The 57,064-nt window shown below is 70.0% G+C and carries 54 protein-coding genes (2 of these 54 running past the window's edge); 37 read left to right on the top strand and 17 right to left on the bottom strand.

Features of this window, described 5'->3' with window-relative positions; all coding sequences use genetic code 11:
• The 3 genes in view from map to P0W64_RS12345 are tightly spaced (at most 35 nt apart) and all read left to right on the top strand, a layout consistent with a single transcriptional unit that may run on beyond the window.
• Positions 1-329 carry the 3' end of a type I methionyl aminopeptidase gene (gene map / locus P0W64_RS12355; protein ID WP_275480420.1) on the top strand. Its footprint begins 553 nt before the window's first position, so only the last 329 of its 882 coding nucleotides appear in the window; the start codon falls outside the window, past its left edge; it ends in the stop codon at positions 327-329.
• Entirely contained in the window at positions 326-1,831 is a 1,506-nt protein-coding gene (locus tag P0W64_RS12350) for a cobyric acid synthase (RefSeq protein ID WP_275480419.1), read from the top strand. The genes map and P0W64_RS12350 overlap by 4 nt, the downstream gene beginning before the upstream one ends.
• 35 nt (positions 1,832-1,866) lie before the next feature.
• Entirely contained in the window at positions 1,867-2,655 is a 789-nt protein-coding gene (locus P0W64_RS12345; RefSeq protein WP_275480418.1) for an alpha/beta hydrolase, read from the top strand.
• Between the two features lie 33 nt (positions 2,656-2,688).
• Here P0W64_RS12345 and P0W64_RS12340 read toward each other — a convergent pair whose 3' ends face one another.
• Positions 2,689-3,651 (bottom strand): DUF4185 domain-containing protein, encoded by a 963-nt coding sequence (locus tag P0W64_RS12340; protein WP_275480417.1) that lies wholly within the window; start codon positions 3,649-3,651, stop codon positions 2,689-2,691.
• 74 nt (positions 3,652-3,725) lie between these two features.
• Here P0W64_RS12340 and P0W64_RS12335 point away from each other — a divergent pair, with 74 nt between their 5' ends.
• The gene (locus tag P0W64_RS12335; protein ID WP_275480416.1) at positions 3,726-4,757 is read left to right on the top strand and encodes an LLM class flavin-dependent oxidoreductase; all 1,032 of its coding nucleotides are present in this window, start codon (positions 3,726-3,728) and stop codon (positions 4,755-4,757) included.
• 32 nt (positions 4,758-4,789) lie between these two features.
• On the opposite strand, the gene P0W64_RS12330 is transcribed toward P0W64_RS12335, so the two are convergent.
• Positions 4,790-5,626, bottom strand: coding sequence for a TIGR03621 family F420-dependent LLM class oxidoreductase (locus tag P0W64_RS12330; RefSeq protein ID WP_275480415.1), 837 nt, complete (start codon positions 5,624-5,626; stop codon positions 4,790-4,792).
• Positions 5,627-5,714: 88 nt separating this feature from the next.
• On the opposite strand from P0W64_RS12330, the gene P0W64_RS12325 reads away from it, so the two are divergent.
• A complete protein-coding gene (locus P0W64_RS12325; RefSeq protein ID WP_275480414.1) occupies positions 5,715-5,912 on the top strand; it encodes a hypothetical protein in 198 nt (65 codons plus the stop codon).
• A 54-nt stretch (positions 5,913-5,966) separates the two neighbouring features.
• Here P0W64_RS12325 and P0W64_RS12320 read toward each other — a convergent pair whose 3' ends face one another.
• Positions 5,967-6,623, bottom strand: a complete 657-nt coding sequence (locus P0W64_RS12320) for a hypothetical protein (RefSeq protein ID WP_275480413.1) — start codon at positions 6,621-6,623, stop codon at positions 5,967-5,969.
• Positions 6,624-6,782: 159 nt separating this feature from the next.
• Between P0W64_RS12320 and P0W64_RS12315 the strand changes: the two genes are divergently transcribed.
• Entirely contained in the window at positions 6,783-7,571 is a 789-nt protein-coding gene (locus P0W64_RS12315) for an LppP/LprE family lipoprotein (protein WP_275480412.1), read from the top strand.
• Between the two features lie 56 nt (positions 7,572-7,627).
• Here P0W64_RS12315 and P0W64_RS12310 read toward each other — a convergent pair whose 3' ends face one another.
• Complete coding sequence (locus P0W64_RS12310) at positions 7,628-8,008, bottom strand: hypothetical protein (RefSeq protein ID WP_275480411.1); 381 nt, start codon at positions 8,006-8,008, stop codon at positions 7,628-7,630.
• 63 nt (positions 8,009-8,071) lie between these two features.
• Here P0W64_RS12310 and P0W64_RS12305 point away from each other — a divergent pair, with 63 nt between their 5' ends.
• Entirely contained in the window at positions 8,072-8,458 is a 387-nt protein-coding gene (locus P0W64_RS12305; protein WP_275480410.1) for an HTH domain-containing protein, read from the top strand.
• A 67-nt stretch (positions 8,459-8,525) separates the two neighbouring features.
• Here the strand turns inward: P0W64_RS12305 and P0W64_RS12300 are convergent, their stop codons facing one another.
• Positions 8,526-9,935, bottom strand: coding sequence for a mycothione reductase (locus P0W64_RS12300; protein WP_275480409.1), 1,410 nt, complete (start codon positions 9,933-9,935; stop codon positions 8,526-8,528).
• A complete protein-coding gene (locus P0W64_RS12295; RefSeq protein WP_275480408.1) occupies positions 9,932-10,936 on the bottom strand; it encodes an alpha/beta hydrolase in 1,005 nt (334 codons plus the stop codon). Before P0W64_RS12295 ends, P0W64_RS12300 begins: the two co-directional genes overlap by 4 nt.
• A 152-nt stretch (positions 10,937-11,088) precedes the next feature.
• On the opposite strand from P0W64_RS12295, the gene mqo reads away from it, so the two are divergent.
• From mqo to P0W64_RS12250, 9 genes are all read left to right on the top strand, one after another.
• Entirely contained in the window at positions 11,089-12,624 is a 1,536-nt protein-coding gene (mqo, locus tag P0W64_RS12290; protein WP_275480407.1) for a malate dehydrogenase (quinone), read from the top strand.
• Between the two features lie 2 nt (positions 12,625-12,626).
• Entirely contained in the window at positions 12,627-13,079 is a 453-nt protein-coding gene (locus P0W64_RS12285) for a GNAT family N-acetyltransferase (protein WP_275480446.1), read from the top strand.
• Positions 13,076-14,956, top strand: a complete 1,881-nt coding sequence (locus P0W64_RS12280) for a VWA domain-containing protein (protein WP_275480406.1) — start codon at positions 13,076-13,078, stop codon at positions 14,954-14,956. Before P0W64_RS12285 ends, P0W64_RS12280 begins: the two co-directional genes overlap by 4 nt.
• Before the next feature lie 18 nt (positions 14,957-14,974).
• On the top strand, positions 14,975-15,592 hold the full coding sequence (gene cobO / locus P0W64_RS12275) for a cob(I)yrinic acid a,c-diamide adenosyltransferase (RefSeq protein ID WP_275480405.1): 618 nt from the start codon (positions 14,975-14,977) through the stop codon (positions 15,590-15,592).
• Positions 15,586-16,950, top strand: a complete 1,365-nt coding sequence (locus P0W64_RS12270) for a cobyrinate a,c-diamide synthase (RefSeq protein ID WP_275480404.1) — start codon at positions 15,586-15,588, stop codon at positions 16,948-16,950. Before cobO ends, P0W64_RS12270 begins: the two co-directional genes overlap by 7 nt.
• 468 nt (positions 16,951-17,418) lie before the next feature.
• Complete coding sequence (locus P0W64_RS12265; RefSeq protein WP_275480403.1) at positions 17,419-17,904, top strand: hypothetical protein; 486 nt, start codon at positions 17,419-17,421, stop codon at positions 17,902-17,904.
• 18 nt (positions 17,905-17,922) lie between these two features.
• The gene (locus P0W64_RS12260; protein WP_275480402.1) at positions 17,923-18,276 is read left to right on the top strand and encodes a hypothetical protein; all 354 of its coding nucleotides are present in this window, start codon (positions 17,923-17,925) and stop codon (positions 18,274-18,276) included.
• A 397-nt stretch (positions 18,277-18,673) separates the two neighbouring features.
• Positions 18,674-19,942 (top strand): uroporphyrinogen-III C-methyltransferase, encoded by a 1,269-nt coding sequence (gene cobA, locus P0W64_RS12255; RefSeq protein WP_275480401.1) that lies wholly within the window; start codon positions 18,674-18,676, stop codon positions 19,940-19,942.
• Between the two features lie 141 nt (positions 19,943-20,083).
• On the top strand, positions 20,084-22,558 hold the full coding sequence (locus tag P0W64_RS12250; RefSeq protein ID WP_275480400.1) for an MDR family MFS transporter: 2,475 nt from the start codon (positions 20,084-20,086) through the stop codon (positions 22,556-22,558).
• Positions 22,559-22,579: 21 nt separating this feature from the next.
• On the opposite strand, the gene yaaA is transcribed toward P0W64_RS12250, so the two are convergent.
• Positions 22,580-23,326 (bottom strand): peroxide stress protein YaaA, encoded by a 747-nt coding sequence (gene yaaA / locus P0W64_RS12245; protein ID WP_275480399.1) that lies wholly within the window; start codon positions 23,324-23,326, stop codon positions 22,580-22,582.
• A 25-nt stretch (positions 23,327-23,351) separates the two neighbouring features.
• On the opposite strand from yaaA, the gene P0W64_RS12240 reads away from it, so the two are divergent.
• A complete protein-coding gene (locus P0W64_RS12240) occupies positions 23,352-25,097 on the top strand; it encodes a proline--tRNA ligase (protein ID WP_275480398.1) in 1,746 nt (581 codons plus the stop codon).
• Between the two features lie 85 nt (positions 25,098-25,182).
• Here P0W64_RS12240 and P0W64_RS12235 read toward each other — a convergent pair whose 3' ends face one another.
• From P0W64_RS12235 to P0W64_RS12225, 3 genes are read right to left on the bottom strand one after another with little or no spacing between them, the layout of a single operon-like run.
• On the bottom strand, positions 25,183-25,965 hold the full coding sequence (locus tag P0W64_RS12235) for a DUF4190 domain-containing protein (protein WP_275480397.1): 783 nt from the start codon (positions 25,963-25,965) through the stop codon (positions 25,183-25,185).
• A 30-nt stretch (positions 25,966-25,995) separates the two neighbouring features.
• Positions 25,996-26,430: a ferritin-like domain-containing protein gene (locus P0W64_RS12230; RefSeq protein ID WP_275480396.1), complete on the bottom strand. Its 435-nt coding sequence runs from the start codon at positions 26,428-26,430 to the stop codon at positions 25,996-25,998.
• Positions 26,427-26,912, bottom strand: a complete 486-nt coding sequence (locus P0W64_RS12225) for a hypothetical protein (RefSeq protein WP_275480395.1) — start codon at positions 26,910-26,912, stop codon at positions 26,427-26,429. Before P0W64_RS12225 ends, P0W64_RS12230 begins: the two co-directional genes overlap by 4 nt.
• A 132-nt stretch (positions 26,913-27,044) precedes the next feature.
• On the opposite strand from P0W64_RS12225, the gene rimP reads away from it, so the two are divergent.
• From rimP to truB, 12 genes are all read left to right on the top strand, one after another.
• On the top strand, positions 27,045-27,632 hold the full coding sequence (rimP, locus tag P0W64_RS12220; RefSeq protein WP_275480394.1) for a ribosome maturation factor RimP: 588 nt from the start codon (positions 27,045-27,047) through the stop codon (positions 27,630-27,632).
• The gene (gene nusA / locus P0W64_RS12215) at positions 27,629-28,627 is read left to right on the top strand and encodes a transcription termination factor NusA (RefSeq protein ID WP_275480393.1); all 999 of its coding nucleotides are present in this window, start codon (positions 27,629-27,631) and stop codon (positions 28,625-28,627) included. The genes rimP and nusA overlap by 4 nt, the downstream gene beginning before the upstream one ends.
• Positions 28,624-28,926 carry a YlxR family protein gene (locus tag P0W64_RS12210; protein ID WP_275480392.1) on the top strand — a complete coding sequence of 101 codons (303 nt, stop codon included), beginning with the start codon at positions 28,624-28,626 and terminating at the stop codon, positions 28,924-28,926. The genes nusA and P0W64_RS12210 overlap by 4 nt, the downstream gene beginning before the upstream one ends.
• A gap of 245 nt (positions 28,927-29,171) precedes the next feature.
• Positions 29,172-32,018: a translation initiation factor IF-2 gene (infB, locus tag P0W64_RS12205; RefSeq protein WP_275480391.1), complete on the top strand. Its 2,847-nt coding sequence runs from the start codon at positions 29,172-29,174 to the stop codon at positions 32,016-32,018.
• Positions 32,019-32,112: 94 nt separating this feature from the next.
• On the top strand, positions 32,113-32,403 hold the full coding sequence (locus P0W64_RS12200) for a DUF503 domain-containing protein (protein ID WP_275480390.1): 291 nt from the start codon (positions 32,113-32,115) through the stop codon (positions 32,401-32,403).
• Between the two features lie 33 nt (positions 32,404-32,436).
• A complete protein-coding gene (rbfA, locus tag P0W64_RS12195) occupies positions 32,437-32,919 on the top strand; it encodes a 30S ribosome-binding factor RbfA (RefSeq protein ID WP_275480389.1) in 483 nt (160 codons plus the stop codon).
• Positions 32,906-33,868, top strand: a complete 963-nt coding sequence (locus P0W64_RS12190) for a bifunctional oligoribonuclease/PAP phosphatase NrnA (protein ID WP_275480388.1) — start codon at positions 32,906-32,908, stop codon at positions 33,866-33,868. Before rbfA ends, P0W64_RS12190 begins: the two co-directional genes overlap by 14 nt.
• 56 nt (positions 33,869-33,924) lie before the next feature.
• Complete coding sequence (locus P0W64_RS12185; protein ID WP_275480445.1) at positions 33,925-35,214, top strand: MATE family efflux transporter; 1,290 nt, start codon at positions 33,925-33,927, stop codon at positions 35,212-35,214.
• Between the two features lie 95 nt (positions 35,215-35,309).
• Positions 35,310-35,876 carry a hypothetical protein gene (locus P0W64_RS12180; protein ID WP_275480387.1) on the top strand — a complete coding sequence of 189 codons (567 nt, stop codon included), beginning with the start codon at positions 35,310-35,312 and terminating at the stop codon, positions 35,874-35,876.
• Positions 35,877-35,956: 80 nt separating this feature from the next.
• On the top strand, positions 35,957-36,883 hold the full coding sequence (locus P0W64_RS12175; RefSeq protein ID WP_275480386.1) for a metallophosphoesterase: 927 nt from the start codon (positions 35,957-35,959) through the stop codon (positions 36,881-36,883).
• Positions 36,883-37,554, top strand: coding sequence for a 4'-phosphopantetheinyl transferase superfamily protein (locus tag P0W64_RS12170; RefSeq protein WP_275480444.1), 672 nt, complete (start codon positions 36,883-36,885; stop codon positions 37,552-37,554). The genes P0W64_RS12175 and P0W64_RS12170 overlap by 1 nt, the downstream gene beginning before the upstream one ends.
• A 10-nt stretch (positions 37,555-37,564) precedes the next feature.
• Positions 37,565-38,449: a tRNA pseudouridine(55) synthase TruB gene (gene truB / locus P0W64_RS12165; RefSeq protein WP_275480385.1), complete on the top strand. Its 885-nt coding sequence runs from the start codon at positions 37,565-37,567 to the stop codon at positions 38,447-38,449.
• Here truB and P0W64_RS12160 read toward each other — a convergent pair.
• Positions 38,446-38,721, bottom strand: coding sequence for a hypothetical protein (locus P0W64_RS12160; protein ID WP_275480384.1), 276 nt, complete (start codon positions 38,719-38,721; stop codon positions 38,446-38,448). The genes truB and P0W64_RS12160 overlap by 4 nt on opposite strands.
• A gap of 106 nt (positions 38,722-38,827) precedes the next feature.
• Positions 38,828-39,976 carry a citrate/2-methylcitrate synthase gene (locus P0W64_RS12155; protein ID WP_275480383.1) on the bottom strand — a complete coding sequence of 383 codons (1,149 nt, stop codon included), beginning with the start codon at positions 39,974-39,976 and terminating at the stop codon, positions 38,828-38,830.
• Between the two features lie 55 nt (positions 39,977-40,031).
• On the opposite strand from P0W64_RS12155, the gene P0W64_RS12150 reads away from it, so the two are divergent.
• Both P0W64_RS12150 and P0W64_RS12145 read left to right on the top strand, forming a co-directional pair.
• Positions 40,032-41,090, top strand: coding sequence for a citrate/2-methylcitrate synthase (locus P0W64_RS12150; protein WP_275480382.1), 1,059 nt, complete (start codon positions 40,032-40,034; stop codon positions 41,088-41,090).
• A 75-nt stretch (positions 41,091-41,165) separates the two neighbouring features.
• On the top strand, positions 41,166-42,728 hold the full coding sequence (locus tag P0W64_RS12145; RefSeq protein ID WP_275480381.1) for an adenylate/guanylate cyclase domain-containing protein: 1,563 nt from the start codon (positions 41,166-41,168) through the stop codon (positions 42,726-42,728).
• 36 nt (positions 42,729-42,764) lie between these two features.
• Here the strand turns inward: P0W64_RS12145 and P0W64_RS12140 are convergent, their stop codons facing one another.
• Positions 42,765-43,445 carry a metal-dependent transcriptional regulator gene (locus tag P0W64_RS12140; protein WP_275480380.1) on the bottom strand — a complete coding sequence of 227 codons (681 nt, stop codon included), beginning with the start codon at positions 43,443-43,445 and terminating at the stop codon, positions 42,765-42,767.
• Positions 43,446-43,479: 34 nt separating this feature from the next.
• Between P0W64_RS12140 and P0W64_RS12135 the strand changes: the two genes are divergently transcribed.
• From P0W64_RS12135 to P0W64_RS12115, 5 genes are all read left to right on the top strand, one after another.
• A complete protein-coding gene (locus tag P0W64_RS12135; protein WP_275480379.1) occupies positions 43,480-44,442 on the top strand; it encodes a bifunctional riboflavin kinase/FAD synthetase in 963 nt (320 codons plus the stop codon).
• 128 nt (positions 44,443-44,570) lie between these two features.
• Positions 44,571-44,840, top strand: coding sequence for a 30S ribosomal protein S15 (gene rpsO / locus P0W64_RS12130; protein WP_275480378.1), 270 nt, complete (start codon positions 44,571-44,573; stop codon positions 44,838-44,840).
• A 114-nt stretch (positions 44,841-44,954) separates the two neighbouring features.
• On the top strand, positions 44,955-45,995 hold the full coding sequence (locus tag P0W64_RS12125) for a ThiF family adenylyltransferase (protein ID WP_275480377.1): 1,041 nt from the start codon (positions 44,955-44,957) through the stop codon (positions 45,993-45,995).
• A 199-nt stretch (positions 45,996-46,194) separates the two neighbouring features.
• On the top strand, positions 46,195-46,953 hold the full coding sequence (locus P0W64_RS12120) for a hypothetical protein (RefSeq protein WP_275480376.1): 759 nt from the start codon (positions 46,195-46,197) through the stop codon (positions 46,951-46,953).
• Between the two features lie 38 nt (positions 46,954-46,991).
• On the top strand, positions 46,992-48,098 hold the full coding sequence (locus P0W64_RS12115; RefSeq protein ID WP_275480375.1) for a GGDEF domain-containing protein: 1,107 nt from the start codon (positions 46,992-46,994) through the stop codon (positions 48,096-48,098).
• Here the strand turns inward: P0W64_RS12115 and P0W64_RS12110 are convergent.
• The 4 genes from P0W64_RS12110 to lysX form a co-directional block, all read right to left on the bottom strand.
• A complete protein-coding gene (locus P0W64_RS12110) occupies positions 48,095-49,510 on the bottom strand; it encodes a cytochrome P450 (RefSeq protein WP_275480374.1) in 1,416 nt (471 codons plus the stop codon). The genes P0W64_RS12115 and P0W64_RS12110 overlap by 4 nt on opposite strands.
• Before the next feature lie 53 nt (positions 49,511-49,563).
• Positions 49,564-50,409 (bottom strand): polyphosphate kinase 2, encoded by an 846-nt coding sequence (gene ppk2, locus P0W64_RS12105; protein ID WP_275480373.1) that lies wholly within the window; start codon positions 50,407-50,409, stop codon positions 49,564-49,566.
• A gap of 92 nt (positions 50,410-50,501) precedes the next feature.
• Complete coding sequence (locus P0W64_RS12100) at positions 50,502-51,308, bottom strand: erythromycin esterase family protein (protein ID WP_275480372.1); 807 nt, start codon at positions 51,306-51,308, stop codon at positions 50,502-50,504.
• Positions 51,309-51,313: 5 nt separating this feature from the next.
• Positions 51,314-54,640 (bottom strand): bifunctional lysylphosphatidylglycerol synthetase/lysine--tRNA ligase LysX, encoded by a 3,327-nt coding sequence (gene lysX, locus P0W64_RS12095; RefSeq protein WP_275480443.1) that lies wholly within the window; start codon positions 54,638-54,640, stop codon positions 51,314-51,316.
• A gap of 376 nt (positions 54,641-55,016) precedes the next feature.
• Between lysX and P0W64_RS12090 the strand changes: the two genes are divergently transcribed.
• Positions 55,017-57,064: the 5' portion of a polyribonucleotide nucleotidyltransferase gene (locus P0W64_RS12090; RefSeq protein WP_275480371.1), read on the top strand. It continues 202 nt past the right edge of the window; only the first 2,048 of its 2,250 coding nucleotides appear in the window; its start codon is at positions 55,017-55,019; its stop codon lies off the right edge, out of view.

Genomic DNA, 57,064 nt, shown 5'->3' with positions numbered 1-57,064 from the left:
TCATCGAGTCGTACGCGAAGCGCTTCGGCTACAACGTCGTTCGCGACTTCACGGGGCACGGCATCGGCGAGACCTTTCACAACGGGCTCGTCGTCCTGCACTACGACGAGCCGGGAGTCGACACGGTGCTCGAGCCGGGCATGGTGTTCACGATCGAACCGATGATCAACCTCGGCGGTCTCGGCTACGAGATCTGGGACGACGGCTGGACCGTCGCCACCGGCGACAAGAAGTGGACCGCGCAGTTCGAGCACACCCTCGTCGTCACCGACGACGGCGCGGAGATCCTCACGCTGCCGACGTCGTCCCGGGCCCCCTCGCCTGCGTGAAGGGCGCGCTGCTGATCGCCGGCGCCACATCCGACGCCGGAAAGTCGACGGTGGTCGCCGGGCTCTGCCGGCTGCTCGCCCGGAGCGGCGTCTCCGTCGCGCCGTTCAAGGCGCAGAACATGTCCAACAACTCCGTCGCCACCGTCGAGCCCGACGGTGTGTCGGGCGAGATCGGTCGCGCCCAAGCCACGCAGGCGCTCGCGTGCGGCCTGGCGGCTTCGGTGGCGTTCAATCCCGTGCTGCTCAAGCCGGGGTCGGACCGAACGTCGCAACTCGTGTTGCACGGACGTCCCATCGGCGACGTGGGTGCACGCGACTACGTCACGAGGCGCGCGTGGCTGCTGGACGAGGTGACGCGCTCACTCGCCGCGCTCCGCGACGAGTACGACGTGGTGCTGTGTGAGGGCGCCGGTAGTCCTGCCGAGATAAACCTGCGCGCCACCGACATCGCCAACATGGGACTCGCACGCGCCGCGGGCCTGCCGACGGTCGTCGTCGGCGATATCGACCGCGGGGGCGTGCTGGCGCACCTCGCGGGGACCGTCGCGGTCCTGGAACCGGAGGACCAGAAACTCGTGCACGGCTTTCTGGTCAACAAGTTTCGTGGCGACCGCACGCTGCTGGAGCCCGGTCTGGAGCAGCTCGCCGAGCTCACCGGGCGGCCCACCCTCGGCGTGCTGCCATACCTCCCGGACCGCTGGATCGACGCCGAGGACTCGCTCGCCGCGCTGGGGACGACAGTGGTGGGGCCGGGTGCGCGCCGGAGGCCGTCGTTGGACGTCGCGGCGGTCGCACTGCCCCGCGTATCCAACACGACCGACGTCGAGGCGCTCGCCGTCGAGCCGACGGTGACGGTCCGCTGGACCTCCAGGCCTGCCGACGTGGCCGCCGCGGACCTCGTCGTTCTGCCGGGTACCAAGGCGACGATGTCCGATCTCGCTTGGCTGCGCGAGACGGGAATCGCGGATGCGCTCGCGGTGCGTACGGGCCCCGTATTCGCAGTGTGCGGCGGCTACCAGATGCTCGGTCGGACGCTCGCGGACCCGTTGGGCGTCGAGGGAGCGGGCCGCGCCGAGGGGCTCGGCCTGCTGGATCTTGATGTCGAGTTCGCGCGGGAGAAGTTGGTGCGCAATGTGGTCGGCTCGGGATTGGGTGTCGACGCATCGGGTTACGAGATCCATCACGGGCGCGTTGTGCGGTCCGCGGATCCGGCCCTGCTGGCGGGACCGGACGGCGCCGAGGGCTCGGTCCGGGGCGCTGTCGTCGGCACACACTGGCACGGCCTGCTCGCGCACGACGGATTCCGACGCGCATACCTTGCGGTCGTGGCGCCCGCGCTCGATCTCGGTCCGCCGGTTTCGTATGAGGGGGAGCGGCTCGCGCAGCTCGACCTCGTTGCGGACGCGCTCGAACAGCATTGCGACATCGACGCGTTGACCGCCCTTCTGGCTGTGGATTCGCCGATGTCGCCGACTCTCACGATAGGGAAACGCTACCTTTGACTACTGTGCCGTCCGAGTTGGTGAACGTTGGGTCGATGACCTTCGAGGTGTCCACCGGCGGCCCGGACGACGGGCCGGCGGTTCTACTGCTGCACGGGTTCCCACAGACCGAGGTGTGTTTCGATGCCACCCGGCAGCGGCTGCACGAGGCAGGACTGCGCACCATCGCGCCGAGGCAGCGCGGCTACAGTCGCGGTGCCCGCCCACAGGGCATCGAGTCGTACGCGTTGAAGCTGCTCGCGGAGGACGCGGCAGGAATCCTGGACGCGCTCGACATCCGCTACGCCCATATCGTGGGGCACGGCATCGGCTCTCTCGTCGCGTGGCAGTTCGCGGCGCAGTATCCGCTGCGTGCAATGAGTCTCGTCGCCGTGTCGTTCGGCCACCCGAGCGCGCTCGCGGAGGCGATGGCCTCCGACGAGGACCAGCGCGCCCGTTCCCGCTACCTCGATCTCTTCATGCAGGCCGGCCCCGCAGAGAAGCACCTTCTCGACAACAACGCACGGACATTGCTCGCGACGGCCCCGGGCGGGGGCATCGAGACACTGAGCACCAAGCCCGCCCTCACCGCGGCGCTCAACTGGTATCGCGCCAACCTGCGGCCGGGCGGCGAGGGCCTCGACTGTCCGTCCGTCGAGGTTCCGACGACGATGGTGTGGGGCGAGCGCGATGCCATCGCTGGACGCCGGCAGGCCCAGGCGTCGCAACGGTTCGTGCGTGCGGACTTCCGACTCTCCGAGGTCCCCGACGTCGATCACTGGGTGCCGCTCCGTGCGCCGGCGGCCCTGGCGTCGGAGGTCGCGCTGCGGTCGATGCGACACTGAGTTGCTCGGTCGGGCGGACGGCCGAGCCTGGCCTCACGCCGCGCACGCGCCCAGGCTGCCCTCGAACATCATCGACCTGTAGGGCTCGCCGACAGCGGTGTTCCACTGCGAGACGACGAGCCGGGCGTCGTCGAGAGTCGAACCCGGGACCAGGTAGCCGCCGTACAACTGGGCGACCCGGCCGCGCGCGTGATCCTCGTCCGCCCAACTCGTACCCTGCACGAGCGTCACGGGCTCGGACCATTCGCCGTCGGGCCGATCCGCGAACCGCACGGCGATGCGGTACCCGGCCGCGTCGAAATACGTGAGCACCCAGCCGGAGTCGAGTTCGTCGAGGTGCAACTCGCCGTAACCGGAGCCGAGCCCGAGGTCGGTCGCCCTGCGGCCCCACGCACCGCGCTCCCACGCCTCCCAGCGCATCGGCCGCCACCGGCGCATGGCGTCGAATCGGCTCGCCTGCAGGCGATGCAGGCGCAGGCCCTTGTCGCGACTCAGGCCGCCTGTCGAGATGCTGTAGACGTAGCCGTCGCGGCCGAGCCGCATCGACCACATCTGGCGGCACCCGCCGTCCGCGTGCGCGCGGAACCGGGCCACCTGCCGCCACGACGCGGCAGCGTCGTCGGACCGCCAGATGCCCGTGCCCACCGCCCGGCCGAGACCGGCCATCACCATCGCGTGCATGTACAGCGTGCCCGACAGGTTGATGCACGACGTGGGGATGATGGTGGTGAACCGGCCGTTATCGTGCCGGTAGTCGATGAGCTGGCGCGCGCTGTCGGGATCGGGCCCCGCAGCCCGGGTCATCCTGCCGCTCGCGTCGCCGAAGAGGCCGACCGGCGATCGCCAGTCGCCCGCGCCGACGCTGGGCCCGCCGAACGTGTCGCCGAACAGGTAGAGGATCTCGTCGCCGACGCGGCAGGGGATGCCCAGATCGGTGCCGCCTACGCCGAAGCGTGGCACGCCGGTGATATCGGCCAGTTTGGTGAACGTCTCCATCGTCTCCCAGGGTAGGGGCGCACCAGCCCAAGCGAATCGGACCGTAGTCCGGATAGTCTGGCATACTTGGCCGTATGACAGAGGTGCGGTTCGGGTTGGACACGTTCGGGGATATGACGCAGGGCGCGGACGGCGAGCCCGTGCCGGCGGCACAGGTCATCCGTGACGTCGTCGAGCAGGCGGTCGTCGCGGATCGGCTCGGCGTCGACGCGTTCGGTATCGGCGAGCACCATCGGGCCGACTTCGCGGTCTCGGCGCCTGACGTCGTGCTCGCGGCGATCGCGAGCCGAACCGAGCGCATCATGCTCGGCACCGCGGTGACGGTCATCAGCTCCGACGACCCGGTCCGCGTCTACGAGCACTTCGCGACGCTCGACGCGCTGTCGAGCGGCCGGGCGGAGATCACGTTGGGACGCGGCTCGTTCACGGAGTCCTACCCGCTGTTCGGGTACGACCTCGCCGACTACGAGGTGCTCTCCGCCGAGAAGATCGAGCTCTTCGCCCGCCTGCGCGGCGAGGGCCCCGTCACCTGGGAAGGCACGGTTCGCGGGCCGCTGCGCGGACAGCAGGTCTACCCCAAGACAGAGAGTGGCGGAGTCTCGACGTGGCTCGGCGTCGGGGGTTCGCCCGAGTCCGTGATCAGGGCGGCCGAGCTCGGGATCCCGCTGATGCTCGCGATCATCGGAGGCGACCCGGCCCGCTTCGCGCCGTTCGCCGACCTCTACCGCCGTGCGCTGGCCGAGTACGGGCGTGCCGAGTTGCCCGTGGGGGTCCACTCGCCGGGCTATGTCGCCGCCACCGACGACGACGCGCGCGAGCAACTGTTCCCGCACTTCAAGGCCCAGCGCGACCGCATCGGCCGGGATCGCGGGTGGCCGCCCGTCACCCGGGGACAGTACGAGTCGGAGATCGCGCGCGGCTCGCTCTACGTGGGATCGCCGGAGACGGTCGCCGAGAAGATCGCCCGGACGGTGCAGACTCTCGGGCTGAGCCGGTTCGATCTGAAGTACAGCAATGGACCGATGCCGCACGACCAACTCGTGCGATGCATCGAGCTGTACGCAACGGAGGTGATCCCGCGGGTGCGGCGCCTCCTCGAGGCGTGATCGGTCCGGTTGAGGAGCCGGGCGACGTGTGATCAGCGGACGGCTGCGATGACCCTGCTCAAGTCCTCCAGTGCAGCCGCATCCGGCTCGATGACGGTGAAGTACGAGACACCGTGATCCGCACGCAGGCGCTTCACCTTGGCCACGACCTCGTCGAAGGTCCCGCACAGGGTGTTCATCGACGCGCGCAGCTGCTCGTCGGTGGCATCCGGCTGGAACCGCCGCAAGCCCTCGAAGTCGGGGTCCCGATCGACCGCGAATGCGAACACGATGAGGTTGAGCTCGAGTTCGTCGAACCGATCGCCGGCCGCCGACCTCAGGAACGCGACCCGGTCGGCCAGCGTGTCCTCGTCGGGCACGCTGGCCAGCGCGACGATGTCCGCATGCTCCGCCGCGAGGGTGAGCACCTTGTCGCCGACGCCCGCGACCATGATCGGCGGTGGTGACTGGATCGGTGCGGGCGAGTACGCCTCGTCTGCCAGCGACGTCCGCAGGTACTCGACGGTGGCGGCGAGATGTCGGACACGCTTTCCCGCGGAGGGGAATTCCAGACCGGCGGCCTCGAATTCGTCGGCCACGTATCCCGCGCCGAGGCCGATCTCGAGCCGGCCGCCGGTGAGCCGGTCGGTGGTAGCGCAGTCGCGAGCGAGCAGTGCCGGCGAGTAGAAGCCTGCGTTCAGAACGAAGTTTCCGAGGCGCATCCTGGACGTGACCTGGCCCGCCGCCGTGAGCGCCGGGAATGGCGCGATGATGCCCAGATGGTCGGGGACCATCAGCACATCGACGCCCGCAGCGTCCGCGGCGCGGACCCGTTCGAGGAAGTCGTAGCCGGTGCCGAGGAGGTTCACGCCGAAGCGGAAGTCACGCATTGCGAATGCCTTTCGTGGTCGGTTCGCCGCCAGGCGGCCATACTGGGAACCGACGACCACTGTATTACTTTGCAAAGGAAGGGGCACGATGACGGAATCGCATCCGTGGATAGGGATCGTCGTTCTGATAGCCGCAGCCGTGGGCCTCGCCGCCGCATGCCTGGCGTCCGCTCCGGCGATACTCACCACCAAGCAATACGTGGGCAGGGCCCTCGGTTCGGGCGCGATCGTCGCCGGCTCGGCGTTGCTCGCCGTGATCGGCCTGCTTCTGGTAGCGGGGTGGTGAGCCAGACCGCGACGGCCACGAGCCGGCGGGCCCTCCGTGCGCTGGGCGGGACCGTCAGCCGGCGCTGACGGTCGTCCGGTCCGGCGCTGTCGCCATCCGCTTGGCGCGCCGGCGCCGGGCCGGCATGACTGAGGCCATACCCTGGCCCGCGGCGGCGGCGGCACCCGCGATCAGCAGACCGCCCAGCACATCGGACGGCCTGTGCCACTGCAGCGCGACGACACCCGCCGACACCACGCCGACCGTGAGGCCGCCGAGCACGGCTGTGCAGCCGCGCGCGCTTCGCGGTACAGCCGCGATGAACGCGAGGGCCACGCCGGCGAATGCAGCGACCGTGTTCGACGGGAACGAATTGACCTGGGGGCCGACGCCGAGCTCGGGTCTGATCAGGCCGTACTTCAATAGGATCGCGCCTGCGATCGAGCCGATGACCGCGACACTGACATGGACCACCAGTCGCAGCGACCGTCGGTGCAGACACGCGACACCGAGGCCCGCCGCAGCCGTGGCCAGGAGAGGTACCTGGATCTCGTCGAGAATGCCGGCGGTGGGGCTGTCGACTCCGAACATCGATGACATCGCGGTCATCGCGGCCTGGTCGGTGACCTGGCCGGCGTACGTGCCGATCGCGAGCAGATACACGACAGCAGCGGCAGCGAGCAACGCGAATGCGCCGACCGTGCCGCGCAAGGAGCTGGTCGTGCGCGTCATGCCTCCACTGTGCCAAACATGGCGGCCCGCGCGCTGCCCGGCTACCGGTGTGTCGCGGTGTGTCGCAGCGGAAAAGCGAGAAACGGTAACGGATTCCGGACGAATCGCGATACTGGCGGTAACAACGGTGCCCGTGTGGCACCAGGGAGGCGAGGGGCGATGCGAAACGCGATGCGGCTCACGGCATGTGCCGCCCTAGTGGTCCTGGGAGCTGCAGGATGCGGCAACGGCGGTAGCGGCCCGACGGTGCTGAGCGGCCCGGCCGCTTCCCGCGGCGACGCCGGTGCGGGCGCTCGTGTCGGCGCGGGTGGTGCGGGTGGGGCCTCCGGCAACGCGGGCTCGGTCGGCGCGGGCTCGGACGGCGGCGGGGAGGTCGCGGGAACACCGGTGACGGCCGGCAGCGGAAAGTGCCTGGACCCGAAGTCGGCGACCGTTAAGAAGGCCGTCACATCGCTCGGGAGGTTCTACGACCGCGGGTTCATGGTCTATCGATCGACGCCGAACCGCGTCGGAGATTGTCCCGACCTGATGTGGGCGGAAGCCTTCCTGATCGACGGCACGGGCGGCTCTCCGGTCTGGGTGCTGCTCTTCGACTCGTCCGGCTACCTCGGTCGATCGGCAGCGGAGCAGACCGCGTTCACCCGCGTCTCGGGGGCGACGAAGTCGTCCGTCACGGTCGAGTATCGCTGGCTGAATCCCGGCGATGCGACCGCGAACCCCACCGGCGGTCCAGTGCCGGTCACCTACAGACTGTCCGGTGGCTCACTGACGCAGGATCGCGCCGTGCCGTCGCAGGCGTTCGGGGACAACCCCGGACATACGACGACCGCGACCACAACCACCGCGACGCCGCTCACCACGGCGCCCTCCGCCCCGACTACCGGATCGGAGGTGCCGGAGCCGACGAGCCCGACCGAGCCGCGAGTGCTGGCCACGCCCGCCCCCTGAGGCGCGTTCGGATCCCGCGCGGAGCAGTGCTCCGCGGGCGGCATAGCGTTTCGAGTTCAGGACGCGCCGAGGACCGGCGTGAGTACTCCGATGAGCCACTCGTCTCCGGTGTCGAGGAGTTGATAGACCATCCGCTCCGCAGGCGCCGCACCGTCATAGTCCCAGGTCACGTCGGCCCAGATGCTGTGCTCGGTCGCGGCGAGAACAGTGACGTCCCCCCGCGCTCGGGTGACCCCCGCGTATTGGCCCACGGCGTTCTCGAAGAAGGTCCGTGTCTGCGCAGGGGCGGTGACAGCGACGACCTGTGCGGGGAAAGCGATCAGTGCGGGGCAGTGGTAGGCGGCGGCTATGCGGTCGATGTCCCGCGCGAGGAGGGCGTCGCGGTAGTCGTCGAAGAAGTCCCGGGCCCGGGCGGCTGCTTGTGTGTTCGTCTCCATGTGGGCAACGCTAGGAGGAGAAGCCGCCAGGCCGATGGCGGGAATCGGGAGGAATCCAGAACGATGGCGCGATCCGTCGATCTCTCCACAGCGTCGCGGGACGCCTTCCTCACACTGCGTCGGGTGGAGCGCCAGCAGCGTCTGGTAGAGATGCTCGTCGAGCACCGGGGTGTGCCCGTATCCACCGACCGTCTGGCGAGGGCCCTGGGCGCGTCGCCGCGCAGCATCGACAGAGACCTGGCCCGGCTGCGCGAATCGGGCCTACCGATCCGTTCGCGGCGCGGGCCCGGCGGAGGGTCCTGGCTCGCGCCGACCGGCGCTGGTGCGCCCCTGACGCTCGACGTCACTGAGCTCGCTGCCCTCATCTCGACACTCGTCGCCCTCGGGCCCACTGCGACGGACAGTGCGGCGTCGGCGATGGCGAAGCTGGTCGGGGCGCTCCCTCGGTAGTGATCGCCGGCGGGGCAGGTCCCCGTCCGCGCGCCCCGTCGGCAATCGTCGTTCCCCGAATCCGCCGCTACAGTTCGAGCCCCAGAAGCGCGTTCTCGATCAGCTCGGGCAGCGCCGGATGGATCCAGTACTGCCCGCGGGCGAACTCGTGCACGGGTATGGAGAACGACATCGCGGTGATCACCGATTGGATCAGCGCGGACGCCTGGTATCCGATGAGATGCGCGCCGACCAACAGCCCGGTCGCGCGGTCCGCGATCAGCTTGCACAGGCCCTCGCCGTCCTCCATCGCCCAGCCGTAGGCGATGTCGCCGTAGTTCTGCACCTTCACCACGACGTCGATCCCCCGCTCGCGCGCCTGCGCCTCGGTCAGCCCGACGGAAGCGACCTGGGGGCGGGTGAACACCGCGCCCGGCACGAACCGGTGGTCGGTGGTCGCCACGGGGGAGTCCCACTCGGACAACAGATTCGCCTGGACGACCCGCGCCTCGTGATTCGCGACGTGTTTGAGCAGATACGGCGAGCTCACGTCGCCGAGCGCGTAGATCCCGCGCACGGCCGTGCGCTGATGCTCGTCGACGGGGACGCGGCCCGCGTCGTCGAGCTCGAGGCCGGCGGCCTCCACTCCCAGCCGATCTCCGTTGGGCTGCCGGCCGGTCGCGACGAGCAGGACGCCGGCGGACACGGTCGTGCCGTCCGTGAGGTCGACCCGCACGCCACCCGGAACATCCTGTGCGGCGGACACTTCCGTGTTCAGGCGTACGTCCCACTTCTTCGCAGCGAGATCAGTGAACCGCTCGGAGACCGTCACATCCTGCGAACGCAGTAGCCGCGGCCCCCGGGCGACGACGGTCACCGTGGACCCCAGCCCCGAGAAGACATGCGCGAATTCTGCTGCGATATAGCCACTTCCGACGATCACCACGCGTTCCGGGAGGTCTGGAAGGCGCATGATGTCGTCGTTGGTGTGGAAGGCCGCGCCCGAGTCGGCGATCACCGGCGGAATCACGGGCCGCGACCCCGCCGCGATCACGACCGTGCGCCCCGCGACGACGGTGCCGTCGGCGAGTCGCAACCGATGGGCACCGTCCGCAGGCGGCAGGAACTCCGCATGTTCCTGGAACACGGTGATATTCGGGCAGTCGTCCACGCGGTAGCGCAGGCCCCCGGCGGCGATGGGGTCGATGCGGGAGAACACGCGGTCGCGGATCTCCGCCCACCTGGCACCGGAGACCGCCGACTGCACGCCGAGCCGTTCCCCGTCGCGCGCCTCGTCCGCTAGATCCGCGGGATAGACGAACATCTTGGTCGGGATGCAGCCCACGTTGAGGCAGGTCCCGCCGTACGCCCCGGCGTAGACGCCCTGATCGACGATGGCGATGGACTTCGAGTCGAAGCGGTCGTCCGGGATCGAGTTGCCGCTGCCCGAACCGATGATCACCAGATCGAAGACGCGCGTTTCGTCGCTTCCCGTCACTTCTCCACCTCCCGCTCGAGCCACCCGGCGAGTTCATCGAAGGCGGCTGCGCGCACCTCGGGAGCCGAGAGGAATACGTCATGCATGGCACCGTCGAGGGGGATGACGGTGGTTCGGCCGCCGAGGCACCCGGACCACTTGGCGATCTGCCGGGTGTCGAGGACGACGTCGGCGGTCGCGGCCTCTGGGCTGTACTCCTTGGGGGCGAACGATCTCTGCGAGCGCAAGACGAGCGAGGGGACCCCCACGTCGAGGCCGCGGTGCAGCAGCGAATGCGCGACGCGCACTGCCCGCAGCCAGCCGAACCGGACGGGGAAGCCTTCGATCGGCTTGACCGACGTGTCGTAGTCCCATTCGCCGTGCTCGCTGACGTGCGCCGTCTGTCCGTAGACACCGATCGCCTCGACGGGGATGACGCGCGTGCCGGCGGTCTTGCCGATCAGTTTGACGACGGGGGTCGCGACCTCGCGCAGCACCATCGAGCCCTGCAGGTCGAACCACGGGCTGTCGAGCACCTCGCCGACGATGGGGCCGAGATCGTTGCGCCGCCGTCGTCGATCCAGCCACAGCGGCACGATCAGGGCGCCGGTCGAATGGGCGGCGATCACCAGTGGTAGGCCGGGATGTTCGGCGGTGATCGCGTCGACGGCGAGGTCGAGCTCCTGGTCGTATACGGCGAGGTCCGTCGTGTAGTGGGCCGACTGCCCCGCTCGCAGAGACCGCCCGGACTTGCGCAGGTCCAGCGCGTAGAAGGCGTACCCGCGAGCGGCGAAGAACTCGGCGATGTGGGTCTGGAAGAAGTAGTCCGAGAAGCCGTGCACCCACAGCACGGCCCGCGTAGGCGCGGGGGCCGAGACATGCTTCACCAGCGTGGCGACGACGCTGCCCGGCGCGGAATCGGGACCGGGCTCCCCGTCGGGGTCGGGGCCGAGCTCGAAGGTATGGGCGGCGTATTCCGGCCCGAGCCGGTCGGGCTCGTACTGCAGCGTGGGTTGGGGCACGGTGTCGACTCTAATGACAACCGGTTCGACGAGCCGGATGATCCGCCGTCGGGCGGCTGACGCTCGCTGGAGTAAGGTTCTCCGCACCGGGCGACGGCGCATCAGCGGCGCCGGCCCGCCCCGATCAACCGACTGAGGGAGTGGATCAGCCGATGGCCCAGAACGTGATCGAGACGGACGTCGCCCTGGTCGGCGCAGGAATCATGAGCGCCACGCTGGGCACTCTGATCCGGAAGCTCGAGCCGAGCTGGTCGATCAACCTGTTCGAATCCCTTGATGCGGTTGCCGCCGAGTCGTCGGACCCGTGGAACAACGCGGGCACCGGACACTCCGCGCTGTGCGAGCTCAACTACACGCCGCAGCAGGCGGACGGCTCGGTCGACATCAGCAAGGCGATCTCGATCAACGAGCAGTTCCAGGTGTCGCGGCAGTTCTGGTCGTACGCGGTGGACTCGGGGGTCCTCCGCGACCCGTCCGACTTCATCAACCCGATCGCGCACGCCAGCTTCGTGCACGGCCAGGACGATGTGGAGTACCTGCGCAAGCGCTACGAGGCGCTTTCGAAGGAGACCCTGTTCGAGGGCATGGAGTTCTTCACCGACCCGGCCACGTTCTCCGAGCGCCTGCCGCTCATGGCCGCAGGCCGTAATTTCGCCGACCCCGTCGCTGTGAACTGGTACGACGGCGGCACGGACGTGGACTTCGGGTCGCTGTCCAAGAAGCTCGTCAACTTCATCGGCGAGGGCGGGGCGGTGCACTTCGGTACCAAGGTCACGGGCCTGTCCCGGACCGATCGCGGGTGGCGCCTCACCGTCAAGAACCTGCGCACGGGCGAGAAGTCCCGCGTGGACGCGCGGTTCGTGTTCGTCGGTGCCGGCGGTGGTGCGCTGCCGCTGCTGCAGAAGTCGGGAATCAAGGAGGCGAAGGGCTTCGGCGGTTTCCCGGTCTCCGGCCAGTTCTTCCGCTGCACCAACCCTGAGCTCATCGAGAACCACGCCGCGAAGGTCTACGGCAAGGCCGCCGTCGGCGCCCCGCCGATGTCGGTCCCGCACCTCGACACCCGCGTCATAGGCGGGGACAAGGGCCTGCTGTTCGGCCCGTACGCCGGCTTCTCGCCCAACTTCCTCAAGGCCGGCAAGTTCACCGACCTGCCCCTGTCCGTGAAGCCGAACAACATCATCCCGATGATGTCGGTGGGCCTCAAGGAGATGGGTCTGACGAAGTACCTGATCGGCGAGGTCCTGCAGTCGATGCACAACCGGGTGCACACGCTGTCCGAGTTCCTACCGCGCGCCGAGGGCCCTGACTGGGAGCTCATCACGGCGGGTCAACGCGTGCAGGTCATCCGGAAGACCGGCGGCGGTGGCTCCCTGGAGTTCGGCACGGCGGTCATCGCGGCCGAGGACCAGACCATCGCCGGCCTGCTGGGCGCCTCGCCGGGCGCGTCGACGGCCGTCCCGGCCATGCTCGACGTCCTGAGCAAGTGCTTCCCGAAGCACATGGCGGCCTGGCAGCCGTTGCTCACCGAGATGATCCCCTCCTACGGGACCACCTTGAACGACAACAAGGCGCTTTTCCAGCAGGTCTGGGACTGGACGGGGCGCACTCTGGAGTTGGCCCCCGGCTCGGTTGCCAGGGCGGAAGAGGCCGCGGCGGCCCGCCGGGCAGAGGCCGCGACGACCGCGTGACGATGGCCGCCCTGCACCGGGCGTGGGCTCCGGACCTCGACGCCGCCACCCTGTACGCGCTGCTGCGCCTGCGGGCCGAGGTGTTCGTCGGTGAGCAGGCGTCGCCGTACGTCGATCCCGACGGCCGCGACCTGCTTCCGCTCACCCGGCACCTGTGGATCGAGGACGACGGTCGCATCGTCGCCACTGCGCGCCTGCTCGAGGACGAGGGCCCCGAGGGCTCAGTGTTCAGGGTCGGGCGCCTGTGTGTCGCACGGCAGGCGCGCGGGCGCGGCGACGGTGCACGGCTACTGGAGGCGGCGCTCGCGGAGGTCGGCGACCGGCCCTGCCATCTCGCGGCGCAGACATACCTGCGAGAGATGTACGCCAAGTTCGGTTTCGAGCCTGCGGGCGACGAGTACGTCGAGGACGGCATACCGCACATTCCGATGATCCGCACGCGAGGGTACGAATGACGGCGTACCCGTTCAGCGCGGTCGTCGGACACGAAGAGCTGCGGCTCGCCCTCACGCTGTGCGCCGTCGCGCCCGCTATCGGCGGCGTGCTGGTACGCGGAGAGAAGGGCACCGCGAAGTCCACCGCCGCGCGTGCATTGGCGCCCCTGCTGCCAGATGCCGACGATCGTTCGGCCCGGCTCGTGGAGCTGCCCATCGGAGCGACCGAGGACCGCGTCACCGGCTCACTCGACCTGCACAAGGTGCTGGGCGACGGGCAGGTGGCCTTCACACCCGGCCTGCTCTTCGACGCGGACGGCGGCATCCTCTACGTGGACGAGGTGAACCTCCTCTCCGATCACCTCGTCGACGTCCTGCTGGACGCGGCCGCGATGGGCCGCGTCAACGTGGAGCGTGACGGCGTCTCCCGCAGCTACGACTCGCGCTTCGTTCTGGTGGGGACCATGAACCCGGAGGAGGGCGAGCTGCGGCCCCAGCTGCTCGATCGCTTCGGCTTCGCCGTCGACGTACGCGCGTCCCGTGAGGTCGGGGTCCGCGTCGAGGTCATGCGGCGGCGGCTCGAGTACGAGAACGATCCGGAGGGTTTCGCGGCGAAGTACGCCGACGCCGATGCCCGCCTCGCCGCCGATATCGCCTCGGCGCGCGAACGGCTGCCGAAGGTCGCCGTGCCCGACGCCGAGCTGCGCCGGATCGCCGCCGTATGCGCCGCATTCGACGTCGACGGTATGCGGGCCGACCTGGTCATCGCCCGCGCCGCCGCCGCGCACGCCGCTTGGCGCGGTGCCGACGAGGTGGCCGAGGAGGACGTGCGCGTGGCGGCAACGCTGGCGCTTCCGCACCGCCGCCGGCGAGACCCGTTCGATGAGCCCGGCCTGGACCGGCGGGACCTCGACGACGCGCTCGACGAGGCGCGCGAGGAGGATCCCGGACCTGCACCGGACGATCCGGACGACGACCCCGATCGGGGGCCGGACGACTCGGGCCCCGACGGCGGCGAATCCGTCCCGGAGGACGTGCCACCCACCGGCGATGTGGACGACACTTCCGACACAGCCGCGCCGGCACCGTCCGGGGGCCCGGGGTTCCCGCCCGGCCGGCCCTCCGCAGTCCGGCGCCTAACGGTGCGCGGCCTCGGGTCCGGCGTCGTCGGTCGCCGCTCGCTCGCGCTGTCCGAGAGCGGGCGAGTGGTCCGCGCCGGGAACAGCGGGCCGGGCCTGCATCTGCCTGCCACCGTCGTCGCTGCGGCCCCGTTCCAGGCCGTCCGCGGTCGCAGCGCCGGTCCGCTTCGGCTGGAGCCCGACGATCTGCGCCCTCCTGTGCGAGTCGCGCGCGAGGGGAACCTCGTGGTGTTCGCGGTCGACCTCTCGGGTTCGATGGCCGCCCGAGAACGCCTCTCGCTGGTCGGGGACGCGGCGGTGTCCCTACTGCGTGACGCCTACCAGCGTCGCGACAAAGTCGCCGTGATCGGCTTCCGCGGGAGCGAGGCGACGGTACTCGTCCCACCCACGCGCTCCGTCGACGTGGCCGTCGCGCGGCTCGCGCGCGCTCGCACCGGCGGTCGCACGCCGCTCGCCGAAGCGCTCGTCGAGACCCGCCGCCTGCTGCACCGGGAGGGACTGCGCCCCGACGCCCGGCGCCCTCTCGTCGTGCTGCTCACGGATGGTCGCGCTACTTTCGGCCACGACCCGCTCGGGCGCGCAGTCACCGCCGCAACGTCGCTCCGCGCCGAGGGGCGTGCCGCCGTCGTCGTCGACTGCGAGACTTCGATGGTCCGCCTCGGCCTTGCGCGCACTGTCGCCGCTGCTTTGGGGGCCGAGCTGCTGCCACTCGAAGGCCTCGGCGGTAGCGGGTTGGCCCGTGCCGCTCGCGCTGCGTGATCACAGGAGGAGGAACGAATGCCGCAGGGCAAGCCCGAGTCGGTCCCCGACGATGGCCTGACCACCCGCCAGCGCCGCAACCAGCCCGTGCTGGCCGTGCACACGGGCCCGGGCAAGGGGAAGTCGACCGCGGCTTTCGGTATGGCGCTGCGCGCCTGGAACCAGGGCTTCTCCGTAGGGGTGTTCCAGTTCGTCAAGAGTGCGAAGTGGAAGGTGGGCGAGGAGAGCACGTTTCGTACTCTCGGTCGGCTGCATGAGCGTGACGGGGTGGGCGGCCCCGTCGAGTGGCACAAGATGGGGCAGGGCTGGTCCTGGCTGCGGCGCGACGAGTCCGCGGAAGAGGACCATGCAACTGCGGCCCGCGCGGGTTGGGAAGAGATCGCGCGCCGGTTGGCCGCCGAGACGCATCGCTTCTATGTGCTCGACGAGTTCACGTACCCACTGAAGTGGGGTTGGGTCGACACCGACGAAGTGGTGGACACGCTGCGGGCCCGCCCCGGCAACCAGCACGTGGTGATCACGGGCCGGGACGCGCCCGCCGCGCTGGTGGAGGCCGCGGACCTGGTGACCGAGATGACCAAGATCAAGCATCCGATGGACGCGGGGCGCAAGGGCCAACGCGGCATCGAGTGGTAGGTACGCCGGCGCTCGTGGTCGCCGCCCCGGCTTCGGGCAGCGGGAAGACGACGATCGCGACAGGACTCATGGGCGCCCTGCGCGCCGCCGGCCGCGAGGTCGCGCCGTTCAAGGTCGGCCCGGATTACATCGATCCCGGCTATCACGCCGTCGCCGCCGGGCGACCCGGGCGCAACCTCGACGCGAACCTGTGCGGCCCGGATCGCGTCGCGCCGCTCTACCGGCACGGAGCGACGGGCTGCGACGTCGCCGTCGTCGAGGGCGTCATGGGGTTGTTCGACGGCCGCATCGCCGACGACGGTGCCGCCGGTGTCGGGGCGATGGGCATCGGGTCGACCGCCGACGTGGCGGCCGCGCTGCGCGCACCGGTGCTGCTGGTCGTGGACGCGCGCGGACACTCGCAGAGCCTTGCTGCGGTGCTTGCGGGCTTCGTCGGCTTCCGGACCGACGTCGCCGTGGCCGGCGTCGTCCTCAACCGTGTATCGAGTCCCCGGCATGAACGCGTGCTGAGGGCCGCGTGCGCGCATGCCGGGCTCGAGGTGCTGGGTGCGGTCCCGTCGCGGCCCCGCCTCGAGGTGCCCGAGCGGCACCTGGGCCTCGTGCCCGCGCTCGAGCGCGCGGCGGCGGCTGTCGATGCGGTGGGCGGGATGAGCGATCTGGTCGCCGAGCACGTGGACGTCGCCCGCGTGGCCGAACTCGCCGCGCCGGTGCCCGACGGTGCCACCTGGGATCCCGCGGCCGAGGTCTCGCGGATGGGTTCGCCCGTCGTCGGGCTGGCGGGCGGACCCGCGTTCAGCTTCGGGTACGCCGAGCACGAGGAGCTGTTGGCCGCAGCGGGCGCGCGGGTCGAGCGGTTCGACCCCCTCGTGGACGAGCTGCCGGACGGTGCGACCGCGGTGATCCTGCCCGGCGGCTTCCCCGAGGTGTTCGCGGAGCGGCTGTCGGCCAACGTCGCGCTGCTGCGGCAGGTGCGCGCCCTCGCCGCCGGCGGCGGCTACGTCCAGGCGGAGTGCGCGGGGCTGCTCTATCTGGCCCGGGCGCTCGAGGGCGCACCGATGGCAGGCGCGGTGCCCGCCGACGCCGTCTTCACCCCGCGCCTGACGCTCGGTTACCGGGACGCCGTCGCGCTGTCCGACTCGTTCCTCTATGCGACGGGCGAGCGGGTCACCGGACACGAGTTCCACCGCACGGCGGTCACGGTCGACGGCGATGCCCCGCCCGCCTGGGGGTGGCGCGGCGAGTCCTCGCCCGTCCGCGACGGCGTCGCGACAGCGCGCGTGCACGCCTCCTACCTGCACACCCACCCCGCCGGCCACCCCGCGGCGGTCGAGCGGCTGGTCCGTGCTGCCGTCGGCTGACGGACGTAGATTCGCCTCCCCCTCATCGCCGATGGCGATGAGGGGGGCATGCGCGGAAACCGCTGTGTCAGTCAGCTCGTTCCGCATCGTGTCGCGATGGAACGCCGCGCCGATCCGAGTCTGGTGACCTCATCCGTGGTGTGGAAACAACGCGAGATGGCGCACCGGGCGTGCGCGTGGCGAGATCTATCGGAACTGCCTGGCTCGCTGGGATGCACTCCTCGTCGAGTCGAGGGGCACAAAGTTGAGATCACAAGTACGTAGGCTTGTTGGATTTCTAGCAGGCGCAATTGCAGTGGCCGCTCTACCGTTCAGCGGTGCAGGCACGGCGCGGGCCGCCGATCCACCCCCGGGCTATCCCACGGACGAAGTGCTCGCCACCGCCAACAATCCACTACGAGGGGAGATTCCGCTCCGCCGCGGGTTCTGGAACGGAGATACCGACGCCGGGTTCGGGGTCGACAAAGCGTGGAACAAGCACAACATTTGGACAGTCGAAGCTCAACGGAAGGTGATTTGGAATCGACCAACGTCGTTCCGAAGTGGAATGGGACTTGGGAGCTTCGCGCGTACGCGGGCAAGTATGAGTGCTCGACTGACGGTACATGCGAGCTGGTCGATCAGCGTGAGGTCATCGGCGTCGACAACCCTTTCTACCAGGCGTACTACTACGGATGGCCGGTCCACGGCGAGCTTGGCTTGCTGACAATGTATTGCAATCAGGGCGGCGAAGCTGAGTGCCCCGACTGGGTGACCTTCTCGCTGCAGGGCATCGGCAGCGGTCCACGTGTGGCGGCTAAGTCGAGCGAGGCGACCCTGCCGAAGGACTTGAGGGCGCGTCAGGAACGTAAACTGGATTCATCGGCCGTCCGTGATCTGTTGGAATCAGTCGGCGATGGCGACGTCTTGTTGCGATCGTCGGCCGCGGAGCTGCCGAAGACCGTGAAGCGATAGCAGAGGAGAGGATGTCAAGTGGTCGGGCATGCGACGGACGATCCGGATCCGTACACGCTTCTCGGCTCGATCCTGCATTCGATCTCTGTGGATTACAGTGATCGGGTCCAGATCATCAAGGCGTGGGCAGACGGAACGTCTGACGTGTGCGTCGTCTACCGCCGCCTGTTGTCGACGCCGGACGCGGTGGTAGGGCGTCGCGTTCACGTGTCGCCCGACGTCGATCCGGTCCGACTCGGCGACGCCGTCGCGATGGGCATGTCCGAACCCCTTGGTTCGCTGATCGAGAGCGCGCGGGTTTCACTCGACGGCATCTATTGGATCGGCATCCCCCCAGGAGAAACACCTCCGGTGTCGCCGCGAGTGGTGTGACCGCTCTCGACAGGTCGCGACGCCGGCGTCCGCTCAACGGACGGCCTGACCGGACGTACCGCGCGTTTCCGCGAAATCGCAGTGCGGGCGGACGCAGCGATCCACAAGCAGGGTACCGAGGCCGATTGCTGTCGATCATCGCCTCCGACTTGCGTGGGCCGTCGCCAACGGACTCGAACGAGATGGACGTGACTCTGTGGAAGGCCGTCGCCAGCGGGGACGCGCGGCCCGTTGTGTCTCGAGGCGACGATTCCTGACGGGCGATGGGCACCAAGGGCTTCTGCCTCGAACCGCATAAACCCCTGCGTGTCGAAGGCCCGCGTCGGCCGGCCGACGGATGTTGCGTTCGTCCACTCGCTGATCGAGTGACTCGGCGCGCTCATTAGGCTCGTCGTCCATGAGCGATCACACCGACCCGTACCTCGTCGGCCTCGACCTGCGCGGGCGCCGCGTGGTGCTGGTCGGTGGCGGCAGCGTGGTGCAGCGGCGGCTGCCGTTGCTGCTCGCCGCGGGCGCGGAGGTACACGTGATCGCGCCGGTCGTGACGCCGGCGGTGGAGTCGACCGAGGGCATCACACTCACCCTGCGGGAGTACGCCGACGGCGACCTCGCGGGCGCCTGGTATGTCCTCGCCGCGACCGACGACCCCGACGTGAACGTCCGCGTGCTCGCGGAGGCGGAGGCTCAGCGGACGTTCTGCGTCCGCGCGGACCTGGCCCGCGAGGGAACCGCGGTCACCCCGGCGACGGCGTCGGTCGGAGGCGTGCAGGTCGGCGTGCTCGCGGCGGGCGACCACCGCCGTTCGGCGGCCGTGCGCAACTCGCTGGCGGCGGCGTTGTCCGGACACACGGCGCAGGCCGACGACCGACCCAAGCCCGCCGGCGTCGCCCTCGTCGGCGGCGGACCCGGCGACCCGGGCCTCGTCACAGTGCGCGGGCGCGAGTTGCTGGGCCTCGCCGACGTAGTGGTCGCGGACCGGCTGGCGCCGCCGCGCCTGCTGGCCGAACTGGCGCCGAACGTCGAGGTCATCGACGCCGCGAAGATCCCGTATGGACGCGCCATGGCGCAGCAGGCGATAAACGAGGTGCTGATCGACCGGGCGAAGGCGGGCCGGTTCGTGGTGCGGCTCAAGGGCGGCGACCCGTACGTGTTCGGCCGCGGCTACGAGGAGCTCGAGGCGTGTGTCGAGGCCGGGGTGCCGGTCACCGTGGTGCCCGGCGTGACGTCGGCGTTTGCAGCGCCTTCGGCGGCGGGGATCCCGGTGACACATCGGGGCGTCACCCATGAGGCCGTCGTCGTCTCCGGGCACGTGCCGCCGGGGCACCCCGACAGCCTCGTCGACTGGGACGCGCTGGGGCGGTTGCGCGGCACCGTCGTCGTGCTGATGGGCGTCGAGCGGCTCGCCGCGATCGCCGATGCCCTGGTAGCCGGGGGCCGGCCGAGCGATACGCCCGCCGCGGTCGTCGAGAACGGCTCGACGGACCGGCAGCGTGTCACCCGCGGCACCCTCGCGACGATCGCGGCTGCGGCCACCGAGGCCGGGATCCGGCCGCCTGCGATCATCGTCGTCGGGGCGGTTGCCGGGTTCGAGCAGGGCACGTTGTCGGATTCGAGTAGGACCACGCGCGGAGAAACGTGTGAATCGCAACCTTCGTCGCCGGAGTGATGGGTTCTCCACAGGTTCCTCTCATCTGCAGGTCAGCGCGTTCGCGAGCACTCCCATACCGGTCACACAGGTAACTTGTGCCTCATTTGTTACGTGCGACGATTTCCCGGCGCCTTTGTTCGGCCTGTACCGTCGGAACCCATGACCGCAGTATCGGCGCCCGAGGGGACTGGCCAGACGTACGCCGTTAAAGGCAACGCGTTCGGGCTGGCCATCATCGTGCTCAGCGGGATGTACTTCCTGTCCGTCCTGGACGGGACCGTCGTCTTCGTGGCGATGCCGAAGATCCAGGACGGGCTGCACCTGTCCGACGCCACCAAGGTGTGGGTGTTCGGCGCGTACGCGGTCGCTTTCGGCGGTCTGATGCTGCTCGGCGGCCGGTTGGGCGACACCTTCGGCCGGAAGAAGATGTTCATCTACGGCGTCTCGGGTTTCACGGTGACGTCAGGCCTCGCGGGTGCGGCGGGTGCGATGGACGGCTTTCTCGGATTGAGTGCCGAGGTGTGGTTGTTGGTCGCCCGCACGCTTCAGGGGGCGTCAGCGGCGGTCGCATGCCCGACTGCGCTCGCCCTCGTCGCCACCACCTTCGCGCCCGGCAAGGCGCGTAACCAGGCCTTTGCGATCTTCGCTGCGATGGCGGGCGTCGGCTCGGTCTCGGGGCTCGTAGCGGGTGGTGTGCTGGCCACCTGGCACTGGAGCCTCGTGTTCCTCATCAGCGTGCCCGCCGGCCTGGCGTGCGCAATCGGTGGCTACATCGCGCTCGAGGAGTCTTCGGCCGAGCGACGGCACTCGCTCGACGTGCGCGGCGCGGTACTGGCGGTGGTCGGCTGCGCGTCCGGTGTGTACGGCGCTACCGCGGGCCCCGAGGGCTGGTCTCGTCCGAGCGTGGTCATCGCATTCGCACTCGCGGCGGTGTGCCTCGTGATGTTCCTCGTCGTGGAGCGCGGCACGCGCAACCCGATCCTTCCGTTCTCGCTGTTCCGCAACCGCAACCGAGTTGCGACGATGATCGCCATCCTCATCTGTGGCGCCGTCATCCCCACGATGGGCTTCTATGTCTCGCTGACGTTCCAGCAGGTGCTCGGCTACGAGCCGTGGCAGTCCGGCGTGGCGCTGATGCCGTTCGCCGTGGGCATGGGCGTCTCCTCGGCGGTGTCCGCAAAGCTCGCGACGATGGTGCAGGCGCGATGGCTCGTCGCACTCGGCGGGATCGTTGTGCTCCTGCCGTGCCTGTTCGTCTACGCGACCATCGACGCCTACGCGTCGAATCCGAGTCGGCACGATGCGCATATCGCCTACTTCCCGCAGATCGCCGTCCCTGTGTTCATCATCGGCCTGGGCGTGGGACTCGCGCTGATCCCGCTCACCCTGTGCATCGTGGCCGGGGTCAAGCCCAATGAGATCGGCCCCCTGACCGCGCTGACCGAGGTCGCGCAGAATCTCGGCGGTGTCGGGGGACTGGCGATCGTCCAGGTGCTCGTCACGTCGCGCATCATGTCGAAGGGCGGTCCCACATCCGGTGAGATGAGCGCCGTGCCCGGCCTGCGCGACGTCCAATTGCATGCACTCGCATCGGGGTACGGCCTCGCGTTCCTGGCGTGCGCAGCGATCGTCGTCTTGGCCGGCATAGTCGTCGTCCCATTCATGCGCTTCACGCCTGAGCAGGTCGCCGAGGGCCAGGCCGTCCAGGAGTCGAACAAGTCCGGCGGTGCGATCCCGTCGACGTCGTTCCCGGCGCTCGCATTCCACGAAGACGAGGCCGAGGACGAATGGGAGCCAATCGAGGGCGACGTCACCTCCGGTACGTTCCCGGCGGTCAAGCGGAGCGACTACGAGCTGTTCTACAACGAGAGCCCGGACGATCCCGAGCCCGCGCCGTTCACCGATCGCATCCCGATCCTCGCCCGGCGCCGCACGCGCGCACCCGACCCGGAGCCCGACGAGTCGGCGACCACGGCGTTGCCGCTCGGCGCACCATCGGCGAGCCGCGACGAGCCGCCGACTCGCGGCACCCATCCCAGCGACCCGGTCCCGCGTCGACCCGAGCCGCCTCTGTCCGGTGTCGCGCGCGACAGCGGCGAGATCCGCCGCTCCGCCGATATCGAGCGTCCTAGCGGCTTCCGCATGCCGGAGCGCAACGGTCGTGTGCAGGCACCGGCGCCGCGCCCCGCCCAGACACCGCCGACGCAGGCCGTGCCGGTCCAGCGCCCCGTACCCGCTGGGCAGGGATTCCGCCCCAGCGGGCCCGTACAGCGCCAGGGCCGGCCGAGCGCGCCGATGCCGCGTCAGGGCGCGCCCGCGCCGCGGCCGAGCGGACCGATGCAGCCCCGTCCGAGCGCGCCGGTGCAGCGGCCCCCACAGCCTGCGGCCCCACAGGCGGGCTTCCGGGCGAGTGCCCCGATCCCGCGTCCGAGCGGCCCGGTGCAGCGCCCGAGCGGCCCCGTGCAGCGCCCGAGCGCGCCGCTGCAGCGCGGCGACGGCCGTCACGCCGCCCCTGACGCCTCGACACCCGACTCTGCCGCGTCCCAGGAGGGACGGCACAGCATGCGTGTAGGAGCCCAGTCGCCGCAGGCGGACCGCGTCAGCCGCGCGCGTCGGCACCGCCAGGACGACTGAGCCTCCCGGGACCCCCTCGGCCTACCCCGAGGTGACGATCGTGACCTCCTGGGAGCCGGTGACCTCGGCCCGCAGGCCCGCCTTCTGTGCCACGCGCACGACGGCGCGGGCGTCCGCGGGCTCCGCCCGGGTCGCGACGAGCGCCCTCGCCAGCAGGCCCTTGTGGTGCTTGTTGAAGTGCGACACGACGGAGCGGCTACCGTCCTCTCGTTCGGTGACGACGGTGGCGGTCACCGCACCTTCGACCCGCCCCAGGGCGGCGTAACCGCCCGATCGCAGATCGACGACCAGCCCGCAGTCGAGGGCATCCAGCGCGTCGGCGAGATCGGGCTTCCACTCGGCTGCGAGAGTGCGAAGCCCGGGGAGTTTCGACCCGGCGGAGAGCCGGTACGCGGGAATCGGGTCTGCGGCGCGGACCACTCCGAACAACGCGGATCCGATCGCGAGCCGCGCATCCGCCTTCGCGCGCTGCGCCCTGGTGAACCCGGCGACGTCCAGTGCCTCGTAGAGCACGCCCGTGTAGCGCTCGAGCGCCACGCGGGTCGGCGCGGACCACAGCGTGCGATTGCGCTCGAGCTCATCGGCCTGCGCGGCGGAGAGCCCGAGAGCGGCGCGGCCCGCAGTATCGTCGGCGGACACCTCGACGAGTGCCTCGGCGATGCGTACCCGGGTGTCCGTGAGGTCGGGCAGGGAGAGCTCGGCGAGGTCGAGCGGGCGGCCGGCGCCGCCACCTGTCTTGGTCTCCGACGGGGGAAGCAGGATCAGCACACCGGGCACACTAAGCTATCGACCCGTGATCACCCGACTCTCCCAGCTCTTCCTCCGCACGCTCCGCGACGACCCCGCGGACGCGGAGGTCCCGAGCCACAAGCTGCTAGTGCGTGCCGGATACGTGCGCCGCGTAGCGCCCGGCGTCTACAGCTGGCTGCCACTCGGCCTCAAGACTCTCCGCAACATCGAGGCCGTCGTGCGCGACGAGATGACAGCGATCGGCGGGCAGGAGATATCCCTACCTGCGTTGCTGCCGCGCGAGCCGTATGAGACGACGGGTCGATGGACCGAGTACGGCGACGCGCTGCTGAAGCTCAAGGATCGCAAGGGGACCGACATGTTGCTCGGGCCCACGCATGAGGAGATGTTCGCGCTCACCGTCAAGGGTGAGTACAGCTCCTACAAGGACCTTCCGGTGATCCTGTACCAGATCCAGACCAAGTACCGCGATGAGGAACGGCCGCGAGCCGGGATCCTGCGCGGGCGCGAGTTCATCATGAAGGACTCGTACTCGTTCGACCTGGACGAAGGCGGGCTCAAGGACGCGTACCACGCGCACCGCGAGGCGTACCAGCGCATCTTCGCGCGCCTCGGCGTCCAGTACGTGATCGTGGCGGCGACTTCCGGCGCGATGGGGGGCAGCGCGTCGGAGGAGTTCCTGGCGGAGAGCCCGGTGGGCGAGGACACGTATGTGCGCTGCCTCGAGTCCGGCTACGCCGCGAACGTCGAGGCGGTCGTCACGCCGGCGCCGGATCTGATCCCCCTCGACGGCCTGCCCGAGGCGGTCGTGCACCAGACCGAGAACACGCCCACTATCGCGACGTTGGTCGACTGGGCGAACGCGGCCGACCTGGGCCGGGCCGTCACCGCGGCGGACACCCTCAAGAACGTGCTCGTGAAGACGCGGCTGCCCGGCGACGAGTGGGAGTTGCTCGGCATCGGTGTCCCCGGCGATCGCGAGGTCGACTTCAAGCGTTTGGAGGCGTCGTTGGAGCCCGCCGAGGTGGAGCTGCTCGACGAGGACGATTTCAGGGCGAACCCCTTCCTGGTGAAGGGCTACGTGGGGCCGAAGGCTCTGCTGGACAACGGGGTTCGCTACTTGGTGGATCCGCGGGTCGTGACCGGGACCCGGTGGATCACGGGCGCCGACGCGCCGGGTGAGCACGTCGTGGACCTCGTCGCGGGCCGCGACTTCACCCCCGACGGCACGATCGAGGCGGCCGAGGTGCGCGACGGCGACCCGTCGCCGGACGGCCGCGGCACGCTCGTCTCAGCGCGTGGCATAGAGATCGGCCATATCTTCCAGCTGGGACGCAAGTACACCGACGCCTTCGAGGTCGATGTCCTCGGCGAGGACGGCAAGCCCGCCCGGCTCATCCAGGGCAGCTACGGTATCGGCGTCTCCCGTCTCGTCGCCGTCATCGCGGAGCAGTGGCACGACGACAAGGGGCTGCGCTGGCCCAAGGGGGTCGCGCCGTACGACGTGCACCTCGTGATCGCGAACAAGGACGCGGGCGCTTGGGAGGGCGCGGAGCAGCTTGCCGCGGACCTCGACGCACGGGGCCTCGAGGTGGTACTCGATGATCGCAAGGCGTCGCCCGGCGTGAAGTTCAAGGACTCCGAACTGCTGGGTGTCCCGACCGTGGTCGTGGTCGGCCGAGGCTGGGCCGACGGTGTCGTGGAGCTGCGCGACCGCCTCACCGGTGAGTCCCGCGAGGTGCCCGTGGCGGACGCCGCCGACGTGGTCGCCGCCGCCGCCCGCGCGTAGAGGTCGCTGCGACGTGCAGATCGGGCGTCCGCTTCGAACGGAGCCCCGCACGGACCATCCCGTGCGGGGCTCTCGTAGGGCGGTCTCAGAAGAGGCCGAGTAGGGCGTTACCCGTGGTCACGTCCTTGGAGGTGACCACGTAGATCCCCCAGATCACACTCAGGACGAGGGTGACGGCCCCGCACACGATGCCCGCGATCGCCAGGCCGCGGCCGCCCTCTCCGGTCTGCTTGATCTGGTTCAGCGAGATCACGCCGGTGATGATGCCCGCGATCGAGAAGAGGAAGCAGCAGATGCCGAGGATGCCCGTCACCAGGGAGGCGATCGCGAGGTTGTTGGTGCCGGGGGCCGACGGAGGGTAACCGGGCGTGCCGAAGCCCGGTGCGCCGGGGAACCCGCCCTGCGGGTACTGAGGCTGTTGGCCGTAGGGGTCGGACCCCGGGTACTGCTGGCCGAACTGTTGTCCGCCGAACTGCTGGTTGTACGGATCCTGTCCGTATCCGGACTGCCCGTATCCGGACTGCCCGTATCCCTGCTGTCCGTAGGGGGCCTGCTGGCCGTAGCCCGGCTGGCCTGGCTGGCCGTAGCCCGGCTGGCCGCCCGGATAGTCGGGTGCGGTGGGGTACTGGGGGAGTGCGGAATAGGGATCAGCGGGCGCGTACGGATCCGCGGGCGGCTGCGGCGAGCCCAACTGGTAGCCGGCCGACGGCGGCCCCGACGGGTACTTCGGCTGCTCGACGGACGGGCCCGACCCGCCGTCTCCCTCCTTGGACAGATTGGGCCGGATGACGGTCTCGTCGAAGGCACGGCCCGTGGGGTCCGAGTCGGGTCCCGGCTCGCTCTGCTTGTGCGGATCGCTGTCGGTCATGCGGGCCAGTCTAAGGACAACCCGCGGCGACTACGCGTCGCCGCCGGGCAAAGAGGGCGTCGCGGGGGCGATGTTCAGCGCGATCCGCCACCGCGCGGCGCGGGTCGCCGCGCCCGTCAGACCCCCGAGGGCGATGCGCCGGACACCATCGCTCCCGGCGGCCGAGAGGAGCTGCCGGTAGGCCTGAGCGCAGCCCTCCTCGGCGGTGACGGCGAGCTTGGCCGCCGTCGTGCCGTCGGTGACGGGGGTGGGGATCTTGTATGCGGGCGCAGCAGGCTGTGCGCTGGCGCCCGCCGTCTTGACGGCTGCCGCGACGGAGTCCCGCTGCGCCCGGTGCGCGGCGATGAACTCGGTCACGGAGTCCTGCCGCGCCGCCAGGGAGTACGCGGCGACGATGCCGTATGCGTACACGGCGGCGTCCTCCGCCTGCAGGGCGGCGTTGAGCGCGTCCGGTTCGTCTGTCATGCGAGCAGTACCTCCGCGTGGGTGGTGACGGCGGCGGCGACGGCGCCGAGCAGGGACGCACGGAATCCCGAGGACGAGACTGCCGCGTCACCCGCGGCGCGGGCGGATGCCTTGAGCTGGGAGACGAGCTTCGCCTGCGTCCGTGTCGCCGGCGCCGGCGCCGCGCTGGGCGACGGCGCGGGCTGTTCGAGGAACCGCGACAGTTCGTCGGTGATCGCCCGCGCATGTTCGGTGCGCTGCTCTGCGATCAGCCGGAGTGTCGTGGCCAGGGAAGGCGCGGTGGCGATGAGAGCGGTTGCGGCGGCGGCGTCGGCCCGAGCGGCGTCCGCGAGGTTCGTAAGCGTCTTCGTCGCGGGGTCGCCGCTGCGGTCCGGCGTGAACGAGCACGCGGTCAGGGCGCCCAGGGAGACGCCGGCCATTGCGATGGCCGCGCGGCGGGTGACGGTGCGCCCTGTCGGCACGCTCGGTTCGATGGCTGGCACGGGTACCGATACTAACCAGGGCGCGGCCCGGGAACGGCGACCTCGACGCGTGGAACACCTGACCGGCTGGGAGTTCCCAGCGCGAACGGGTATACTGCTCGGGCGCTTACGACAACTTCACAGGGGGCGGAAATGGCATTCGATGAGACCGCGGTCATGAGGACGGTGACACCCCTGGTGGAGTCCGCGGGCCTGGACCTGGAACGCGTCCGCGTGGTCAAGGCCGGCCCCAAATCAATGGTCAGCGTGGTCGTGGACAGTGACGCGGGTCCCTCCCTCGATGAGATCGCCGACCTCACGCGCGACGTGTCCGCCGCAATAGACGAGGACCCGGTATACGGGCAGCAGGCGTTCACCCTGGAGGTCACGACACCGGGGGCAGAGCGCCCCCTCGACGCGCCCCGCCACTGGCGCCGCGCGCGCGGCCGCCGCGCGGCGATCGAGTTCACCTCGGGTGATCGTCTGATCGCGCGAATCGGCGAGCTCGCGGCGGACGAGGCGACGGTCACCGTCGTCGTCCCGCGCCGGAAGGGCGGTCCCGAGGCGCGCGAGATCGCGCTCGCCGACGTGGCGAAGGCCGTCGTCCAGGTCGAATTCTCCCGTCCCGACTCACGTGAGCTGGAGTTGTCCGGCCTCACCCCCGGCCGGGTCACGCCCGGCGCCCCCGTCGACGAAACCGGAACCGGTGACGGGACTGCAGATTCCGAAGGAGACAAATGAATATCGACATCGCCGCGCTCAAGGCCATCGAGGCGGAGAAGGACATCGCGGTCGACACCGTCATCGACGCGATCCAGATCGCGCTGCTCACCGCGTACAAGCACACCGACGGCCATCAGCCCCACGCGTACATCGACATCGACCGCAAGTCGGGGGCGGTACGTGTGATCGCACAGGAGCTGGACGCCGAGGGCAACGTCATCGGCGAGTGGGACGACACCCCCGAGGGCTTCGGGCGCATCGCCGCGGACTCGGCACGCCAGTTGATCACGCAGCGCCTGCGGGATGCCGAGAACGAGCGCAACTTCGGCGAGTTCTCCGCACACGAGGGCGAGATCGTCGGCGGCGTCGTACAGGCCGATTCCCGGGCGCGGGCCAAGGGCTTCGTCGTCGCGCACATCGGCCCCGAGAACGGCGGTCACGACGCCGTCCTGCCGCCGGCCGAGCAGGTGCCCGGTGAGCTCTACGAACACGGCGCGCGCATCAAGTTCTACGTGGTGGGTGTAGGTCGCGGGCAGCGTGGCGTGCAGATCACGCTGTCGCGCACGCACCCCAACCTGGTGAAGAAGCTGTTCGCGCTCGAGGTGCCGGAGATCGCCGACGGCAGCGTCGAGATCGTGTCGGTGGCCCGCGAGGCCGGTCATCGCTCGAAGATCGCCGTGCGAACGTCTGTGCCGGGTCTCAATGCGAAGGGTGCGTGTATCGGCCCGATGGGACAGCGCGTGCGCAATGTGATGAACGAGCTGGCGGGGGAGAAGATCGACATCATCTCGTACGACGACGATCCCGCGGTATTCGTCGGCAACGCCCTCTCGCCGTCATCCGTCGTATCCGTTACGGTCGTCGACCCCAAGGAGAAGGCGGCGCGAGTCGTCGTCCCGGACTACAAGCTTTCGCTCGCGATCGGCAAGGAGGGGCAGAACGCTCGTCTCGCCGCTCGCCTCACCGGGTGGCGCATCGACATCCGCTCGGACGCCGACGCAGCCCAGAAGTGAGCGCGGCGCCGGGGCCGGATGTACCTGCGGCCGGCGGTCCGGTCCGGATGTGCATCGGCTGCCGGGGCCGTGCGCCGCAGGCCGAGCTGGTCAGGACGGTCGCGGTCGCCGTCGACGACGGTGCGGTGCGGGTCGTCGCCGACGCGGCGCGGCGCATGCCCGGGCGGGGAGCGTGGGTGCACCCGCGTTCTGAATGCGTGGCCAACGCGGTCAGACGGCAGGCGTTCCGCCGGGCCCTGCGGCTGCAGGGGCCGGTGGCGGTCGACGAGGCCGCGCTGCTCGGAGCGGCGCCGGATTAGTTTCCGGTTTGCCTGGCGCGGTACAGTGTAGGGCGGCCCGAGAAGACTCCTCCGTGACCGGAGGCGTGTTCGGGACCGGTCGTGGATCCGAAGGACCTGATGCAGGTCGGCCAGGCCTCGAGGACAGGAACGAGTTTGTAGTCATGAGTACACCGTGAAGCTTCAGCGATGAACGGCCGTCGGAGTAGGTAATCCGGGGTCGGCGGGACCATAAGTCACCGCTCGACCTCGCAGTGAGGAGAGTAGTGGCAGGCAAGGCCCGCGTGCACGAGTTGGCTAAGGAACTCGGTGTCACAAGTAAGGAAGTACTCGCTCGGTTGAGCGAGCAGGGCGAATTCGTGAAGTCGGCTTCGTCCACCGTCGAGGCGCCTGTGGCGCGTCGACTGCGCGAGTCGTACTCGCCCAAGAAGACGGACGGTGCGGCCGCGAAGCCGTCGGCTCCCCGTCCCGGCACAGCCAAGCCCGGCGCGAAGCCGGGGCCCGCGCGCCCCGCGGCACCGGCGGACCGAGCGGCCGCGGCCGACCACTCTGCGCCGCAGGAGCCGGCCGCAGAAGAGCGCCCCGCAGCCGCCGGCCCCAAGCCCGGCGCCGCGCGCCCGGGACCGCGTTCCGACGCCCGTCCCGGCCCGCGCTCCGAGGCCCGCCCCGCGCAGGCCCGCCCCGAGGGTGGCGATGCGCAGGCGAACGCCGGCCGTCCCGGCCCGCGTCCCGCGGGTCCGCGTCCGGCAGGCCCGAAGCCCGGTCCGCGCACGCCGCGGGTCGGCAACAATCCGTTCTCGTCGGCCCCGGCCGAGCGCCCGCCGCGTCCGGCGCCGGGCGCCGGCGGCCCTCGTCCGGCACGTCCCGGGCCGGGTGGTCCGCGTCCCGGTCCCGGTGGCGCCCGTCCGCAGGGCCAGGGCGGTCCGCGGCCGCAGGGCGGTCGTCCCGCCCCCGGCCAGGGCGGTCCCCGTCCGACGCCGGGCAATATGCCCCCGCGCCCGAATCCGGGTGCCATGCCCGCCCGCGCCGCGCGTCCGGCCACCGGAGGCCGGCCCGGCGGCGGGCCCGGCGGTCGCGGTCGTCCCGGTGGGGGCGGCGGCGGTGGCGGCTTCCGCGGTGGTCCCGGTGGCGGTGCACCCGCTGCCGGCGGTTTCCGCGGTCGCCCCGGCGGCGGTGGCCGGGGTCGTCCCGGCGGTGCCGCAGGTGCGTTCGGCCGTCCCGGTGGCGCTCCGCGCAGGGGGCGCAAGTCGAAGCGGGCGAAGCGCGCCGAATACGAGAACATGCAGGCGCCCATCGCCGGTGGCGTCCGGCTGCCGCGCGGCCAGGGCGAGACCATCCGTCTCGCCCGGGGTGCCTCGCTGAGCGACTTCGCCGAGAAGATCGACGCGAATCCAGCATCCCTGGTCCAGGCGCTGTTCAATCTGGGCGAGATGGTCACCGCGACCCAGTCGGTGAACGAGGAGACCCTCGTGCTGCTGGGCGAGGAGATGAACTACGTCGTCCAGGTCGTCAGCCCCGAGGATGAGGACCGCGAGCTGCTCGACAGCTTCGACCTCACCTACGGCGAGGACGAGGGCACCGAGGAGGACCTCGAGCAGCGGCCTCCGGTGGTCACCGTCATGGGTCACGTCGACCACGGCAAGACCCGTCTGCTGGACACCATCCGTAAGGCGAACGTCCGTGAGGGCGAGGCCGGCGGCATCACTCAGCACATCGGCGCCTACCAGGTCCTCACGGAGCTGGACGGCAACGAGCGCCTGGTGACGTTCATCGACACCCCGGGTCACGAGGCGTTCACCGCCATGCGTGCCCGCGGTGCGAAGGCCACCGACATCGCGATCCTCGTGGTCGCCGCCGACGACGGCGTCATGCCGCAGACGGTGGAGGCGATCAACCACGCGCAGGCGGCCGAGGTGCCGATCGTGGTGGCGGTCAACAAGATCGACAAGGAAGGCGCGCAGCCGGAGAAGATCCGCGGCCAGCTCACCGAGTACGGCCTGATCCCCGAGGAGTACGGCGGCGAGACCATGTTCGTCGACATCTCGGCGAAGCAGGGCACCAACATCGAGGCCCTCCTCGAGGCCGTGCTGCTGACCGCGGACGCGTCGCTGGATCTGCGGGCCAACCCGGACATGGACGCTCAGGGCGTCGCGATCGAGGCGCACCTCGATCGCGGGCGTGGTCCCGTGGCTACCGTGCTGATCCAGCGCGGCACGCTTCGGGTCGGCGACTCGATCGTCGCGGGCGACGCGTACGGTCGCGTCCGCCGCATGGTCGACGAGAACGGCGACGACATCGCAGAGGCCACACCGTCGCGGCCGGCCCAGGTCATCGGCTTCACGTCGGTGCCGGGCGCGGGCGACAACCTGCTCGTGGTCGATGAGGACCGCATCGCGCGGCAGATCGCCGACAGGCGCAACGCACGCAAGCGCAATGCGCTCGCCGCACGGTCGCGCAAGCGCGTGTCGCTCGAGGACCTGGACGCCGCGCTCAAGGAGACGAGCCAGCTCAACCTCATCCTCAAGGGTGACAACAGCGGTACCGTCGAGGCCCTCGAGGAGGCCCTGCTGGGCATCGAGGTCGACGACGAGGTGGCCCTGCGGGTCATCGACCGCGGCGTCGGCGGTGTCACCGAGACCAACGTCAACCTGGCGTCGGCCTCGAACGCCGTCATCATCGGCTTCAACGTCCGTGCCGAGGGCAAGGCGACGGAGCTGGCGAACCGTGAGGGCGTCGACATCCGCTACTACTCCGTCATCTACCAGGCGATCGATGAGGTCGAGAGCGCGCTCAAGGGCATGCTCAAGCCTGTGTACGAGGAGCAGGAGCTGGGCCAGGCGGAGATCCGCGCGATCTTCAAGTCGTCCAAGGTGGGCAACATCGCCGGCTGCCTGGTGCAGTCGGGGATCATGCGCCGCAACGCGAAGGCGCGCCTGCTGCGCGACAGTGTCGTGGTGGCGGAGAACCTCACCGTCAGCTCGCTCAAGCGCGAGAAGGACGATGCGACCGAGGTCCGCGAGGGCTACGAATGCGGTCTCACCTTGACGTACTCCGACATCAAGGTCGGCGACGTCATCGAGACCTACGAACTGGTGGAGAAGGCGCGCGACTGATCCGACGTAGGTGGCCGGCCTCCGCACTGTCGGGGGCCGGCCGCATACTTCGCCGGGTGCGCCGTGAAGCCCCTGGGCCGGGTGGGCCCGTGATGTGTTCACAGGTGTGATCGAGATCGACCTGCTCCTCGGGGATGTCAGGTCGCTGAAGCAGAAGCGGTCCGTCGTGCGCCCCATCCTCGCCGAGCTGCGGAGGTTCTCCGTGAGCGTGGCCGAGGTCGGTGCGCTGGACCTACACCGCCGCGCGGTCCTCGGTGTCGGTGTGGTGGGCCCGGACGGCGCCCACGTCGCAGAGGTGCTGGACCGCTGCGAGCGTGCTGCCACGGGTCATCCTGAGGTGACCGTATTGTCAGTGCGGAGGCGCCTGTGGGGTCCCGAGGACTGATGAGAAGACGACGAGAGAGATAGGTGATCGGGCATGGCTGATCCGGCTCGCGCGCAGCGCCTTGCCAAGCGGATCGCGACGATCGTCGCGACGGCGATCGAGCACGACATCAAGGATCCGCGCCTGGATTACGTGACCGTGACGGACGCCCGGCTGACGGGCGACCTGCACGATGCAACGGTGTATTACACCGTGATGGGGCCGACGCTCGACGTCGATCCCGATTATGAGGCGGCCGCCGCAGGCCTGGAGAAGGCCCGCGGGCAGCTGCGGTCCAAGGTGGGCGCGGGTACGGGCGTGCGCTTCACGCCGACGCTGCGGTTCGAGCTCGACAGCGTCCCGGAGGCGGTTGCCAACATGGAGGCGCTGCTCGCCCGGGCTCGTGAGCAGGACGAGCGCGTCGCCGCGGCTGCGGCGGGCGCGAAGCCGGCCGGCGAGGCCGACCCGTACCGGGCGCCCCGCGAGGACGAGCACGAGGACGAGGCAGACCCGGGCGAGGCCGATGCCGGACGCTGACGTGGACACGGCCCTGGTGGCCGTGGCCGACGCGCTCCGCAGCGCGGACTCGGTGGCCATCATGTGCCACCAGCGGCCCGATGCGGACACCACCGGCTCAGCGCTCGCGCTGCGCCGGACCCTGGGGCGCCTAGGGATCGACGCCTCGGTCAGCGCTCCCGACGGCGTGCCGCTGCCTCCGGCCCTCGCGTCCCTGCCCGGCGCCGAAGCGTTCGGGGCACCGCGCGCCGGTGCCGCTGTCGCCGTCGCCGTCGACTGTGCGAGCGCGGAACGTCTGGGCGACCTGCAGCTTGCATTCGAGGCTGCACCCGTGCGTCTCGTGATCGACCACCACCGCTCGAATGTCGGCTTCGGCACCGTCGACGTCGTCGACCCGACCGCCAACTGCACGACCGAGCTGATCCTGCGGCTTGCGGACGCGTTGGGCGTCGAGCCGGACCAGCCGACTGCGGACTGCCTGTACGCCGGTCTGGTGACGGACACGGGCTCGTTCCGCTGGTCCAACCCCGACGGTCATGCCATCGCCTCGCGCCTGCTCGCGGCGGGCGCAAAGGGGGCGGAACTCGCGCGGACCCTGCTCGACAGCCACCCGATGGGGTGGCTTCGTCTGACCGCACGAGTACTGGCGTCCGCGACCGAGGTGCCTTCCGCATTCGGTGGCCGCGGTGTCGTGTACTCGGTGTGCACGGCCGATGATCTCGGCGACCTGCCGTGGGATGCGGCCGAGTCGCTTATCGACCTTCTGCGCACCGTCGACTCGGCCGAGGTCGCGGCCCTGTTCAAGGAGGGCGAGCCGGGCCGCTGGTCGGCGTCTCTGCGGGCCAAGGCCGACGTCGACGTGAGCGAGTTCGCGCGCGGCTTCGGCGGCGGCGGGCATCGCCTGGCCTCCGGGTACTCCGCCGATGGTGACGCCGACGAGGTCGTGCGGGCCTTCCTCGCGCGTGTCTGACGCGGTAGCCGAGCGTGCCTGAGGCCGCTGCCACCGCCGGGCTGGGGCGCCGGATCATGGGTCAGGCCCTGCCGGCGCTCGGCGTGCTCGCAGCCGAGCCGCTGTACCTGCTGTGGGATACCGCAGTCGTGGGGCGCCTGGGGGCGCTTCCGCTCGCCGGGCTGGCGGTCGGCGCGCTGATCCTTGCGACGGTCTCGACGCAGCTGACGTTCCTGTCCTACGGCACGACCGCGCGCTCGGCCAGGCGGTTCGGCGCAGGTGATCCGCACGGCGCCGTCACTGAAGGCGTGGCCGCCACGTGGATCGCGCTCGGCGTGGGCGCCGTGCTGTCGGCTGCGGTGCAGGTGCTCGCCGGGCCGGTCACGCGCGCAGTGTCGGGCGGCGACGACATCGCCTCCGCGGCCGAGTCGTGGGTGCGGGTCGCCTCGTGGGGTATCCCGCTGATCCTCGTCACCATGGCGGGAAACGGGTGGCTGCGCGGCGTGCAGCGGCCGAGGGCGCCGCTGGTCTTCGTCGCTGTGGGACTCGGGCTGTCGGCGGTCGTGTGCCCGATGCTCACGCACGGTCTGCTGGGCGCGCCGCGCATCGGGCTCGTCGGTTCGGCATGGGCCAATCTTCTCGGCCAGTCGGTCTCCGGGCTGGCGTTCCTCGCCGCGCTCGTGCGGTCCCGGCCCGAGGGCGAGAGCCTCGGCGCGTTCCTGCGCCCGCGGCCGGCGCTCATGGCTGCGCAGCTCAGGCTGGGGCGGGACCTGATCGTCCGCAGCCTCTCCTTCCAGATCTGCTTCGTATCGGCAGGCGCGGTCGCGGCTCGCGTCGGTGCGCAGGCGGTCGGGGCGCATCAGATCGCCATGCAGCTGTGGAATTTCATCTCCCTGTTGCTCGACTCGCTCGCGATCGCGGCCCAGACGCTGGTCGGTGCGGCCCTCGGCGCCGCGGACCGGCTCGGTGCGCGGCGCATCGCAGCCCGCGTCACGGTCTGGTCGGCCGGCGCCGCGCTTCTCGTCTCGCTGGCGCTGGCCGTGACCAGCCCGTTCGCCCCGCACGCCTTCACCTCGGCCGCCGACGTGATCGCGGCCCTCGTCGTACCGTGGTGGCTCCTGGTCGGGATGGTGCCGGTGGCGGGCGTGGTGTTCGCTCTCGACGGCGTACTGCTCGGCGCGGCCGATGCGGCCTACCTGCGGACGACGACACTGGCCTCCGCTCTCGTCGGATTCCTCCCGATGATCTGGTTGTCGTACTGGTTCGGTTGGGGCCTTGCGGGCATCTGGTCCGGGCTGGCGGCATTCATGGTGTTGCGCTGCGCGGCGGTGGTCTGGAGAGTCCGCGGGTCGGCTTGGACGCGCTGACGTCCGGGACATATGCATTCGGGCTAATCGGTCCAGTCGGCTGCGGATCGGCCGTGTGACTTGCAATACCCGACGAAATGGATTCACATGGTCACATGAAGCAGGGGAGAGCGTCCCGGGTCCGTCGCATCGCCGCCGGAGTGACTGTTGTGGCGTGTGCGGCGGCCGGCGTCGCCGCATGCGGTAGCTCGGAGCCGGAGAACAGACCGTCGTTCACGGTGAGCGCGACCCCGGACACCGAGACGTCGGACGCGGGCACCGCGCCGTCGGGCGCGTCCGCGAGCCACACGACCACCACCACGGAGGCGCCGACTACCTCCACCGATGCCGGATCCGGGAACGGCGGTGGTAACGGTAACGGGACCGGTAACGGCTACGGCGGCGGCGATGGGACCGGGAACGGCGTCGAGGGCGGTAGCGGTGGCAACGGCGATGCCGGCGGTAACGGCTACGGCTCGTCGGAACCCACGACATCTGCACCCGCCACCACCACCGCGCCGGGGCAGGGTGGTGCATACACCGTGCCCACCACGGTTCCCGAGCAGATCCCCACGACCATCCCGCGCACCATCGTCGTGCCGCCCGGCGTCCCCACTCCGCCCGGCGTCCCCCCGACGATCACGCTGCCGCCGGGCTTCCCGACGACTATCCCGAACCTGTGACCTCTGCCGGTGCCGTCCCACGGCGTCCGGTCTGCACGGGCGGCCCGGAGGCGCAGACCGAGGGTCGGTAGCGTGGAGGGGTGGCGAAGCTCTATGCGATCAGTGACCTGCACGTCGGGCATCGCGGCAACGAGGGCGTAGTCGAGCAGATCCGCAGCGAGTCGGAGGACGACTGGCTGATCGTCTGCGGCGACGTGTGCGAGCGCTCGGATGTGCTCGACGAGGTACTCGGCACGCTGGTCCGGCGGTTCGCCAAGGTGATCTGGGTGCCCGGCAATCACGAGCTCTACACGACGTCCAAGGATCCGATGCAGATCCACGGGGAGGCCCGGTACGACTACCTCGTCGAGATATGCCGTAACCGCGGTGTGCTCACGCCCGAGGATCCGTATCCGGTCTGGGACGCGGGCGGGTCGCCGGTCACCGTCGTGCCCATGTTCCTGCTGTACGACTACAGCTTCCGGGCCGCGGGCCTCACCAAGCTACAGGCGCTCGCGGGCGCGCGTGAACGCAACGTCGTCGCGACCGACGAGTTCCTGCTGTCGGCCGAGCCGTACGCGACGCGCGACGCGTGGTGCCGGGCGCGCCTCGACTACACGCGCAGACGTCTTGCAGCTGTGGACACCTCGCAGCCGACGGTGCTCATCAACCACTGGCCGCTGCGACGCGAGCCCTGCGACGTGTTGTACTACCCGGACTTCGCCCTGTGGTGCGGTACCACCGAGACCGAGGACTGGCACCTGCGATACAACGCCGACTGTTGCGTATACGGGCACCTGCACATTCCGCGTACCACGTGGTATGACGATGTGCGCTTCGAGGAGGTCTCCGTGGGGTACCCGCGCGAGTGGCGGCGGCGTGGTCTGCCGGAACCCCTTCTGCGGCAGATACTTCCGCATCCCGGATATACGTCCGAGTCGCTCGGCGAATACGGTGTGCATTTCCGGGTGGATCCGGCTGAGGCCGAGGCGGCGCGCCGCAGGGCGATGGGGGAGGACGAGAAGTGATTCTGCAGCCGATGATGCCGCGCGGCGTGATAGCGCGCGAGACCACTGTGGACCCGGAGGGACTGACGCTGCTGCCGCGCGAGGAGGCCGAGATCGCGCGCGCCGTCGAGAAGCGCCGCCGCGAGTACACGACGGTGCGTCACCTGGCCCGCGAGGCGCTGGCCGAGCTGGGGGTCGAAGCGGGGCCCATCCTCAAGGGGGACAAGGGGCAGCCGCTGTGGCCACGCGGGGTCGTCGGCGCGCTGACGCACTGTGAGGGCTTCCGTGGGGCCGTGGTCGGACGCAGCATGGGGGTGCGCGCCATCGGCATAGACGCCGAGCCGCACCTGCCGTTGCCGGACAAGGTGCTCGACACGGTGTCCGTCGAGTCAGAACGCGCGGTGCTCGCGTCCCGTCTCGACGATGGCCTGGCGTGGGATCGAATCCTGTTCTGCGCCAAGGAAGCGACCTATAAGGCGTGGTTCCCGCTGACGGAACGGTGGCTCGGCTTCGAGGATGCGGAGATCACGTTCACGCGCACCGACTGGGCGGATGCGGGGGTGAGCGGGGAGTTCAGGTCCCACATCCTGATCGACGGTTCCGTGACCGACGGTGGGACGCCGCTCGTCGCGTTCGACGGGCGCTGGCGCGTCGTGGACGACCTGATCCTGGCGTCGATCGCGGTGGTATGACGTGGGATTCATGGAGCCCGAGGGGGCCGGCCTGGTGATCGTGGACAAGCCCGCGGGAATGACGTCGCACGACGTCGTGTCGCGGTGCCGTCGCGCGATGAAGACGCGGCGGGTGGGCCATGCGGGCACACTGGACCCGATGGCGACCGGTGTTTTGATCGTCGGAATCGAGCGCGCCACAAAGCTTCTCGGCCATCTTGCGCTCACGACCAAGGCGTACGACGCGACGATCCGCCTGGGTGCCGCTACAACCACCGACGATGCAGAGGGCGGGGTCGTGTCGTCGGCCTCCGCTGCGGGCGTCGACGAGGCCGCTGTGCTCGCCGGAGTCGCCGAACTGACGGGAGACATCGCGCAGCGTCCGAGTTCGGTGAGCGCCATCAAGGTCGACGGCAAGCGCGCGCACCAGCTGGTCCGTGAGGGTGTCGAGGTCGACCTGCCCGCGCGCCCGGTGACCGTATCGGAGTTCACCGTATCGGCGTTCCGGCGTGCGGGTGCCTTCCTGGATGTCGATGTGTCCGTGGAGTGTTCGAGTGGAACATATGTCCGTGCGCTCGCCCGGGACCTGGGGGCCGGGCTCGGCGTCGGCGGGCACCTGACCGCACTGCGGCGCACCCGCGTCGGCCCATACGACCTGTCGCATGCGGTCACGCTGGAGTCCCTCGCGGAGTCGCCGAGGCTGTCGTACGGCATCGACGATGCGGTCGCGGCGGGGTTCCGCGTGCGACCGGTGACCGCGGACCAGGCCGTCGACCTCTCCCTGGGTCGCTGGCTGGAGCCTGTCGGCATCGACGGTGTCTACGCCGCCGTCGACACCGATGGGCGCGCCATCGCGCTGTTGCAGGAGTCCGGCCGCCGCGCGGCGTCCGTCTTCGTGGTCCGGCCCGCGGTCTAGGACTCGTCGGGGCGGTCGAGGGTCCGGCGGATCTCGTCGAGTCTGGCCTTGGCGGCCTTCTTCCGCTCGTCGAACGCACGCTCGGAATCGTGGCCGGCCTGCGTCTCGTGGGCGAGCTCCTCTGCGCCGATCGCAGTCGCCGTGCGGCGTTCGATCAGATCGCGGACGTGGTCGAACGTCGGCACGCCGCCCTCCGTGTACCCGGTGACCTGCTCGTACGAGGGAGCAGCATCGACGATCTCCGCGTCGATGGGCGGTTCGGGATCGGTCATGGACTCCAGCGTAGCCATTCCGGCGGTGCCCGCCCATGCGGAGAGCGCGGTCCGGCCCGGCCGGGGAGTGGGCGCAGCGACGATAGAACGCCGCGAACAGCCGGTGCTAGCGTGCGCCCACGGGCGTACCCGAGCTGCTGATCGTGGATGTCGGTTCCGGTCCCGAGTAGCGCGCCGACGGCCGGATGATCTTGCCTTCCGCTGCCTGCTCCAGCAGGTGTGCCGACCAGCCGACCACGCGCGCCACGCAGAACGTGGGAGTGAACATCTCCGGCGGCAGCCCGGCGAGGCTCATGACGACCCCTGCGTAGTACTCGACGTTCGCGTACAGCGGGTGGTCCGGTTTCAGCTCGGCGATCGCGGCCTCGATCTCGTCCTCCACCGCGACGGCACGTTCCACCAGCGGGCCGTCGTACTCGCGCGCGACCGCTTTCAGCAGTTCGGATCGCGGATCGTGAGTGCGATACACGGCGTGTCCGAAGCCCATGATCTTCTCGCCTGATGCGATGCGTGTTCGCACCCAGTCGCGCGTGCGAGCCGGGTCGCCGATCTCGTCGAGCGCGGCGAGGGCGCGGCTCGGAGCGCCGCCGTGCAGTGGGCCGAGGAACGCCCCGATCGCTCCGAGCAGGCACGACGCCACGTCCGAACCCGTCGACGCCACCACGCGCCCCGCGAAGGTCGACGCGTTGAATCCGTGATCGACGGTGGCCACCAGATACGTCTGCACCGCCGCGACGTCGCGTGCGGCTGCCGCACCCGTCGACATCCGCAGGTAGTCCGCGGCGTGGCCGGCGGCAGGGTCGGGGGCCAGTATCGGCAGTCCGGAGGCCGTCCGATGGGCGGCGGCGAGGATCGTCGGGACGGCGGCGGCGTACCGCAATGCGGCTTCGAGCCGCTCGTCGGGACTCTGGTCGTACATGGGCGGGTCCGCGAGCCCGAGCGCGGCGACGGCCAGGCGCAGTACGTGCAGCGGGTCGGTACCGGGCCCGGCCGCGCGCCGGATGAGGTCGAGGACGGTGCCGGGCACCTCACGTAGCGCGCCCACGCGTCGAGCGAAGGCGTCGGACTCGGCGGGCTCGGGCAGGCGGCCGAAAAGCATGAGGTGCCAGACGTCCTCGAAGGTCGCGGTGCGCGCGAGCTCCGTGGCCTCGTATTGGCGGTAGTGGTAGAAGCCCTCGTCCCCGCGAACGTCGCCGAGGGTGGTGTCGGCGACGACGACGTTCTTGAGCCCCCGAGGGGCGATGATGGTGGTCATAGGTCGAGTGTGGCGCTGTTGATCAACACCGCGCAATGTTGATTCAATCAATTCCGTGCAGACCTGGATCACCACGTCGGAGGCGGCGCAGCGGCTCGGCGTGAAGCGCGGAACGCTCTACTCGTACGTGAGTCGGGGCATCCTGACGTCGACGCGCAGGCCCGGTCAGGAGGAGTCGTTGTTCGACCGGGCGGAGGTGGACGCGCTCGCGGCGGCGAAGCACGATGGCCGACGGGCCGGGGAGCGGTTGCTGCGGTTCCGGTCGGTCGCGACCAAGGTTTCGTCGATCACCCCGCGAGGGCTGTCGCTTCGTGGGGTACCCATAGAAACGGTTTGCGCGGAAATGGATTTCGCTCACGCGGCGGCGTTCGTCCTGCAGCACTCCGGGTCGGTCCCGGCGGCGCCGGACCTGGATGTGGCGCGCGTGCGGCGCGTGCCACTGGAGCGCCGGATTCCGCTGGCGGTCGCGGAGATCGCCGCCGAGGATCCACTGCGCGGCGAGCGCGCCGGCCTGTCCGGCCGCACCCTCGCGCTGCTCGGAACGCTCGCCACCGTGGTGCCCGAGATCCCTTTCGAGCATCCGTGGCTCCAGGTCTACTCGACCTGCCTCATCGACAACGGCCTCGCGGTGGCGGCGACGGCCGCCCGGGTCGCTGCGAGCACGCGTGCCGGCCTCTACGACACGCTGTCGGCAGGATTGGGAGCGATGGCCGGGCCGCTGCACGGCGGGGCACCGGTGCACGCCTACGAGCTGCTGGCCGCGGTCGCGGCGGGAGACGACCCGGACGTCGCGATAACCCGTGCCGTCCGCCGCACCGGGCGCGTTCCGGGGTTCGGGCACATCGTCTACACCGGCGACGATCCCCGCGCCCGCGTCGTGCTGGACCTGCTCGGCGGCGAGGCGGTGCTCGCCGCCGTCGACGCTCTATGCGAGCGGGTCGAGCGGCCCGTGAACGTCGACCTCGCGGGAGCCGCGGTGTGCCTGGCGCTGGGACTGCCCGCAGGCGCGCCGGAGGTGGTCTTCCAGTACTCGCGCATCGTCGGGATGGCCGCCCACGTGGCGGAGGAGTACGACGAGGCGCCGCTGCGTTGGCGCGGCCGTGCGGACGTCTGACGTGGCATGACGGCCCGACGAAACGCCGGGACGCCCGGGCCCGGGGAAGTCACGGGATCGAATAGTGTTCCGCGCATGAGAATCCGGCGGAGCGCAGCCGAATACGGATCGATCCTGCTCGGGTCGAGGAGAGATTCGCCGACGGTGCGGCGCCTGCGGGTGCAGATACTCCTGACGTTCAACGTCGTGTTCGCCAACCTGATCGGTGTCGCGATGGTGTCGGTGCTCGGCACGGTCGGGATACCCAACCCGACGGTGTTCCGCTCGGACCTGATGGTGATCGACTTCGTCGTGTTGCCCGTCTACATCTGTCTCGCTTTCCTGATCGGTGCGGTCGGCGGCACCGCCGTGATCGTGCGCATGCTGCGTTGGTCAGCGCAGGACGATCCCATGCCCACGCGCGCGGACGCCCGGTCGGTGTTCCGGGTCCCGTGGGTACTCACGGCCCTGCAGGGCGTGCTGTGGATCGTGGGCGCAGCCCTGTTCGCGACGATGTACGGACTGCGCGAGCCGGCTCTGATCCCGAAGGCGCTCCTCACGTCGCTGCTCAGTGGCGCGGTGGTGTGCGCGGCCGCGTACCTGATGACCGAGTTCGCGATGCGCCCGTTCGCGGCGATGGCGTTGGCATCCTTCCCGACGATGCAGCGGCGCGGCCTGAAGATGCGCGCGATGGTGACTTGGCTGCTCGGCTCGGGCGTACCGCTCATCGGGATAGTGCTGGTGATGTTGTTCGGCGCGGGCAACTCCCAGACGTCCAAATGGGATCTCGCGCTCTCGGTCGGGATCCTCGGCGCCACCAGCGTGTTCACCGGGCTGCTGCTGACCTATATGGGGATGGACCGCGTGAGCACGCCCCTACGTGCGGTCATCGACGGTATGGAGAGCGTCAAGCGCAGCGGCCGGACGACCCATCTCGTGGTGTACGACGGCACCGAGATGGGTGAATTGCAAGCGGGCTTCAACGCCATGGTCGACGGGCTCGCGGAGCGCGAGAAGCTCCGCGACCTGTTCGGCCGGCACGTCGGTCCGGACGTCGTCGAGGCGGCACTCGCTCGCGGTGTGCAGTTGGGCGGCGAGCGGCGCACCGTCGGCGTACTGTTCGTCGACGTCGTGGGATCCACCACCCTGGCAACCAAACACGGGCCGGAGGATGTCGTGGCGATCCTCAACCGTTTCTTCGCGGTGATCGTGGCCGCGGTGAACCGGCGCGGCGGGCTCATCAACAAGTTCGAGGGCGACGCTGCGCTCGCGATCTTCGGCGCACCCACCCAGCACCGTGATCCCGCGGGCGCCGCCCTCGATGCGGGCGCGGAGATCGCACGCGAGCTCGCGGCGGCCGGACTCGGCGTCGCGGCCGGCGTCGGGGTGTCGTACGGCGACGTGGTGGCGGGCAACGTCGGCGCCGAGGACCGCTACGAGTACACGGTGATCGGTGACCCGGTCAACGAGTCCGCGCGACTGTCGGAGCTGGCGAAGCGGAACACGGGCGTGCCCATCGCCTCCGAGAGGACGGTGGCCGCCGCGAGCGTGCCGATCGCCGACAGGTGGCATGCGGTCGACTCCGTCACGCTGCGCGGGCGCGGAGTGCCGACGCAGTTGTACGAACCGGACGGAGACGCCGAGGGTGGACCCCGATAGGTTGCGCGGCGTCCCCGTGCCCGCCCGATGTGTGCGCTAGGCCCGCACCCAGATCGATGCTGCGGCGATGTCGCCGAGGTCGAGCGGTGAGCCCTCGACCTTGACCGCGACGGTGCCGAGGAACTTACGCAGCTCCACCACCTCGACGCGGGCGTCGGGTGCGATGCCGACGTCCTCGAAGTAGCGCAGCATCTCGGGGTCGGCGTCGGAGATCCTGGCGATCACACCCGACTCGCCGGCGTCCAGCTCCGTGAGCGCGCGGGCATCGGGGGTGGGCACGGAACCGTCGGGCTGGGGGATCGGGTCGCCGTGCGGGTCGCGGTCCGGATGCCCGAGGCGCTCGTCGAGCCGGGCGAGGAAGCGCTCCGATACGGCGTGCTCGAGGATCTCGGCCTCGTCGTGCACTTCGTCCCACCCGTAACCCAGCTCTCGCACGAGGAATGTCTCGAGGAGGCGGTGCCGCCGCACCATCGTCACCGCCGCCGCGCGGCCGGCGTCGGTGAGGGTCACGGCGCCGTACTTCTCGTGATCGACCAGGCCCTGGTCGGCCAGCTTGCGGATCGCCTCGGACGCGGTGGATGCAGACACGCCCAGTGACTCGGCCAGCGATTTCGTACTGACCTTGGTGGGCGCCCACTCCTGCGCCGTCCAGATCCGCTTCAGGTAGTCCTGGGTGACGGCGGACAGCTCCGTGACGGGCGGCGGGGGTTTGCTCACGGCACCACCTTATGCGGTCCGTTAGGCTGGCCGCGTGCTTCGCTGGCGAGGACTGGACGACGTTCCTGCGGACTGGGGACGCTGCGTGGTGACGATCGGTGTATTCGACGGTGTACACCGTGGACACGCCCAGCTGATCGGGAGAGCGATCGCCGAGGGCAAGGCGCGGAATCTCCCCACGGTGCTCATGACATTCGACCCTCACCCGGCCGAGGTGGTGCGGCCCGGCTCGCACCCGCCTCAGCTCACCACGCTGACCCGCCGGGCCGAGCTGGCGCAGGAACTCGGCATAGACGTCTTCTGCGTCATGCCGTTCACTCCCACCCTCGCAGCGCAGCCCGCCGAGGACTTCGTGCATTCGACGCTGCTGGAGCGTCTGCACGTCGCAGCCGTCGTGGTGGGCGACAACTTCACCTTCGGCTACAAGGCGCTCGGTGATGTCGCGATGCTGCGCACCCTGGGGACGCGGTTCGGTTTCACTACCGACTCGGTGCAGCTTCTCACCGAGCACGCCGTCACCTACTCGTCCACGTACATCCGATCGTGCGTCGACGCCGGTGACGTGCGGGCCGCTGCCGAGGCACTCGGACGGCCGCACCGCGTCGAGGGCGTGGTGGTGCGCGGCGACGGCCGCGGCCGGGAACTGGGGTTCCCGACGGCGAACGTCGCGCCGCCCATGTACGCCGCTATCCCGGCCGACGGGGTCTATGCCGCCCGTTTCACGGTCCTCGGCCCCGGGCCCAGCGTCGGGCAGGTCACGACGGGGGAGAGCTACCCTGCCGCGGTGTCGGTAGGCAGCAATCCGACGTTCTCCGGCCGCACGCGCACCGTCGAGGCGTACGTCCTGGACACGTCGGCCGACCTGTACGGGCAACACGTCGCAGTCGACTTCGTCGACCGCATCCGCGGCATGGTGCGCTTCGACTCCGTCGATGCGCTCATCGACGCCATGGACGGGGACGTGGAGCGGACACGCCAGATCGTCGGCGAGGCCTAGTCGCTCGCCGGCCTCACTGCGATTTCGGCTGGATGCGCCCGGCTGGTAACCTGGTCGATCGTGCCTGCTGTGGTTCGCGGCGGCGGCACGAATGTCTTGCCACGCGACACTGAAAAAGGGAGTTTCCCATGGCGCTCACTGCTGCCGAGAAGAAGACCGTCCTGACCGAGTACGGCCTGCATGAGACCGACACCGGTTCGCCGGAGGCGCAGGTCGCCCTGCTCACCAAGCGCATCACGGACCTCACCGAGCATCTGAAGCAGCACAAGCACGACCACCACAGCCGCCGCGGTCTGCTGCTGCTGGTCGGCCGCCGCCGTCGCCTGCTGAAGTACGTCGCCGACGTCGACGTCAACCGTTACCGCACGCTCATCGAGCGCCTCGGCCTGCGCCGCTAGGACTTTCGCTCAGGAAGGCCCGTCCGGATGCGACATTCCGGGCGGGCCTTCCTGTTGCATGCGGTTCTCTCGTAGTCTCCTTGCTGACAGCCATTCCAGCAGAGGGGACGTCCGATGGAGATCCTCGTGCCTTCGACGGCGACGGAAGAACGGGTGGAGGCGCTGCGCGCCGAGGGCTACGAGGTGGTCGACGTCTGGTCGTCGGCGCGCGACGAACTCGCCGCTCTGGCCGCGCTGCCTGTACCGCCCGCCGGACTGGCCCCGGGCAGCGTGCCCGCCGACGATGCGGCCACTGAGGCGATGAGCCGGTACATCGTGTGGCCGTGGCGCCGCACGGTCGCGAGGCTGCCGGTGTCCGAGGTTTTCCACATCCTGCGTACGTCCCGCAACCGACACCTGATACCGGACGACGAACAGCGCGCGTGGTCGTCCGCTCTCGTGGGCGTGGCGGGTCTCAGCGTGGGAGCGTCGGCGGTGACCGCGTGCCAGGCGACGGGCGCCAGGCACTTCCGCGTCGCCGACGGCGACGTGCTCGGCATCACCAACCTCAACCGCATCGCGGATGTCGCGTTCTCGGCGGGGCTGCCAAAGGCCGAGCTGGTGCGGCGCCGCATTTTCGAGATCGATCCGTACGCGTCGGTAGAACCCTTCGAGACCGGGCTCGACGAGGCGGCACTGGACGCCTTCCTCGGGGCCCCCGGCAGTGCGGACGCGCCGCTGTCCGTGCTCGTCGAGGAGACAGACGACCTCTACATGAAGGTCCTGGTGCGGCGCCGCTGCCGGGAGCTGCGGATCCCAGTGGTGATGTCGACGGATCTGGGGGACTCCGTCACCGTCGATGTCGAGCGATACGACCTGGACCCGGAGACTCCGGTACTAGGCGGACGCGTCGACGAATTCAGCGACGACGACCTGCGGAGCCGGGACCCGCGAATCCGGTTGGCGCTCATGCGTTCTCTGCTGGCAGATGACGCACCACCATCGGTGATGTCACTGCTGGAGGAGGTGGGCCGCAGCCTCACATCGTGGCCGCAGCTCGGGAGTACCGCGATGCTTGCGGGGGCTCTTGCCGCGTACGCAGCACGCCGAATCATCGTTGGGCGGGACTTACCATCCTGTCGGTATGTTGTTCACACGGATGCGATATTCACATAGGCGCATAACCATTACGTCCGTGATTCGGTGGCGGCGTTTTTGTGCAGCATGCGAAATGCTTTGGGGCGCAAGATATTAGTGCTCGATATAGAGTGTGCGGGCACGTTAACATTCGGGTACACATCTCCGACATCCGGTGTCATTCGGGGGCGTCGGCGATCCGGCGGTCTTCGAGCCGGGTCGCCGAAAGGAATCCGACATGTCCGCACCCGTGATAGCCGTCGAGAACGCGCGACGATCCCCATCCCTGCTCAGCGAGGGGGTGGAATTCATCGATGTGCGTACCGGGCTACGGTGCGTGGTCGACACGCCTCGCCGCCGCCCCGAACTGTGGCGGGCGTACCTCGACGGGGTGGATCAGGCGTACCGGGCGTGGGGCGTCGACGAGGCCTTCGAGCGGGAGCAGGTGGCGGACGGTCGCTCAACGACTCTGTTCTGCGTCGTGGTGGACGGTGGCGAAGGGGACGGAGGAAAGGTGGTCGCCGGGCATCGTACTCAGGGGCCGTACCTCGCAGCGGCGCAGTCGCATGCGCTCATCGAGTGGGCGGGCCAAGCCGGGCAGCGACTGGTTGCCGACGCGATCGAGGATCGGCTGAGCGGGGGGCTGGCTGAAGTCAAGTCGGCGTACGTAGAAGTGCACGACGCCCGTGCGGGCGCCGTCGCGAACCTGTTGTCGCGTGTTCTACCGATCGTGATGGAACTGGTCGGTGTGCGCTACATGATGGCGACCGCCGCCGACCATGTCCTCGCCCGGTGGTCGGAGGGCGGCGGTGTGCTGGACGACACAGTGCCTGCGACACCGTACCCGGATGACCGCTACCGGACACGTCTCATGTTCTGGGACCGAGAGCGCCTTGCCGTCGACGCCGCGCCGGACGTGTGGCCACTCATGGAGGACGATTTCCGTAGGGCGTTCGGCGCCGGTAACAAACATTCGACGGATGCGATTACTATGTGACGCGAGTGCATTTTCCTCGATCTAGGAGGGACTGAGACGTGGCGACTCCGTCGCCGCTGCGGTGGCGAAGGCTCGAAAAGACGGGCCCAGGGCGGACGCGCGGTTTTGACCTGCGCACGTTAGCTCTGCTCTTCAGTACTGCTGGTGCGGCCCCGCTGCCCATAGTGGTGCTGCTCGACCAGCAACTGGTGCGGCCGGGCACGCTCCCCGTGCTGATGGGGGTTTGGGTTTTCACCCTGTTCTCCGTTGTGATCGTGTTGGCGTGCCGACCGGTCGGGGATCGTGTCTTCCTCCTACTCAGCATCGGAGGTATGGCGGGGATCGCCATAGCGGCCCTCGTCATGACGTCCGAGGACAACGGTCAGGCGATCCTGACTCTGCTCGCCGCCGTGCCGGCGATGGCGGCCATGCATTCACGGATGCGGATGGTCGCGGCATTCCTGGGCGGCGCGGTCGGCATCGTCGTGGTGTATATGGCTGTCCGCGAGCCCGATATCGGGGATATGGTGCTTCGACTGGGGGCCTCCCTCATGGCGATCGTGTTCCCCACCATCCTGGTCGTCAGCCTCCGGCGCTCCCTCGAAAGGGCGCTCCGCGCACAGCGAGAGCTGAGTCGTACAGACCACCTGACCGGTCTGCTGAACCGGCGCGGGCTTGTAGCCCACGCGGCGCACGTGTTCGCCGAGGCCCAGGCGCACGGCCGGGGCATAGGCTTCCTGGCTCTGGATGTCGACAACTTCAAGTCGATCAACGACCAGCACGGCCACGCGTACGGCGACGGCGTGCTGGCGCGCACGGCGCGGATCATCGCCGATCACGCCGGCCCCCGCGCGCGGACGTCCCGGCTAGGCGGCGAGGAGTTCGCCGTCCTGATCGCGGTGGACGATCTCGAGGCGATCGCTGGACTCGCCGAGTCGATCCGCTCGGCAGTGGCCGCCGATCGCACGGTCACGATCAGCATCGGAGCGGTATACAGCGCGATCCCCGCGCGGCCCGTCGCGGACGTGGCGTGGTGCGAGCCGGTCGTCGAGCGCCTGACAGCCGCTGCGGACCTGCACTTGTACCGCGCCAAGCAGGCCGGCCGTGACCGTGTACACGCAGGGGACCCGGACGGCGTCCATGCGGGCGAACCGGACGCTCGCTAGCGGGTCCCCGGTCGGAGCGGCCGCAAGGTGAGCGGTAGGCCGTCCGCGGGCCCGCCGGGGAACGCGTACTTCCACGCCATCCGGTAGTCGTCGGGGAGCTGCCAGCGGTAGCGGTCGACCACGGTGGCCGCGAGCGTCGCGATCTTCTCCAGTGCGAGGTCCATGCCGATGCACTTGTGTGCGCCTCCGCCGAACGGGACCCACGCCCCGCGGACGTCGAGCGGCGCTCCGCCGCCCGGCGCGAACCGCTCGGGCCGGAACTCGTCGGCGGCCTCCCAGTACTCCGGGAGCAGCCCGTTCAGCCCGTTGCAGACCGTCACCAGGGTGCCGGACGGGATATGTCGGTCCGCCAGCTCGACCTCGGTTGCCGTGCGCCGCAGCTGTGTCGGTGACGGTGGGTACAGGCGCAGGCTCTCTCGGACGACCTGCATCAGCACGGGCGCCTCGGCGTCCACCGCGGGCCCGACGGTGGTCGTCCCCCGCAGGCGCGTCTCGTCGCGGACCGCGTCCTGCCAGCGCGGGTGGCGGCCCAGGTGGTAGAGCGTCGCCAGCAGCCCGAACGCGGTGGTGTCGTGGGACGCGAGCATCGTCAGGACGACATGGTCGGCGACTTCGTCGGGAGTGAGGCCGACACCTTCGGCGTCGGTGGCGCGTGCGACGTGTCCGAACACCGACCCTGCGGGAGCCGCGTCGACGCGTGCGAGGATGTACCGTCGCAGCCACTTCCGCGCGTTCAGGCCGCGCTGCCACGGCGTACCCGGCGCGGGTATGCGAACGGCCGTGAGGATTGCGCGCTCGCAGGCGTCGATCGCTGCGACGATCCGCGCCGCGTCGTCCACCGCGGCAGGGCCGAGGAACAGCTCGACGGTGAGGGAGGCCGATAGCTCGGTCACGAGCGGCTGCACGGGAACCGAGCGGCCGGTGGGCCAGGCCGCCACCGCGTCGGCGGCGCGGTCGGCCATGACGGAGCAGTAGCCGGCTTCGGCCTCGGCTGTGAACGCATCTCGAACCAGGCGGCGGTGCCGGATGTGTGCGTGGCCGTCGAGGCGCGCGAGTCCGCCCGCGAACCACGGCCCGATGAGATCCCAGCCCGAGACATATGCTCGTTCGGCGTTGACCAGAACCGACCACACCGGCTCCGGTCCGGCGACCGAGACGGCGCGGATCCCGGCACCACCCCACCACGCGACAGGGCCGTAGGTCGCGTGCAGGCGGCGCTGGAACAGCGGGCCGTCGATCAGATACCGCGCCATGCTGCCGAGCACCGGGTAGCCGCGCTCGCCCGGCACTGTCGCCGTTCCGACAGGTGAGCTGCGGGTTAGTGGCGCCGGGCGCCGTGGCGTGGCCGCGGCTATAGCGGCCAGGATCCGCCGTCCTGGTACCGCGTCCCGCAGATGCGATGCGACGGTCATGAGGCGACCGTACCGATTCGGCGGACGGAGGCGGTGGGTCCGTCAACCCCGGTTCAGCGGCTGGCCGGCGCCAACCGCGAGGCGACGTCGGGGACGTAGCGGAAGTCCTCGCGCGGGGGCCGCTCGTAGTCGTGTGCTTTGGGGCGCTTCGGGATCTCCACCTGTGGCGGATCCAGGTGCTGGTAGGGGATCGCCGACAACAGGTGCGAGATCACGTTGAGGCGTGATCGCTTCTTGTCCTCGCTCTCCACCGTGAACCACGGCGCCTCGGGAATGTCGGTGTGGACGAACATCTGGTCCTTGGCGCGCGAGTAGTCCTCCCAGCGGGCGATCGACTCGACGTCCATGGGGGACAGCTTCCACTGGCGCATCGGATCGGTGGCGCGTGAGCGGAATCGCTTCTCCTGCTCCACATCCGACACCGAGAACCAGTACTTGAAGAGCAGGATGCCCTCCTCTACCAGCAGCCGCTCGAAGATCGGCGCCTGGTGCAGGAAGCGTCGGTACTCGGCTGCGGTACAGAAGCCCATCACGCGCTCGACGCCCGCGCGGTTGTACCAGGAGCGGTCGAACAGCACTATCTCGCCGGCCGCCGGCAGGTGCTCGATGTAGCGCTGGAAGTACCACTGCGTCCGTTCGCGCTCGGTCGGCGCGGGAAGGGCGGTGACGCGGCAGACGCGGGGGCTGAGATATTCGGTGATCCGCTTGATCGCCGAACCCTTGCCGGCGGCGTCGCGACCCTCGAACAGGACTACGACGCGGGCGCCGGTCGCCTTGACCCACTGCTGCATCGCCACCAGCTCGGTCTGCAGGCGCCGCAGCTCCGCCTCGTACGCTTCCTTCGGGATCTTCGGTGGTTTGCTCTTCGACTTCTGCTTCTTGATCTTGGTATCGGCCATTGCGGCACGCTACCGCCACCTGCGGTTCTGCGGGACGTTACCGGGTTTTTGCGCTTCCGAGATCGAACCTCGCCCGACGTCTGCGTCCGCGCCTACGTAGCTGCGTCGCCGACGAAGTGCGCTGCGGGGCTGAGCGCGGGTGCGTAGAGGGCGGCGTCGAACGGGGAGCCGGCGATGTCCGGAACCTGCTCCGGCCCGGCGAGCAGGGTTCCCCCGGGCATGGGTAGCAGCCGGCTCCGCGCGCCGTCGAGGCGCGCGCTGAGTTGCTCGTAGTCCCCGAGCGGGAAGTGCACCGTCGGGTCCCCGGCGCGCCACAGTGCGCCGACGGTGCGGTATACGCCGAGTTCCCCTTGCGCGACGTGGGAGCCGAGCGATCCCGGGATGCCCGGATCGACGTGGCCCGTCTGTTCGAAGAGCAGGATCAGTCCGTCCGGGTGCCGCTCCGCGACCCTCCGTAGCGACTCGTACTGCGCGGCGTCGCGCGCCGCGAGGTCCCGGTGGTCGCCGACGTGGGTCTCGAGCCCGTAGAAGCGCACCGGCGCGCCCGCGCGGGAGGCGTTGTGCGCGCGCAGGGTCCGTAGCAGAGTCGCGTTCTGCAGCAGGGGAGTCGGGCTCCATGTCCACACGCTCCCGACAGCGTCCGCGTCGAGGCGGTCGGTGCCCTCGCCACGGATGTACCGGTCGGCGGCCACAGCCCGCTCTGCTCGAGTCTCGGCTGCCACTGCGACCAGGCGGTCCGCAAGGTGCCGTACCACCGCATCCCGCGCGGCCAGGTATTCGGCGCGCACGTGGATCCCTTCGGCCCAGCCGAGGATTCGCGCAGACGACGCGAGCCGATCGACCAGCCCCGCGGCGGCGCCGGGTAGATCGCCGCGCAGATCGCCGCCGGGCCCGCCCACGGGACTCAGGCCTCCCGCGGTTTCACGAACGGGAACGCCAGCGTCGCCCGGATGTTCACGCCCGCAAGCAGCATGACGATGCGGTCTACGCCGAGTCCCAGGCCGCCGGTCGGGGGCATGGCGTAGGTGAGCGCATCGAGGAAGGACTCGTCGAGCTGCATCGCCTCGGCGTCTCCAGCCGCAGCGGCGAGGGACTGCCGGGTGAGTCGCTCCCGCTGGTCGATGGGGTCGGTCAGTTCGGTGTAGGCGCATCCCAGCTCCGCCCCGAAGCCCACCAGGTCCCACTGCTCGGTGAGGCGCGGGTCGTCGCGGTGCCTGCGTGCGAGCGGGGAGACCTCGACGGGGAAGTCGCAGTAGAACGTCGGAAACCGCGTCTGCTTCTCGACGAGCGCCTCGTACAACTCCATCACCAGCTTTCCGGCATCGACCTCGGGCGGTGCCTCCACCGAGAACCGCTCGCAGACCGCGGCCACCTGATCGCGCGGCGTGCCCGGTGTGAGCTCGACGCCGCAGGCCCGGGACACGGCCGAATGCACGGTCACTACAGGCCACTCCGGTGTCAGGTCGACCTCACGCAGCGTGCCGTCCGCGTCGGGCCGCAGCGCCACGGGGCGCCCGTTGACGGCCTCGGCGACGGCGAGGATCACCTCGCGGGTGAGGACCCGCATAGTGGTGTAGTCGCCGTACGCCTCATACGCCTCCAGCGCGGTGAACTCGGGGTTGTGGGTCGCGTCGGCGCCCTCGTTGCGGAAGTTGCGGTTTATCTCGAAGATCCGGCCCATGCCGCCCACAGCGAGCCGCTTGAGGTACAGCTCGGGTGCGATCCGCAGATACAGGTCCATGTCGTACGCATTGATATGGGTGACGAACGGCCGGGCTGCCGCGCCTCCATGCACGGACTGCAGCATCGGCGTCTCCACCTCGGTGTAACCCTTGTCGCCGAAGGCTTTCCGCAGTGCGGCGACACCGGCGGCGCGCCGGTAGAGCAGGTCCACGGCGTCGCGGTTGGTGATCAGGTCGAGCGGCCTGTTACGCGTCCGGGCCTCGTCGGCCAGGCGGGAGCGCAGCCCCGGGACCGGGCTCAGGCACTTCGCGGCCATGGCCCACGACGTGAGTCGCACCGACAACTCGCCCGTGCGGGACGCGACCACCTCCCCGGTCACCGACACGACGTCGCCGAGGTCGGTCGCCGTGCGCCACTGCCCGCGCACGGCACAGTCGGTCCCGGTCCGTTCGGCGAGCACCTGCATGCGCGTCCCGTCCTCCTCCAGGACCGTGAACGTGACGCCCCCGTAGTCGCGGATCGCGCGGATCCGCCCGGTCACGGAGACGACGGTGCCCGTCCGCTCGTCGGGTGCCAGCCCGTCGCCCAGAGCGCGCACGTCCGCGAGCGAGTGGGTACGGGGCACCGCCGCCGGATACCCGGGCATGCCCGCGGCCTCGAGGGATTCGAGCTTGCGCCGGCGCACCCGCTGTTGCTCCGACAGCCGGGGCGCCGGGACGGCGGGCGTGAGCAGCCGGGACTCCTCGGCGAGCAGGCGGCGCACGAACTCGGGATCGCGGCGCGGCTGCTCGTCGGGGGTTCGGGCGCCGCTCAGCACACGCGGTCCGATATGCGGCAGGAAGCCCTCCGCCGTCCCCACGGCGATGCCGGCACGGACCGCGGTCAGGGCGGGGTCGTAGCAGAGGACGCGCGGGACCCATTCGGGCCGGTACTTGTCGTTGGAGCGGTAGAGCGTCTCCAGCTGGTAGAACTTCGACGCGAAGCTGAGCACCGAGTCGGTGAGCCGTGTGACGGGGCCGGCACCCACGTTGTCGGCGTCGAAGAACACCGACCGGAACACCGCGAAGTTCAGTGAGATCCGCCGCACCCCGATGGAGGGGCAGTGCTCGGCGAGGCGCGCGACCATGAACTCGTTGAGACCGTTCTCGGCGTTGCGATCCCGCCGCATGAGGTCCAGTGAGAGGCCGCGCGCGCCCCATGGGACGAAGGACAGCAGCCCGCGGATGACGCCTGCGGAGTCGGTCGCGGTAACCAGCACGCAGCGCCCGTCGACCGGGTCGCCGATCCGATTGAGCGCCATGGAGAATCCTCGCTCGGTCTCCTCGCCGCGCCACGCCTCCGCCAGCTCGGCGACCTCGTGCAGCTCGGTCTCGGAGAGCTCGCTGTGGCGACGGACGGCAAGCGTGTAACCCGCGGCGCTCACGCGTGTGACGGCCTGCCGCACGGGGCGCATGGCACGCCCCTTGAGAGTGAACGTGTCGACGTCGATGATGGCCTCGTCGCCGATGGTGAGCGTCTTGAGCCCGGCGTCGGAGAAGAGTCTCGCGCCCTCCGCCGAGGCCGCGAGGACCGCGGGGTAGTGGCTGTGCCGACGGCAGTCGGCGAGCCAGGTGTCGATGGCTGCCGGCCACGATGCTCTGGCGCCGATCGGATCCGCGCTCGCCATCGAGACGCTTCCCACGACTCGGAACGTGACAGCCGCACGGCCGTCCGGGGCGAAGAGGGCCGCCTTGTCGCGGCGCGTTGCGAAGTAGCCGAGGGAGTCGTCCTCGCCGTACTCGAGCAGTAGGCGGCGCACAGCGAGTTCCTCGGGCTCGGTGAGCAGTTCGGAACCGCGCCCGGCCCGCCAGAACACCATGAGGGTGAGCACGAGCGCTGCGGCCGACAGCACACCCGATACGGAGTACACCCAGTGGAAGCCGGCCCGCCCGTCCAGGAGGTAGTCGGCGCCCGGCCGGACGATGACCCCGAACGTACTGCGCAGTGCCCAGGCCGCCTCCTCGCCGAGACCGCGCAGGGTGTGCGGAAAGATCGTGGTGAGCAGCAGGGTCACGAGATAGGAGCCGACGAAGCCGCCGACGAGGACGGCGAGCGCGGCGAACCGGGAGCCGTGGGAGAGCCTGGCGGGGAACGCACGCCGTGAGAGCAGCACGCACACCAGCGCGAACATCGCGATGGACGCTGCGACGATGGTTCCGCTGACCGATTCGCGGGCCTCCCAGTAGAAGCCGTGGATGTGCACGTCGGGATCGAGCGCCCGGTCGCCCGTGACGGCCGCGACGAGATCGGCGATGTTGGAGAACACCGTCAGCCCCATGAGCACGACCATGACGGTGTGCGCCGCCCGAAGCCGCCTGCGCAGCGCGCCGCTCAGCACGGCCAGCAGCGCGACCAGGAAGAGGCTGGGCTCCGTCGGGATACCGATCGTGTTGATCACGTCCCCGGCGATGGTCAGGCTCTTCTCCGGGTGGACGAGTGCCGAGATCAGGGACACGAGCGCGGCGAGCAGCGTCAACCGGGCGAGGGTCGTGGCGGTCACCCGGGCGATTCGATCGCGCCTGTCACCGGGCTGACCCGACGGTGCGGCGGCTGCGCGGGGCGCCTGACCTCGTCTGGTCCGGGCGCCTTCGGCAGTGCCCAACGACATGTCACCCTCCTGTCGGCGAGGCCCCGATGATAGCCTTGGGCCGGTCTGTCCGACGTTGGGTGTCTGCTGTGAGGTGGCTCCCCGACGGAGCGGGTGGCCCCATGTGGTGGTCCTCGGTAGTGGTCGCCGGAACGGCATGAGCCGACGTCCGGCGGCTTCGATCGATGGCCGCGCCGGGGCACATACCGCAGCCGCGTCGCGCGACGAGGCCGGGCGCTAGAGGTGCGCCGGCCGGGCACGGGCGGGCCGTGAACACCGAAAGGTTCTGCTTCTCTTCATGACTGACAACAACGACGTGGACTACGACGACTCGATCACCGAGTCGGTAGCCGTCATCGACAACGGTGCGTTCGGCAAGCGCACCATCCGGTTCGAGACCGGTCGCTTCGCCCTGCAGGCTGCGGGTGCCGTCGCGGCGTACCTCGACGACGAGACGATGCTGCTGTCGACCACCGCGCACAGCAAGCAGCCGAAGGACCACTTCGATTTCTTCCCCCTGACGGTCGACGTCGAGGAGCGGATGTACGCCGCAGGCCGCATCCCGGGCTCCTTCTTCCGCCGCGAGGGCCGCCCCTCGACCGACGCGATCCTCACCTGCCGCCTCATCGACCGGCCGCTGCGCCCCTCCTTCGTCGACGGGCTCCGCAACGAGATCCAGGTCGTCGTCACGGTGATGTCGCTGGACCCCAAGGATCTGTACGACGTGGTGGCGATCAACGCCGCATCCGCGTCCACGCAGATCGCAGGCCTGCCCTTCTCAGGCCCCGTCGGCGGTGTGCGTGTGGCCCTGATCGACGGTCAGTGGGTCGCGTTCCCGACTGTCGAGCAGCTCGAGCGCGCGGTATTCGACATGGTCGTCGCCGGCCGCATCGTCTCGGGCTCGGGCGCGAATGCCGACGTCGCGATCATGATGGTCGAGGCCGAGGCCACCGAGAACGTCATCGAGCTCGTCGCGGGCGGCGCACAGGCGCCCACCGAGGCCGTCGTGGCCCAGGGGCTCGAAGCCGCGAAGCCGTTCATCGCCGTGCTGTGCGAGGCCCAGCGCGAGCTGGCAGCCGGTGCCGCGAAGCCCACGGGCGAATTCCCCCTGTTCCCGCCCTACCAGGATGACGTGTTCGCCGCCGTCGAGGCCGCGGCCGCCACGAAGCTGGACGAGGCGTTGTCGATCGCCGGCAAGCAGGAGCGCGACGCCGCCACCGATGCTCTGAAGCTCGAGGTGCTCGAGTCGGTCGGGCCGCAGTTCGAGGGGCGCGAGGGCGAGATCGGCGCCGCGTTCCGCTCGCTCACCAAGAAACTGGTGCGTAAGCGCATTCTCACCGACCACTTCCGCATCGACGGCCGCGGTATCACCGACATCCGGTCGCTGAGCGCCGAGATCGGCGTCGTGCCGCGCGCGCACGGCAGCGCCCTGTTCGAGCGTGGCGAGACGCAGATCCTGGGCGTCACCACCCTGGACATGATCAAGATGGCTCAGCAGATCGACTCGCTCGGGCCCGAGACGTCCAAGCGGTACATGCACCACTACAACTTCCCGCCGTACTCGACCGGTGAGACCGGCCGCGTCGGATCGCCTAAGCGCCGAGAGATCGGTCACGGCGCGCTCGCAGAGCGGGCACTCGTGCCCGTGCTGCCTACGGTGGAGGAGTTCCCCTACGCCATCCGCCAGGTCTCCGAGGCGTTGGGCTCCAACGGTTCGACGTCGATGGGCTCCGTCTGCGCGTCGACCATGTCGTTGCTGAGTGCAGGCGTGCCGATCAAGGCCCCCGTCGCGGGTATCGCCATGGGGCTGGTCTCCGACACCGTGACCGGTGCGGACGGTAAGGAGGAGAAGCGCTACGTCGCGCTGACCGACATCCTGGGTGCCGAGGACGCGTTCGGCGACATGGACTTCAAGGTTGCGGGCACCAGCGAGTTCGTCACCGCTCTGCAACTGGACACGAAGCTCGACGGCATCCCGTCGCAGGTGCTGGCCGGCGCGCTGAGCCAGGCCAAGGACGCGCGCACCACCATCCTCGAGGTCATGGCCGAGGCGATCACGGACCCCGACGAGATGAGCCCGTACGCCCCGCGCATCACCACGATCCGCGTGCCGATCGACAAGATCGGCGAGGTCATCGGCCCCAAGGGCAAGACCATCAACGGCATCACCGAGGAGACCGGCGCGAACATCTCCATCGAGGACGACGGCACGGTGTTCGTCGGCGCGGCCGACGGCCCGTCCGCACAGGCGGCGATCGACCGGATCAACGCCATCGCGAATCCGCAGCTGCCCAAGGTCGGCGAGCGTTTCCTGGGCACGGTCGTGAAGACCACCGCCTTCGGCGC

The sequence above is a fragment of the Tsukamurella sp. 8F genome (assembly GCF_029167375.1).
GTDB lineage: Bacteria > Actinomycetota > Actinomycetes > Mycobacteriales > Mycobacteriaceae > Tsukamurella.
This window is presented reverse-complemented; position numbering and strand designations above follow the sequence as displayed.

What these genes read in the sequence shown, in the direction of transcription:
- cobO (WP_275480405.1), top strand. Translation starts at nt 14,975, where the DNA reads ATGCCGCAGGGCAAGCCCGAGTCGGTCCCCGACGATGGCCTGACCACC.
- P0W64_RS12285 (WP_275480446.1), top strand. Translation starts at nt 12,627, where the DNA reads ATGGCCGCCCTGCACCGGGCGTGGGCTCCGGACCTCGACGCCGCCACC.
- P0W64_RS12305 (WP_275480410.1), top strand. Translation starts at nt 8,072, where the DNA reads ATGGCGCGATCCGTCGATCTCTCCACAGCGTCGCGGGACGCCTTCCTC.
- P0W64_RS12230 (WP_275480396.1), bottom strand. Translation starts at nt 26,430, where the DNA reads ATGACAGACGAACCGGACGCGCTCAACGCCGCCCTGCAGGCGGAGGAC.
- P0W64_RS12235 (WP_275480397.1), bottom strand. Translation starts at nt 25,965, where the DNA reads ATGACCGACAGCGATCCGCACAAGCAGAGCGAGCCGGGACCCGACTCG.
- truB (WP_275480385.1), top strand. Translation starts at nt 37,565, where the DNA reads ATGGAGCCCGAGGGGGCCGGCCTGGTGATCGTGGACAAGCCCGCGGGA.
- P0W64_RS12190 (WP_275480388.1), top strand. Translation starts at nt 32,906, where the DNA reads ATGCCGGACGCTGACGTGGACACGGCCCTGGTGGCCGTGGCCGACGCG.
- P0W64_RS12120 (WP_275480376.1), top strand. Translation starts at nt 46,195, where the DNA reads ATGTCCGCACCCGTGATAGCCGTCGAGAACGCGCGACGATCCCCATCC.
- P0W64_RS12330 (WP_275480415.1), bottom strand. Translation starts at nt 5,626, where the DNA reads ATGCGTGACTTCCGCTTCGGCGTGAACCTCCTCGGCACCGGCTACGAC.
- P0W64_RS12340 (WP_275480417.1), bottom strand. Translation starts at nt 3,651, where the DNA reads ATGGAGACGTTCACCAAACTGGCCGATATCACCGGCGTGCCACGCTTC.
- P0W64_RS12310 (WP_275480411.1), bottom strand. Translation starts at nt 8,008, where the DNA reads ATGGAGACGAACACACAAGCAGCCGCCCGGGCCCGGGACTTCTTCGAC.
- P0W64_RS12180 (WP_275480387.1), top strand. Translation starts at nt 35,310, where the DNA reads ATGAAGCAGGGGAGAGCGTCCCGGGTCCGTCGCATCGCCGCCGGAGTG.
- P0W64_RS12320 (WP_275480413.1), bottom strand. Translation starts at nt 6,623, where the DNA reads ATGACGCGCACGACCAGCTCCTTGCGCGGCACGGTCGGCGCATTCGCG.
- cobA (WP_275480401.1), top strand. Translation starts at nt 18,674, where the DNA reads ATGAGCGATCACACCGACCCGTACCTCGTCGGCCTCGACCTGCGCGGG.
- P0W64_RS12315 (WP_275480412.1), top strand. Translation starts at nt 6,783, where the DNA reads ATGCGAAACGCGATGCGGCTCACGGCATGTGCCGCCCTAGTGGTCCTG.
- P0W64_RS12335 (WP_275480416.1), top strand. Translation starts at nt 3,726, where the DNA reads ATGACAGAGGTGCGGTTCGGGTTGGACACGTTCGGGGATATGACGCAG.
- nusA (WP_275480393.1), top strand. Translation starts at nt 27,629, where the DNA reads ATGAATATCGACATCGCCGCGCTCAAGGCCATCGAGGCGGAGAAGGAC.
- ppk2 (WP_275480373.1), bottom strand. Translation starts at nt 50,409, where the DNA reads ATGGCCGATACCAAGATCAAGAAGCAGAAGTCGAAGAGCAAACCACCG.
- P0W64_RS12325 (WP_275480414.1), top strand. Translation starts at nt 5,715, where the DNA reads ATGACGGAATCGCATCCGTGGATAGGGATCGTCGTTCTGATAGCCGCA.
- mqo (WP_275480407.1), top strand. Translation starts at nt 11,089, where the DNA reads ATGGCCCAGAACGTGATCGAGACGGACGTCGCCCTGGTCGGCGCAGGA.
- P0W64_RS12125 (WP_275480377.1), top strand. Translation starts at nt 44,955, where the DNA reads ATGGAGATCCTCGTGCCTTCGACGGCGACGGAAGAACGGGTGGAGGCG.
- P0W64_RS12280 (WP_275480406.1), top strand. Translation starts at nt 13,076, where the DNA reads ATGACGGCGTACCCGTTCAGCGCGGTCGTCGGACACGAAGAGCTGCGG.
- P0W64_RS12185 (WP_275480445.1), top strand. Translation starts at nt 33,925, where the DNA reads ATGGGTCAGGCCCTGCCGGCGCTCGGCGTGCTCGCAGCCGAGCCGCTG.
- P0W64_RS12145 (WP_275480381.1), top strand. Translation starts at nt 41,166, where the DNA reads ATGAGAATCCGGCGGAGCGCAGCCGAATACGGATCGATCCTGCTCGGG.
- P0W64_RS12155 (WP_275480383.1), bottom strand. Translation starts at nt 39,976, where the DNA reads ATGACCACCATCATCGCCCCTCGGGGGCTCAAGAACGTCGTCGTCGCC.
- rbfA (WP_275480389.1), top strand. Translation starts at nt 32,437, where the DNA reads ATGGCTGATCCGGCTCGCGCGCAGCGCCTTGCCAAGCGGATCGCGACG.
- P0W64_RS12160 (WP_275480384.1), bottom strand. Translation starts at nt 38,721, where the DNA reads ATGACCGATCCCGAACCGCCCATCGACGCGGAGATCGTCGATGCTGCT.
- rimP (WP_275480394.1), top strand. Translation starts at nt 27,045, where the DNA reads ATGGCATTCGATGAGACCGCGGTCATGAGGACGGTGACACCCCTGGTG.
- rpsO (WP_275480378.1), top strand. Translation starts at nt 44,571, where the DNA reads ATGGCGCTCACTGCTGCCGAGAAGAAGACCGTCCTGACCGAGTACGGC.
- P0W64_RS12110 (WP_275480374.1), bottom strand. Translation starts at nt 49,510, where the DNA reads ATGACCGTCGCATCGCATCTGCGGGACGCGGTACCAGGACGGCGGATC.
- P0W64_RS12250 (WP_275480400.1), top strand. Translation starts at nt 20,084, where the DNA reads ATGACCGCAGTATCGGCGCCCGAGGGGACTGGCCAGACGTACGCCGTT.
- P0W64_RS12345 (WP_275480418.1), top strand. Translation starts at nt 1,867, where the DNA reads ATGACCTTCGAGGTGTCCACCGGCGGCCCGGACGACGGGCCGGCGGTT.